Consider the following 57671-nt stretch of genomic DNA (forward strand, 5'->3'; position numbering starts at 1 on the left):
TATACTACGATCCAAGTTATATTCAGTATGGTGTACAATAGAGTGAAAATAAAAGGTGCCCCGTCAGAGGTGCCTTTTATTAAAAATATACAACTTTTACAAAGTCTGTATCGAAACCATAGTATACTATAGTAGATATATTTATAAAAAATAATCGAAAATGAAATAAAGGGGTAAAAATATGAATTATGTGCTAATAGGTGCGGTTTTAATATTATTAGCTGTAGTATTTGTGCTGTTTTATAAAAATAAACAGTTAGAATCAGAGAGTCAGCAAGTAGAATTTGAAAAGAAACAAGCGATTGAAACGTATAAAAATGAAATTGCAGCTACGGTGATAGAGCATACAGAACAACAAAATAATTTGAAAAATATGGAACAGAAAAAATACAATGATTTACAAGTAAGTGCAAATAGAGAAATTGAAAATATGCGTATGATGAAAAATCAATTAGCTGTGCAGCATAGTAAAGAACGTAGTGAAATACAAAATAAACATAATAATGAAATACATATGTTTCAAAAATTAATTGCAAATTTACGAGAATATACTAAAAACGGCGCTGAAATGAATACGTACGAAACATTACATTATATGAAGCGAGGATTCATAGAGCAAGGCATCATATTAGATGCTGAAATTCAAATCATGCCGAATGTTTTTATTAAAAATAATAGTGAAATAAACGATAATCGAATCCATCATCTCATCTTGTGCAAAACTGGTATTTATCTACTTGAGACGAAAGAATGGGAAGAGAAATTAGTTCATGGTTTAACGAAAGAAAATGCTGGTATATATTCATTTATGATTGATGAAATGGGTAAGTATCAACAAGAAGTTGAAAAAGAAGAGACATTTGAATATATAGTAGGTAAAGATTCGTCAACTATACAAGTGAAAAATGAAGGGAATCCAGTATATAAGGCGAAGAAACTATCTCAAATTTTATACAATTGTTTGAAAGAAATGCAGACTAATAGTATAAAAGAAAAGGTAAAACCAGTTGTATATTTTTATAATGAAAATGGAAAAGAAATAATAGATCTTTCTAGTGAGGAAACACCTAGATTAAAAGATCGGGAGCAAATTGTAACGTTCTTCAGAAATGAAATCTTAGCAGGGAAAATAGTATATACAGTGCAAGAATTAGAACAGATTCGAGAAATGATTAGCAGGATGAATTATATAGTGAGTTAAAAGGGGGGATCTTTCTGAGCGCTATGCTACGTGGCATTTTGTATGTCTATTTTTGTTTGTATATAGTAATGTACATTCTATTTATATTCGTCATCGATATGATCCATATGCCCTTAAGTGTAAGGAGCATTTTTGTAGTATTCATACCATTTGTTTTATTAGTCATGGTTCAAAGGGTTATTTTATATGCTTCTAAAAATCGTAATGAAGAAAAGAAGCAAATGTCTGGGGTTTTAATAGTAGCACTCATACCATTAATAGTATGCACTGTACAACTAAGTGTAAATGAATATACGTCAAAGTTTAATCAAAATAGATGGTTAAATCATGCAGAGAAACGGATACATATGGTAGATGATCTATTACAAAAATATAAATTAATAGGGAAATCAAATGAAGAAATTACACAATTGTTAGGCGCTTCAACGGACACGAGAAGTGGGGAAGAAGGAGTTATCACTTTGTATTATCTTGGGACTGAACGTGGCTTTATTCCAATAGATAGCGAACAGCTTGTTTTCCAATTTGATAGAGATGGAAAAGTCATGGAATATACGGTGCATAAAGATTAAAGAAATGTAGAGGGAAGCTATATGTTATAGCTTCTTTTTTATTTTTCAATATGTCACGGAAGGGGGAGAAGGTTTTTGAGTGGAATAAGGAATGAAAGCGGAGGTGATGCATATATATAGATGCATTGGGTGATTATTAGTCCGATTGGTGAGGGGTAATAATTAATAAGTACGGAAAAAACCCCCACTGATTAAAGTTTCATTTTATCATATTGTATAAATGAAAAGGAGGTAAGACGGTGAAAGCAATCCCGACTGATGTCCTGAGTAAAGAATTGATGGAAAGAGAAGGAGTTATCTCTATTACAGTAAAGGAATTTGAAAAGATAGAAGTAGCTGGAGTGGTGGTCGCTGGTCCAGCAGTTATTTTGATTAATCAAGATTAAGTACATATCATTGAAATAAAAAGCATCCGTCTAGGATGCTTTTTATTTGTATGTAAGGATAAATATGATGGATAATTGTGTTACTGGAGGGAAAGTCTGTGGCAATTATTATAACAATGTTAGTAATGGGTATTTTATTAGGATTTGTTGGAGCTGGAGGAGCTGGATTTATTATCGCGATACTCACTTTGGTATTCCAAATTCCTATTCATGTTGCTCTTGCAACATCTTTAACTGCAATGGCATTTACGACATTATCAGGTGTTGTAAGTCATTACCGTGAAGGCAATGTTGCACTTATTATAGGTGGGATTGTTGGGGGATTTGGCGCAATTGGCTCTTATATTGGTTCTAAATTTGGTTCACTTATACCAGCACATCTTCTTCATTGGTTTACAGCTGGGATGTTATTTTTATCGGCAATTTTTATGTTTATTAAATTAATTATGTTCCAAAAAAAAGAACAGTCGTCTTTATATAAACATAAAGAGTTTTCCGTGAAATACTTGTTGAAATGTGTATGCCTTGGATTAGTTACTGGAATGATGGCTGGTTCATTTGGGATTGGTTCTGCACCGTTTATTCAACTTGGATTAATGGTTCTATTGGGACTTACGATTCAGCAATCTGTAGGGACAACAATGCTTGTTATATTACCGATTGCAATTGGAGGCGGGCTAGGATATAGTTCGGAAGGATATTTAGATTATATATTGTTATTGCAAGTATTGATTGGGACCATGTTAGGGGCATACATTGGTGCGAAGTTTACAAATTATGCACCGCGAACGCTTTTGAGGTTTTCGATGATTATGACACCGGTTTTAGCTGGATGTATGCTATTGATGGAATAAAGTGAAATTATAATCAGCAGGGGGTTACTGCCTACAAATAGCGGGATAAAATTAATATAGCAAACTATTAATATATTTTACGAATGAATTATATAGGTAATTCATATTTCCCATATAAAAGGATTTGTTTTAATATTATGAGTGTAAAGTTCGAGTATTCGAAGTACTACTTGAATTATATCCCTATCCCTTTTCTAAAAATGCGAACAAGTTTTGCCCTATTCTATTCAATAGTTAATTGCATAGAAATATATTGTTCGATGACCATTATGGAACGTACATAATGGGAAAATCCCGATCCTTAAAGAGGATGCCCCTAATCTTCATGTGAAAATATGATCGGATATGAAAGCTGACCAATTTATGGTCAGCTTTCTTTTTGTTCGAAAATTATTTCTTCTTTAATTTCTGTTTGCAATAATACAGTTTTTCCGAAGCGACGTTTGCATTCCGCGCGCACTTTTTCAAGGGCTAGTAGCTGAGTAGTGGCGGGAACTGTGACAATAGCTTGGCGAGGTTTTCGATTTTCTTCACAAAAGACACATTCCACAACATAATTAGAAATCATATTTTCATCCTTCCAGTTTTAATTTCTAAGAAGGGATTGTCTATGAAGTTGATGTAACTTTTCGTCGTTGTTTTATTATTTTCCTCTTTTTTTCAAGGGGAAAATAATAAAGAAGGCGAATTTTAGTAGGGGAGGGATGTTTATGGAGAGATGGATAGGTAGTGCAGCGGTATGTGTAAATGAAAAAAATGAAGTTTTAATGGTATTGCAGGGCAAAGAGGGAGAAGAAAAAAGGTGGTCTGTCCCAAGTGGAGGACTTGAAAAGGGAGAGACACTAGAAGAATGTTGTATCAGGGAAGTTTGGGAAGAAACGGGTTACAATGTGGAAGTTGTAAATAAAATATATGAAAAAGAGGGTATTACATACGGAATTCCAGTGTATGTCCATTATTATTTTGTTAAACAAATAGGCGGTAATATGAAAATCCAAGATCCTGATGAGTTAATACATGAAATTGCTTGGAAAGGGATATATGAAGTTGAACAATTGTGTTTAGCTTTTCCAGAGGATTATGAATTGCTGTGCCAATATATAAATAAAGAAGCAAGTATGTAAATACTTGCTTCTTTAATGTATCCAAGACAAGAAAAGCGGAACGATAACCAAACTAGCGCCTGCTGTTAAAAGCATGGATAAACTTGCAATTGTTCCTTCCACAGGACCGATTTCGAATGCTTTTGATGTACCGGTTCCATTTGCGCTCGTTCCTAACATAATACCTTTTGCGATTGCTGTTTTAATACGGCAAATACGTATGAGAGAAGGACCGAGCAATGCTCCTGTTAAGGCAGTTAAAACGACAAATACAGCAGTTAATTGTGACATACCACCAATCATTTCTGAAATAGCCATTGCGATTGGTGTTGTTACGATATGTGGCGCTAAACTATGTTCTAGTGATGAATCAATTTGAAAATAATTTGCTAGTAGTGCTGAAGTAATGACTGATAAAAACGAACCGACAATGACATTAAGTAAGATAGCCATTCCATGTTTCTTTAATAAATCAAAGTATTTATAGATTGGCCATGCAAAAGCAACTGTTGCGGGTTTTAATAATTCAGTTAACCAGTGACCACCAGATTCATATGTTTCATAAGGTGTATCTAATCCGAGCAATAAAGCAATTAAAATAATGGGACAGACGAGAAGAGGAGAAAGTAGACTCCAATTCCAGCGTTGATACATTTTTTTTGATATCCAATATGTGAATAGTGTTAATAGTAAACAAAGAAATCCGATCATTGCGTTGATCCTTTCCGCTTTAGTAGCAATTCTGTTAAAAGTCCTGTAACTAAGGTAACGCAAAGAGTGCTAATCATAATAATTAAAATGAGATCGATTCCATATTGTGTTAGTGTATCTCTGTAACGTATGACAGCGACTGCAGAAGGGATGAAAAATAAAATAAGTTCTTTTAATAAAAAATCTGCTCCGTCCTGTATCCATTCTTTTTTAACTAGGTTAAATTTTAATGAAATTAATAATAAAAAAATACCGATTATACTTCCTGGAACTGGGAGGTGTGCCTGTTTTGCAATCCATTCACCTGTCCAAGCGAAACAAAATAGTAACAAAATTTGTCCGCTTAACTTCCACCATTTCATACAGTAACCACCTCTTTCTTTTTTTACATAAAAATTGTAAAAAAGAATTAACAATTTCTACTATACGTTCATTCAAAATATTTGTCTAATATATAAATTATATGTTATTAATATATTAGACATATTAATCGAAAGTGAAAAGGGTGTCCAAAAATGGAATTACGGCATTTGCAATATTTTGTTGTTGTGGCAGAAGAGTTACACTTTGGACGGGCGGCTGCTCGTTTACAAATGACACAGCCACCACTTAGTCAACAAATACAGCAATTAGAAAAAGAAATGGGAGTTACATTATTTTCAAGAACGAAAAGAAAGGTTGAACTAACAGAAGCAGGAGAAATGTTTTTAAAAGAAGTAAAAAAAGCGTTTGAACAAATTGAAAAAGCAGTAGAAGTTGCACAAAGTGCGCAAAGGGGAGAAGTGGGATCACTTTCAATTGGTTTTGTAGGTGCAGCGATATACGATATTTTACCATCAATTGTTAGGGAATATAGAAAGAAATTTCCGAGAGTGTCTGTTGCATTACATGAATTGTCAACACCAGATCAAGTTCATGCACTTCATGATAACCGTATTGATATTGGCTTTTTACGTCCGCCAATTCCAACACAATTATTAGAATTAGAGCCAATTCAAAGGTTATCTTGCACCTTATGTTTACCAAAGGCACATCCGCTTGCAGAGAAAGATGAAATACATATAGAAGATTTACGAGATGAGCCGTTTGTATTTATTACGAGACCAGTATGGCCAGCTTTATATGATACAATTTTATCTCTTTGCAGAGAAGTTGGATTTAGTCCGCGTATTGTACAAGAAGCAACAGAGTATCAAACAGTTATGGGGCTTGTAGCAGCAGGAATTGGAATTACAGTAATACCCGTGTCGGCAAATAAGTTATATAAAACAGAAGTTGTATATAAAGAGTTATATGATTCTAATTTTGTTGCAGAAATGTCAGTGGCTTACAAAAAAATGAATAGTAATCCAGAGCTACTAGAGTTTTTAAAAATTGCAAGAGAGAAGAAAAGAATAGAAGTAGAAGATGAGTAATAGTAGTAACAGAAAATGGATTTAATTCAGATTCATAAAAGTACACCTTATTAAACAATAAAGCGGAAATGCAACTTAAGTTGCATTTCCGCTTTATTGTTCTTTTTTTAGCTCGATACTAAATAGATAAACGTGTTCATTTTCTTTTAAGAGTAGATCAATGCCTGTTTCTTCATCAATGATAGGAACGATTACAGTTTCTTTACTGGTTTGGATTACAGCAGCTAAAATCGTTTTTTGATTGTATTTTAAATTTTTTATAGATTGGATTGTAGTAGTTGCAGAGCTATTTACGATTGGTGGCGCTTCTTCAGGAACAAGTGTTGCACCACCATTAATATTAATATACCATTGCCCTTTTTCTGGTACATCTTCATTAAAGTAGGGGTATGGCGATATGAAAGAGAGTTTTATTTTCTTTTCTAGAAAATGTGAGGTAGCAATGTAAGCAATTTCTTTTGTTTTTTTACCATTGTTATAATAATCAATTGTAGCATTTATTTCATCTTTATCATTTTTAAGCGTAATGTTATAAAACATGCTATTTCCTTCTTGAAAAGGAGTCATTTGTAAAATAGAAGCTTGCTCTTTTGTTAATTTGTATGGCTCAACAATGGCAACTTCATTGTTTTTTAGTGGGCTACAACTTGTGAGTAATAATAAAGACAAGATTGATAGTAATTTTATACGCATGCAATCTCCTCCTTTTTACAATTATATTCTAAATGTGATTTTTTTATCATTTCGTTTTCTAGGACTAAAGACTTAGAAGAAATTCCGATTGTAGTGCGATGTTTAAAATGTCATATTTTTATACACTAGTAGTATAGAATGCGTATGTAATAAGGTAGGGGAAGAATTTTATGTCTTTATGTCGGCTAGCGAGAAAAAATATTAGAACATTTGCTACCAAAAGGATGAAGCAATTTATTTGGATTGCTATGAGTACTATGATTTTGTTTTTTATGATATCGTTACAATTTAATGAAGGAGCCATTTGGAAAGTAGGGGATACATTTGTATTTCAAATGTATTTTTACACGCTGTTTATTGTACTAATTTTCATATGTATTTTTACTACATATCAAATGATGTACTCCCTTTTGCATGTGAGGAGAGAGGAGTTTACATCTTATGTAGCAGAAAATATGAAAAGAAAAGAAGTGCTATGTTTATTATTTCAGGAGCAATTATTCATTTATGGAGCAGCATTTGTTTTCGGATTAATTAATGGGATGCTATTTTTAAAATTATTTACGGTTATCTTTATGAAAATCGCAGGGATACAAGGAGTAAATAGTGCGCCAATTACAATATATGCAATAGTAGTAGTGAGTATAATTATGATTGTTATCCTTCTATTATCGATGGTGCAATGTTTTCGATTTGTTCAAAGTTTACAAGATAAAAATTCGTTGCATTTCAAGAAAAAGGCATGAGAAATCATGCCTTTTTCTTGAAATGCCTTTTGAGAGGACTCCCACCTCTAAACGTAAATGAAGGTGGTGAGGTGAATCGAAAGAAATATTTTATTTTCAAGAAAAACAGAAACGTACGTTCTTTTTTGCTATAATATCCTTAACAAGGAGGTGAATAAAATGACAAAGGAAAATCCATCAAACTATAAAACTCTTCAAATTTGGATTAAAAAAGGGCATCGTATGTATTCTTATTTTCAAGAATGTTGTCATAACGCTAAGAATATGTATAACACCACAAACTTTTATATACGCCAGGTGTACACTGGATTAACACAAGAAAAAGAGTTGCAGCCTTTGCAAAAAGAAGTTCTGGATAATATTCATAAAAATATTGATAAGATGAATGACACACAACTTCTTGCCTATCGGAAGAAATTGAAAAAAGAGAAATTAAAGCCTAAAGAAGAACAGAAAGAGATTACATGTAATTTGTTTTCAGAACCTAATTTTGAAAAACCTTATGTAGATTACAACTTTCTAGATGCACTATTTAAGGCTATGATTCAAAATGATTATCGAGCTTTGCCTACGCAATGTAGCCAGTCAATCATGAAGGGTTTGTTCCAAAATTGGAAATCTTTTTTTGCTAGTTTAAAAGACTATAAAAAGAATCCAAACAAATATGCTGGAACGCCTAGGATTCCAAAGTATATTCGTTCTTCTGAAAAAGAGATTCTGTATACAAACCAAGATTGTATCATTAAAAACGGTAGATTTTTAAAGTTTCCAAAGACGAAATTACAATTAAATATTGGGAAACTAGGTTTCACTGAAGGTAAACTGAAACAAGTTCGTGTGATTCCAAAATACAATGAATATGTAGTGGAATTGGTAATTGATGTTCCTTCTGAACAACAAATGATTGAAGAGAATGCTCGTTATATGAGTATTGATTTAGGGATTGATAACCTTGCAACCATCGTAACAAACACAGGTATGAAACCTGTCCTTGTTAAGGGCAAACATGTCAAAAGCATAAATCAATATTACAACAAAATGAAGAGTCATTTTACAAGCATTCTTAGAAATGGAAAACAAACGAATGAAGGACCTTTTACTTCTAAAAGGATAGAAAAACTTCATCAAAAACGTTACTTGAAAATAAAAGACGTCTTCCATAAAGTTAGTCACCATATCGTAAAACTAGCTCAAGAAGAAGAAGTTTGTAAAATCGTTATTGGTCAAAACAAAAGTTGGAAACAAGAAACGAATATGGGAAAAAGAAATAACCAATCGTTTTGTCATATCCCGCACAATTTACTGATTCAAATGATTACATACAAAGCAAATGCTGTAGGCATTCAAGTTGTTGTAACTGAAGAATCATATACATCGAAAGCAAGTTTTCTGGATAACGACTTCATTCCAACGTATGGAGAAAATGACCAAAATACAACTTTTTCAGGAAAACGAATAGAGCGCGGCATATATCGTTCAGCAAATAAAACTTTAATTAATGCTGATGTAAATGCTGCGGCTAACATTTTACGAAAAGTAATCCCAAATGCATGGACAAATGGGATAGAGGGGTTAGGCGTGAAACAGCTCGCTAATGTGTTAACTCCTCTGACGTTAATCGTCCGTTAGGTCGAAACGTTAGAAACCCCCACTTCAAGCTTTGCTAAGTGGGGGAGTGTTCATTTTACACATAAAAATAATCATGTTACAGTGAAAAGACCTGACAAAGAATGGGAAGGAAAGGTTGTATAGAATGACAAATGAACAATCAATTGTAAAAGTCGATCGGTTAACGAAGCGAATTGGCTCAAAGACACTTGTACAAAATATTAGTTTTGAAGTGAAAAAAGGCGAGGTTGTCGGTTTACTCGGACCAAACGGTGCTGGAAAAACGACTTTAATGAGAATGATGGTTGGTATGATCCGTATGACAGAAGGTGAAGTATGGATTGATGGTCAATCTGTGAAACAGCAATTTGAAAAAACCGCTGCGAAAATTGGGGCGGTAATTGAGACACCCGAATTTTATCCTTTTTTGAGCGGGTATGAAAATTTAACATATTTCGGACGAATGAATGGTAATGTGACCGAAGAACGTATCGATGAAGTAGTGAAATTGTTAGGAATGGGACAAGTAATTAATCGTAAAGTAAAAGCATATTCACTTGGCATGAGACAACGTTTAGGAATCGCTCAGGCGCTTATTCACGATCCGGATGTGTTGGTACTAGATGAACCGACGAATGGATTAGACCCTAGTGGAATACATGAAATGAGAATGTACATAAAAAAAATTGCACATGAACAAGGAAAAGCTGTACTTGTATCGAGTCACTTACTTTCAGAAGTTGAATTAATGTGTGACAGAGTTATCATTATTCAGCACGGGGAATATGTGGCTACGCAAAACATTCAGCATAGTCAAAGTGAAGAGATGGAGACGATCCGTATACGTGTAGATGATGCGAATAAAGCAGCGGAAATGTTAGGGCATGATGTTTTAGTAAAAGATAATGAATTAATTATTAACGTAAAAGATGAAGAAATCCCAAATGTTATTCGTACATTGCTTGAGAAAAACATTCAAGTGTATCGTGTATATGAAGAAAGAAAAACGTTAGAAGAGCAATTTTTAGAATTAACAGGGGGAAAAGATATTGTTTAATTTAGTATATAACGAACTGTATAAAATATTTAAGCGGAAGCGAACGATTATTCCATTTGCGGTTATTGCAGTATTAATAATCGGATTAGGGTGGGTTACGGTAAAGTATTTTGAACCGGAAACAAAAGGATGGAAAGTAGATTATACAGAACGTACTGTAGAAATTGAGAAAAAGCTTGGCATGAAAAAAGAAGCTATTTTAGCAGAAAAATCAGGGGATGAGCTTGTAAAAGAATACCAGCTTAAGATGAAGCATTTAGATACGGATACAGCACCGGCAAGCAGTTCTCCACTTTCTTTCATGAGAGATACAGGTTTTATCGTATTTCCAATTTTGCTCCCATTTATCCTCGTGTATGCAAGTACAATTTTTGCGAATGAATATAGCTGGGGAACATATAAATTTTTAACAATCCGTCCGGCGAGTCGATTTAAAATTTTAACAGCAAAGTTTTTAGCAATCGTTATATTTGCAGCTTTATTGTTTATATTTAATATGATTTTCTCCGCTTTATGTGGACTTGTTATTTATAAATTCCAACAGCCTGCATGGAGTGAGTTTATTTTCCAAGATGGAAATATAATAAAACAAAATATTTTTGTGGAAGCAAGTAAATATTATGTTTTATCGTGGTTACCAACGGTTGTGTATGCATCGTTTGCATTTATGATTTCTGTGTTAACGAGATCTAGTGGAGGTGCAATTGGTATTTCACTATTCCTTGCTTTATCAGGCAATATTGCGTTATTAGCAGCCACTAGATATAACTGGGCGAAATATTTATTGCCAGCAAACACAGATTTATATAGTATTTCAAAGAATGGAAGTTTTATTGATGGAGTAACATTCCCGTTTGCATCATGTATGTTACTACTTTATTTGTTCGTATTTTTATGTATTTCATATACTGTGTTTTTAAAACGTGATTTAACTTAATAAGAAAAGCCGTTCAGGGTGCTGAGATGCACTTTGAACGGCTTTTTTTATGAGAATTGTTTAAGTGCTCTTTCGGCTAGTAAAGCAAAGTATTCGGCACTTATAGGCAGTGCCTCTTCATTAATTGTAAAAGCAGGATGATGCCATTCATGTGTACCGCTCGTTCCCATAAAGACGAATGAACCTGGTATTTCCTGTTGGTAAAATGAAAAATCTTCTCCAGCCATTGACGGACTAGGCGAGATGATATTAAGATTCATCTTTGTGGCAACGTGAGTAGATAAGTCTGTAAGAGCTTTATCGTTGTGAACAGCAGGAGGACCTGAATAAAAACGAAATTCCGTTTTTACACCTAATGCATCAGATACACCTTTAATAATACGCTCCATGAGTGCTGGGATCTTTTCACGTGTTTCAGCTTGGAACGTGCGAATAGTTCCTTCTAACGTAGCTTTTGCAGGAATCACGTTCCACGTATTTCCCGCATGAATATTTGTAACACTAACAACTGCATTATGAGATGAACTTATATTTCGGCTTACAATTGTTTGCAGTGCCATCACAATTTGAGAGGATGCGACAATAGGATCTACGCCAGCATCTGGTACAGCCGCGTGTGTACCAACTCCGTGAATTTCAATTTCAAATCGATCAACTCCGGCCATCAGTGGACCATCTTTAATGCCAATTGTACCTACTGATAAATCAGGTTTATTATGCATGCCGAAAATCGCTTGCACATTACGTAAATGTCCAGCATTAATAACTTTGCAAGCGCCATTACTACTTTCTTCAGCTGGTTGGAATATGAAGCGAACCGTTCCATTTAGGGAAGATTCTCTTTCTTTTAATAAGAAAGCAGTACCTAAAATAGCAGCTGTATGAAAATCGTGTCCACAAGCATGCATTTTCCCTGGTACTTTAGATGCATAGGACAAATGTGTTTCTTCTTGAATAGGAAGGGCATCAATATCAGCACGAACTGCTACAATTGGTCCGTTTTTATTACCAGACACTTCAGCGATAATTCCTGTTTCTAAATTGGAATCAATGATAGTAATGTTTTTTTCTTCTAACCAATTTTTTATTGCTTTTGTTGTTTCGAACTCTTCATATGATAGTTCTGGATACTCATGTAAATGTCGACGGATGGAAATAAGTTTTTCTTTTAGTTGATTTGAAATAGATACCATGTAGTATGCCTTCTTTCTTCAGCAAAATCTTTACTATAAGTATACAACAATAAAAGAGAGGATTTTCAAATGAAAATCCTCTCTCGTTCATGCTGCTATTTTTTTATGCGTATGATGTTTACGATAACGTCCGCGTCCACGCATTGCGTATGCAATTTGCGGGATTGCAATCCCGATTAAAATAAGTGATACACCGAACCATTGTGAAGATAGTACAGCCTCTTTTAAAACGAATACTGACATAATTGTTGTAACCGGTAGTTCCGCTGCACCAAGAATAGTCGCTAAGCCAGAACCGATTTTTGGAATTCCGATTGTAAAGGCAATAGATGGAATTACGATACTAAATGTTCCTAATCCTAAACCGTATTTCCAAAGACCTTGAGAAATGGCACCATTAAAAATAAATGTTGGTGGAAATACAATCATGACTAAAGTTAAAGCACCAGTCATTAAGAGAACACCGCGCGGTAATGAAGGTACTTCAACAGCAACTTTTCCGCTCACGAAAATGTATGTTGCGAATGTAACAGCAGATAATAAACCTAAAATGATTCCAGTCGTATCGAAAGCACCTGCTGATTGTTCTAGTAAACCACTGGATAAAAATGTCCCTACAAGTAAGAAAATAACAGAAATAACTTTTTCTCTTGAAGGTAATGTTTTTGTTGCGACTGCTTCAATGATAATTCCGACCCAAACGAATTGGAATAAAAGAATAATTGCAATAGAAGCTGGTACAGTTTTTAATGAAGCATAATAAAAAATTCCGGTAAAACTTGCAGATGTTCCTGCAACGAATAAAAGTAATGCTTGCTTTAAAGGAACGCGATGTCTAGAAAATAGAAGTGTAATAGCAAGCAAAATAATCCAACCGAACAAATATTGGCTGCCAATTACTTCTCCAAGTGAAAATCCTTCTGCATATGCAAGCTTAACAAAAATAGCTAAAATTCCATAACTACACGCTCCTAATAAAACTAAAAGAGAATAACGAAGCATGAAAAATTCCTCCCATCTATATGAAGTTGTTCCGTATCGAAAATATATAACTAGAGGGAAGTATACAAAATTAGAAATAAAGGGTCAAATGAAAGAAAAGTATGACATTTTATAGAATAATAATAAAAGTATGATATTTATGCATAATCTTGAAATTATTAATAGTAGAAGTATTATAAAATCAACTTTGCATTGTATAGAGACAGCATTTGAAAAAAATATTTTTTAAACCAATATGTAAATAGGCGTACTAGTAGCGTGCTAATTATTTGAGAAACTATGTTACCTTTGTTATGTTAATAACAATTAAAGGAGTTTTATAATCCATTTGAGTTTTTTCTATATAATAGAAGGAAATGAAAACGTTTTATTAGAAACTGTGGGGAAGTGTGGTTTTTCTTATTGCCACGTTGTAAAAGTGATTTCACGAATTGTTCATAGTATTTTTATGTGTTTTTGTTACAATATTTAGGGAGAGGAGTGGAATGATGCAAGATATTAGTATTTTTTTAGCGTTTGGCGCCGGGTTCTTATCATTTATTTCCCCATGTTGCTTACCGCTTTATCCGGCATTTTTATCGTACATAACAGGTATGTCGGTTTCTGAATTGAAAGAAGAAAATGCAATGCTTCGCAAAAGAAGTATGATACATACAGCGTTTTTCTTACTTGGATTTTCAATTATATTTATTGCAATTGGATTTGGTACAAGTTTTATTGGAGGAATCTTTACTGACTATAAAGATTTAATCAGACAGTTAGGTGGTATCTTTATCATCGTGTTCGGCTTAATTATTGTCGGGGTGTTTAAGCCGAAATTTTTAATGCAAGACCGTAAATTTACATTTAAAAATCGTCCAAGTGGCTATTTTGGATCAGTACTAATTGGATTAGCCTTTGCAGCAGGATGGACGCCATGTACCGGACCAATTCTAGTGTCCGTAATTGGATTAGCAGCAACAAACCCAGAATCTGCAATGATTTACATGATTGCTTACATACTTGGATTTGCTATCCCGTTTTTCGTACTGTCATTCTTTATTACGAAAATGTCTTGGATTAAAAGAAATAGTATGGCCTTCATGAAAATCGGAGGATATATTATGATTGTTATGGGTGTCTTCTTATACTTTAACTGGATGACGAAAATTATCGTATATTTCTCAAGTTTATTTGGTGGTTTTACCGGTTTTTAGTATTATTCTGCGAAAATGTTGGAAATACTAACGGAAAAGCATATAATGAAAGTATATTTTGCATATAGCCACAAAAAAGGATGAGAAAATATGAACATAGTTGTTTTATCCAGTATCGTTGCTGTTTGTATGGCTGTCGGTGCGATGTTTATTCGTTTAAAAGCAGCTAAGAAACCTGCAACATTGAAAAAAATTATACTTCCACCATTTTTTATGAGTACGGGCGCATTGATGTATGTTTTTCCTGAATTTCGATTAACTCCAGCAGAAATGTTAGAAGCAATTGGTGTCGGTTTGATTTTCTCTATTTTTCTTATTAAAACATCTAAATTTGAAATTAGAGGACAAGAGATTTATTTGAAGCGTTCAAAAGCCTTTGTTTTTATATTAATTGGATTACTTGTAGTGCGGATTGTATTTAAAACATACTTAAGCCAATCTCTTGATTTAGGACAACTTAGTGGCATGTTCTTCTTACTTGCGTTTGCGATGATTGTGTCATGGAGAATTGCAATGTATCGTTCCTTTACGAAATTACAGAAGGAAATGGAAAAAGAAGATGGTTTTTATAATGAAAAAGATATGAAGCTAACTTAAAAACTGTATATGTACCAAATAAAAAGACAGCGTCAAAGGCGCTGTCTTTTTTATCGAAAATAATATGAAGTTACTTTGCGAGTAAAGATTGATAGTTAGAATAATCAATCTTTTTTTCTTGTAGTTTTTTAATTAAAAATTTATGATCACGCTTTGGTGTGGCAATGATATATCCTTTAATAATTAAGTCTTGTGTAATTTGAGAGGCATTTTCTTGTAATGCAAGTTCCCCAATTTTGCCAGCGATTTTTGATTTTGCAACATCGCGAAATAGTTCTGGAACAGGACTTACAAGCTCTTCTAACAATTGTTTTTGTTCGTCAGCCCATAAATGTCTCGTTTTATTTATGTAGTGTTCTTCCCAATCCAAAATGGACATGCCGTCTTCTTTTGGTAATCGTTTTAAAAATTTTCTGAACATAAAGTATCCACCGATAGACATAAGTCCTAATAAAATAACCGTCCATAATACAATGAACCAACTGAACCATCCTTCGAGCAAGCATATCCCCCCTTAATGATTACGGTTTTCTTTTATTCATATTATATACAGTGAGATTAATAGAAAGCAAGAACGCTTGGTCAAAATGACCAAGCGTTATAGTTTAAACGAAGTATAGTTGTTCAACACATAAATTATTATTATCGTCTTCAACATACTCAATAATAAGTGTGCCAACTTTACGATCTTTATCTTCAGTTGTGAAAATAGAGTAAGAAGTAAAACGTGTTTTTGATAGGCCGCTTATATGTGTAGGTAAAGAAATGTAGTCGTTATCGCGGAAGAATTCCATCAGTTCAATATCCTCAAATTCTTTTCGGTCAACTTGTTTGTTTGTATAGCGGCGTTGAAGTTGTTTTAAAGATTCATTCCAAGAAATTGCTTTTGTGTCGTATACCATTGTTCTATCTCCTTACTGTATGTAATTATTAAGAACATACGTTCCAATCTAGTATACTCTTTTTATTAGAAAAGGGAAAGCAAAAAATAATGTAAGCTTGGATTTCCAAGCTTACATTATTGATGCGTCCGTCATAATCTCTATTTTTCATTATAAGTTAGATAAGAATAAGAAACAAGATGATATATATAATGTTGAGAGTTTTCAAATTTCTGTATATTATAGGTGTACTAAAGTGTAAGGGAATGAGAGGCATGGCATACGTAATTTCACTGCAAGGGCCGATGGCAAGCGGAAAAACAACATTGGCTAAAAGATTAGAAGAGAGAGGATATTCGGTTATATATGAAAATCCTTATCCAATTGTAGAAAAGCGAAAGCAATTAAATTTGGATGTGAATTCAAAAGAAGGGTTTATCATAAATCAAAAAATGTTTATCGAAGTAAAAATAAAGGAGTTTCAAAATGTGAAAGATTCAGTTGTTATTTTTGATCGTGGACCTGAAGATATTGAATTTTATACACTTTTTTATCCAATGATTATAGGGAAAGAGTGGGATATAGAAACTGGATTGAAAGATGAATTATATAAATTAAGAGAATGTCGTTCAGATGCTATTTTTTATTTAGATGTGACGAAAAAGAATGTATATGATAGAAAAAATAACGATAGGACAAGAAAACGAAGTACATTTGATGAGCAATTTAAATTAGTAGAAACGGAAAAAGATTGGTATAGACAATTTCCTGTAACTTATTTGGACACGAATAGATTAACAGTGGACGAATTAGAGGCATATTTTATGAGATGGTTGAAGGAGAAAGCGTTATGAAAAAAATACTTTTATTCGTATATCCAACATTTGCGGAGTTTGAAATAACGGTAGCTACAGCATTGCTGAAAAAGAAATATGACATCATTACAGTAGGTTTAACTAAGGAATTGGTTATAAGTGAAACTGGGTTGCAAGTGCAGCCGCATATAGAAGTAAGTGAAGTACGTGTAGATGAGTATGAGGGGATACTTATTCCAGGTGGAGAAGAAGTACAGTTAAAAGATGCAAAAACTCTTTTTTCAATCATTCGGCAATTTCATGAACAAGAAAAATTAGTGGCGGCAATTTGCGCTGGACCGTATGCGCTAGCAAAAGCAGGCTTATTTAAGGGGATTTCTTATACTGCGACTATAGATTATCAAAAATTCGATTGTTTTCCAGTAAAAAATTTTGTGTATGAAGAAGTTGTGAAACATTCAAATATTATTACAGCACAGGGGCATGCATTTGTAGCATTTGGAATAGTGATTGCCTCTTATTTTGGAGTGGCAGACGAACATAATACAAATTTTTATTGTGGTAAAGGCAATGTAGTAATGGAGAAACTTTTACGAGAAAACGTGTAAAAGCTAGCAAATGCTAGCTTTTTTCTTTTTTACACCGATAAATTACTAACGTTTTTGGATCGCGCCATATACCGTTATGGAGAGATAATTCCTTGTTGATTTCTTCTGTTAGCCATTCTTTCATCTCGGCTTGAAGATACATATTATCGGGTATATTTAGCGATGGAAACATGCTAGAAATATAGTTTACTATTGGGGTAGCATGATGAAAAACGAGCGCATTATGAATAACTGTTTCTTCAACAGTTGGAAAAACGGATTGTAATATCTCTTTACCGTTTTCTAAACAAAATGGAGTGACTGATGATGTTGTTTTCGGTAAATCAAATGCGTCTAACATGCGGTTACACATTTCAATTATACGAGGTAGTGTATCGTTAGAATTTGTTGTAGCTAAAAGTGAGCCGCCGGGACGAATTACTTTATGTAATCCTTGAATTGTTGTTTCAACGTCTTTCACATGGTATAACATATGTCTTGCAATTATTAGGTCATAACAATTTGTTTCAAAAGGAAGTTTATTAGCATCCCCTCGTTTCCATTCTATTAAGTTATTCGTCTTAGCAGCTTGAGCAAGCATAGCTTCGGATTGATCCAACCCGGTTAATGGGCCTTTATGACCATTTGTTTGTAAAAGGGAAAGGAATTTTCCACTAGCGCACCCAACCTCTAATATGCTTTCTTCCCCTTGAAGTTGTAAATGTTCAATAACGATTTCATCTAAATTCACTTGTTTTTCTTCGTAATGTTTATGCGTATCGATACGTGTTTGTAAATTGTTACTGACGCTATATTGCCGTTTTACATCATTCATTTTTTCACATTCCACCTTCGTGCAAAATTGCTGAATCGCATGTGTTAATACGTCGGTTTTCTTTAAACCTTCATATTGAAGTGCAGATTCAAACCTTTCAAGTAATTTTTCTTCAATTCGAAAATGAATATCTTTTCGCTTCGTCATTGAAATATCGCCCCTTTGCATCTGTTAGTGAGACTATAGCACGTCTGAAAAATTTGTGTAAATCATTTGTGTACACAAATGGAGGAGATGAAAAAAATGTTTGAATGTGAGTTTAAACTATTGACGATTTAACCGTTTTCATATATTCTTAAATTAAGAAATATTCAAATAATTAAAAGAAATGAGAGAGTCACATGCTTCTCCAAGGAACACATCGAATTGGTCGTATGGCCATGTTGTTGGCACTTGCGGATGAGAATGAAAGCCCTGTATTATCTATTCCAAAAGGTTGGAAGTATTGTACGGGGAAAGTGGGTTCGATGAATTCGCAAAAAGTTGTAGCAGCAATGGAAACAGCGGCTAAGAGCAACCAAGTTATTGAAACAGATGTTTACAGAGAAACACATGCACTTTATCATGCAATTATGGAAGCATTGTACGGAGTGACGAGAGGTCAAATTCAGCTAGCAGACGTTCTTCGTACAGTAGGACTTCGATTTGCGATTGTGCGCGGTAGACCATACGACGGAAAAAAAGAAGGCGAATGGGTTGCTGTTGCGCTATATGGAACGATTGGTGCACCTGTAAAAGGATCTGAGCATGAGGCGATTGGTTTAGGAATTAATCACATATGATTTGCCCATAGTCTATTAGTTAGAAGGGGGCCTTACTTTTTTAGGACAGAAGTCTGTCTTAAAAAGATAAGGTCCCCTTTTGCCTTTTTAAGGAGGAAAAAAAGAATGATTACGTTAACAGGACACACATTGACAATTGAAGAAATGAAGAGATTGTTACTTGAAGGGGAAGGTGTAACAGCCTGTCCAACTAGTATGCAAAAGGTGGCGGAGTGCCGCGAAGTTGTTGAGAAAATTGTCGAGGACGGAAAAGTCGTTTATGGTATTACAACTGGATTTGGAAAGTTCAGTGATGTGCTTATTCAAAAAGATGATGTAAAGGCACTTCAACACAATTTAATTCAGTCACATGCATGCGGTATAGGCGATCCATTCCCTGAAGAAGTATCACGCGGTATGTTAATTTTACGAGCGAACACGATGCTTAAAGGAGTATCTGGTGTTAGACCGCTTGTTGTAAATATGCTTCTTGAGTTTGTAAATCGTAAAATTCACCCAGTTGTCCCGCAACAAGGTTCACTTGGTGCAAGTGGAGATTTAGCACCTTTATCTCATCTCGCTCTCGTATTATTAGGCGAAGGTGAAGTGTTCTATAAAGGGAAACGCGTTCATGCAATGGTTGCTCTTACAGAAGAAGGGCTTGAGCCAATTGAACTTGAAGCGAAAGAAGGTCTTGCGTTAATTAATGGTACGCAGGCGATGACAGCACAAGGAGTTCTTTCTTATATAGAGGCAGAAGCAACGGCGTATCAAGCTGAACTAATTGCTTCGATGACAATTGAAGGGTTACAAGGCATTATTGATGCATTTGATGAAAATGTTCATAAAGCACGTGGTTATAAAGAGCAAGTAGATGTAGCAAGCAGAATTCGTGACATTCTTCATGATAGTAAGTTAACAACAAAACAAGGAGAACTACGTGTACAGGATGCCTATTCACTTCGCTGTATCCCGCAAGTACACGGTGCTTCTTGGCAAGTTTTGAATTATGTGAAAGAAAAATTAGAAATTGAAATGAATGCAGCAACGGATAATCCGCTAATCTTTGATGGCGGAGAAAAAGTAATTTCGGGCGGGAATTTCCATGGTCAACCGATTGCGTTTGCGATGGACTTCTTAAAAGTAGGAATGGCGGAACTTGCAAATATTTCGGAGCGTCGTATTGAGCGTTTAGTAAATCCGCAATTAAATGATTTGCCTCCATTTTTAAGTCCAGAACCAGGACTTCAGTCTGGTGCAATGATTATGCAGTATGCAGCAGCATCACTTGTTTCTGAGAATAAAACGTTAGCACATCCAGCGAGTGTAGATTCAATCCCGTCGTCAGCTAACCAAGAAGATCATGTAAGTATGGGAACAATTGCTTCACGCCATGCACATCAAATTATTCAAAATGCAAGACGTGTTCTTTCAATTGAGATGATTTGTGCAATGCAAGCAGCAGAATATCGTGGTATTGAAAACATGAGTACAGTGACGAAGAGCTTCTACCATCAAGGTCGTCAGCAAGTACCTTCTATTACAAATGACCGTATATTCTCAACGGATATTGAAAATATTGCGCATTGGTTAAAAACGAATTATTCGATAAAAGAAAGATTAGATGTAAATGCAGCACTATAAAATGAGAAAAGGGAGAGATTGAAATGGAAAAAGTACAACAAACAATTCGCGCGCCAAGAGGTACAGAGTTACAAACGAAAGGGTGGGTGCAAGAAGCTGCACTTCGTATGTTAATGAACAATTTAGATCCTGAAGTTGCTGAAAAACCAGAAGAATTAGTTGTATATGGCGGAATTGGCCGTGCAGCTCGTAACTGGGAAAGCTACAATGCAATTGTAGATTCATTAAAAACGTTAGAAAGCGATGAAACGTTACTTGTTCAATCAGGAAAACCAGTTGCCATTTTTAAATCACATGAAGATGCACCGCGCGTTCTGTTAGCGAACTCAAACTTAGTACCAAAATGGGCGAATTGGGATCACTTCCGAGAACTAGAGAAAAAAGGACTTATGATGTACGGACAAATGACAGCTGGTAGCTGGATTTACATTGGAACACAAGGGATTCTACAAGGAACATATGAAACATTTGGTGAGGCAGCTCGTCAACATTTCGATGGTTCATTAAAAGGTACATTAACACTTACTGCTGGTTTAGGTGGTATGGGTGGTGCACAACCTCTTGCTGTAACGATGAATGGCGGTGTTGTCATTGCTATTGATGTAGATAAGCGCAGCATCGATCGTCGTATTGAAAAGAGATATTGTGATAAGTATACAGAATCATTAGAAGAAGCATTGGCTATTGCAAACGAGTATAAAGAGAAGAAAGAGCCTATTTCAATTGGATTATTAGGTAATGCAGCAGAAATTTTACCTGAGTTAGTAAATCGTAATATTATCCCTGACTTAGTTACGGACCAAACATCTGCTCATGATCCATTAAACGGTTATATTCCAGTAGGTTATACGTTAGAAGAGGCAGCGAAACTTCGTGAAGAAGACCCAGAACGTTACGTACAATTATCAAAAGAAAGTATGACAAAGCACGTAGAAGCAATGCTTGCGATGCAAGAAAAAGGCGCAATTACATTTGATTATGGAAATAACATTCGCCAAGTTGCTTTCGATGAAGGTTTGAAAAATGCTTTCGATTTCCCAGGATTTGTTCCAGCATTTATTCGTCCATTATTCTGTGAAGGAAAAGGACCATTCCGCTGGGTAGCTCTTTCTGGTGATCCAGAAGATATTTATAAAACAGATGAAGTAATTTTACGAGAATTCGCTGACAATGAGCATTTATGTAACTGGATTCGTATGGCGCGTCAACAAGTGGAGTTCCAAGGGCTTCCATCACGTATTTGTTGGCTAGGTTACGGTGAGCGTGCGAAGTTTGGCCGCATCATTAATGAAATGGTGGCAAATGGTGAATTATCAGCACCGATCGTTATTGGTCGTGACCATTTAGATTGCGGTTCAGTAGCATCTCCAAACCGTGAAACAGAAGCGATGAAAGACGGTAGTGATGCAGTAGCAGACTGGCCAATTTTAAATGCATTAATTAATAGTGTAAACGGTGCGAGTTGGGTATCTGTTCACCACGGTGGCGGCGTTGGTATGGGTTATTCACTTCACGCTGGAATGGTTATTGTTGCAGATGGAACAGAAGCAGCAGCAAAACGTATTGAGCGCGTATTAACTTCTGACCCTGGTATGGGTGTTGTTCGTCACGTTGATGCAGGATATGATTTAGCAGTGGAAACTGCGAAAGAAAAAGGCGTTAACATTCCAATGATGAAATAAGGGGGAGAAAACATGCTGGACACTTTACTAATAAATATCGGTCAATTACTAACAATGGATCAAGAAGATGGCTTGTTAAGGCGGGAAGCGATGAACACGCTTCCTGTTATCGAAAACGGTGTGGTTGGAATTGAAAATGATGTAATTACTTTCGTTGGAACAGCGGAAGAAGCGAAAGGACTTCAGGCGAAAGAAGTTATTGATTGCGGCGGGAAAATGGTTTCTCCTGGTCTTGTTGATCCGCATACTCATCTTGTATTTGGTGGATCTCGCGAAAATGAAATCGCACTAAAATTACAAGGAGTTCCGTACTTAGAAATTTTAGAACAAGGCGGAGGTATTCTTTCAACTGTAAATGCAACGAAACAGGCGTCGAAGGAAGAACTTGTTCAAAAAGCGAAATTCCATTTAGACCGTATGCTATCTTTCGGAGTTACTACTGTAGAAGCGAAGAGCGGTTACGGATTAGATGATGAGACGGAATGGAAACAATTAGAGGCAACAGCACAATTACAAAAAGAGCATCCGATCGATTTAGTTTCCACATTTTTAGGTGCTCATGCAGTTCCGAAAGAATATAAAGGTAGATCGAAAGAATTTTTACAATGGATGTTAGACTTATTGCCAGAAATGAAAGAGAAGCAATTAGCGGAGTTCGTTGATATTTTCTGTGAAACAGGTGTGTTCTCTGTCGAAGAATCAAAAGAGTTTTTATTAAAAGCGAAAGAGCTTGGCTTTGATGTGAAAATTCATGCGGATGAAATAGACCCTCTTGGTGGTGCGGAAGCAGCGGCAGAAATTGGTGCAGCATCAGCGGACCATTTAGTTGGCGCTTCTGATAAAGGGATTGAAATGCTTGCAAACTCGAATACAGTAGCAACATTATTACCAGGAACAACTTTCTATTTAAATAAAGAAAGCTTTGCTCGTGGTCGTAAAATGATTGATGAAGGTGTTGCAGTTGCGTTAGCTACAGACTTTAACCCAGGTAGCTGTCCAACTGAAAATATTCAGCTTATTATGAGCATTGCGATGCTAAAACTGAAAATGACACCAGAAGAAGTGTGGAATGCCGTAACGGTTAACTCATCATATGCCATTAACCGTGGTGATGTAGCTGGGAAAATTAGAGTTGGTCGTAAGGCAGATTTAGTTTTATGGGATGCTTATAATTATGCTTACGTACCGTATCATTACGGCGTAAGTCATGTGAATACAGTATGGAAGAATGGTAATATTGCATATACAAGAGGTGAACAATCGTGGAGCACGGCCACTATTTAAAGAAGAATGCAAAGTTTATTGATCGTGAAGTGACAAAATGGAGTGAGATAATTAAAGATTGGGAGGAAGGCGTAGAAATATTCGGTGCTGCCTTAATTGGAGCACCCCTTTCTAAGCCATCTATTAGTCATTCAGGAGCAAGTTTTGCTCCAAAAACAATTCGTGCGATGTTAGATGCATATAGTACGTACGCAATTACAGAAGAACACGATATGAAAGAAAGTGTCTTATATGATTGCGGCGATATCACGATGCATGTGACGGATATAAAAGAAAGTCATAACCGAATTGCGAAAACAGTTGGTCATGTAACGAAAGTAAATCCGAACATGGTACCAATCGTTCTTGGTGGTGACCACTCGATTAGTTTTCCGAGTATAACAGGCTTTACAAACAGTAAAGGAAAGGTCGGGATTATTCAATTTGATGCTCATCATGATTTACGTAATTTAGATGATGGAGGCCCGTCAAATGGTACACCATTCCGTAGTTTATTAGAAAATGATGTCATTACAGGGAAACAACTTGTTCAAATTGGAATTCGTAATTTTTCTAACGCACGTGCGTACCATGAATATGCAATAGAGCATGGCGTAACAGTGTATACAATGAAAGACGTACGAGAGCGAGAAATAAAAGATATTATCACGGAAAGTATTGAAGTATTAAGAAAACAAGGTGTGACTTCTATTTATATTTCTCTTGATATGGATGTACTAGACCAAGCGTTTGCACCAGGTTGTCCAGCAATTGGGCCTGGTGGAATGGATAGTACGACTTTACTAGATGCGATTGAATTCCTTGGTAAAGAACCGCTCGTTCAAGGAATGGATATAGTAGAGATTGATCCAACTCTTGATTTTAGGGATATGACGAGCCGAGTAGCTGCGCAAGTAATTATGAGTTTTCTTTTAGCGAGGGAAACAATTAGTAAGCGGGTTAGTATATAGACGGAAAAGTAGATCTTTATCTATGCATTATCAAAAACACATTACTACTCAAAAGTAGTGATGTGTTTTTATGTTAAAAGAGAATGAATGTGTATGGAACCGTTAATAAAATTGCGGGTTGTTATAGTGTATTGTGTAAATTTAATTTCTTGCTTCTGAAGTGTTGACTTGTAAAATAATTTTATGATAAAATAAAATTTTTGCTAAAAAACTAAAAGTATGTTAAGCTTGAGAAGGTTACCATATATGGAGGTGGATTATTTGTTTCAAATTGGCGATAACATTGTTTATCCAATGCAGGGAGCAGGTATAATTAAAGCCATAGAAGAGAAGGAAATCTCAGGAGAAAAACAACAGTATTATGTTATAAAAATGTCGGCTAGTAATATGGAACTAATGATTCCAGCAGGGAGAATATCGAATTCGAATATACGACCAGTTACGGATATAACCGCATTAGTACACATAATGGATATTTTTCAACATGGGGAGTCAGATAGATTACTTACGTGGAAACAAAGGTATAAATTGAACACTGATAAAATAAAGACGGGTAAAATGCAAGAAGGTGCTGAAGTTGTGCGTGATTTAATGCGTATACAGAAAGAAAAAGCACTTAATGCAAGCGAAAAGAAGATGTTAGATAACGCATATGAATTTTTGATTAGTGAGCTGGGATTAATTGAAGGTATCACAGAAAATCAGATAAAAAGCTTTTGTTAAGGTTCATTACAAATAATGTATTATATCCCAAAAAAGATCTTGAATTTTTTGGGAACATAATTATAGAAAATTTATCATTTCAAAGACATTCAACTCTTTCACACCACTTTTAGAGCATTACCTCTATTGTTATTACTACAATCAAATCCATTTTTATTTTTTAATTTCATTTATGAATGTTCGAAGTTTAATTGAATACTTCGATAAAATAGTTACTTGATTTTTGCAATCCTGATTCACACTGGCACGGACGAGGAGCCGTAAGGATGAAAGAGAGGTAGGGCTTTCATTGTTTTAGGTATATAAGTTATTATTTTTAGAAGAATACTGAACCATATTCACTTCTATTGATAAGGTATTTTTTATATTAAAGAGATAAATGAATTGACAACCATATATGTTCAACAAAAAAGGTTTCCTTCTAAGGAAACCTTTTTAATATTATTTATAGCATTTTATTTTTTCTATATTCGAATTTTTTATTGTAAAGTCGTAAAAATTGACGTTACTATCTAAAAGTAAGTATGATGCGATTATAGTAAGATTTTTTAGGGGGAAGAAAGATGACAAGTTCAAGTAATAAAGCAGCGAGTATTTATGAAGGAACAAATGTAAACGCTGGGGGATCTTTTGAAAACGTTGAAGAAACAAAGTTGTTTGATCCAATTCAAATTGGAGCTTGGTCTCTTCGTAATCGTATAGCAATGGCACCAATGACAAGATGCTTTGCAGATAATGAGACTGGAGCAGTGGGTGCTGATGTAGTGGAATACTATAGAAAGCGTGCTGCTGACGGAGTTGGATTAATTATTACAGAAGGAATTGTCATTAGTCCAAGAGCGAAAGGGAATCCAGGAGTACCAGGAATTTATACACAAGAACAAATCGATTCTTGGAAACCTGTTACAGAGGCAGTACATAAAGAAGGCGGGACGATTATTGCTCAAATATGGCATGTTGGGCGTATGAGTCATCATGAAATAATTGGTGGCCAAATGCCGCAAGCACCATCTGCTATCGCTGCAGAGGGAAATGTTCCACGTTTTCGTAAACCGTTTGATACGCCAGAAGCAATGACGTTAGAAGAAATACAAGAAGTGATTGGTCAATACGCACAAGCTGCGAAAAATGCAATCGAAGCTGGATTTGATGGAATAGAAATTCACGGTGCACACGGATATTTAATTGATCAATTTACGTATGACTCTGCGAATAAGCGAACAGATAAATATGGCGGTAATTTAAAACAAAGGTTAACGTTTATGAAAGAAGTAACGGCTGCTGTAATAGAAGCTGTTGGAGCTAATAAAACACTTCTTCGCTTCTCTGCTTTCAAAGGTGATAATCCTACTTATATGTGGGAAAATCCTGAGCTTGCAATTGAAACGTTCGTAAATATGTTCAAAGAAGTTGGATTAACGATGATCCATCCTTCAACGATGAATTATACGCAAGAAATTGCTGACGGAAAGAATTTTCATCAACTAGTAAGAAAATATTGGGATGGTACAATTGTTGGGGTTGGTAATTTAAATCCGAAAGAGGCCGAAGAAGCGTTGCAAGAAGGAACGATTGATGTAGTGGCATTCGGCAGACCGTTAATTGCTAATCCAGACTTTGTTCATCGAATTAAACATGCTGAAAGTTTAGTTGAATATGACGCGAAAGAGCATCTTGTTACGTTAGTATGAATAAAGATAAAAGGAGAACACATCGAGTGTTCTCCTTTTATTATGGGATTTTATAGGGGGAAGCGGGATGAGTGAAACGCTACTCGTTATTATTAGTATATTACTATTTTTAATGTTGCTTTTAATCGTCTTTTTTATCATTACATTTTTTATAAAAAAACGAACACATCATTCTATTTTAAAGTTACATCCATACTTAGGAAGAATGCGCTACTTACTGGAAAAGATAGGGCCTGAATTTCGACAATATTGGTTTGATCATGATACGGATGGAAAGCCTTTCTCACGTTATGATTTTCAAAGTGTTATGTTTTTAGCGAAATATCGCTCTGAAATACTTGGTTTTGGATCAAAACGAGATTTTGAAGCTTCTGGCTATTATATTGCTAATACATTATTTCCGATATTGACTGAGGAATTAAGTGTGAATTTCACGCAAGAGCGAGAAGGTAAAAAGTACGTGATTCATAAAGAAGGGTTATTTTCAAGAAGAGAAAAATTGACAGCGGATACAACGAATCTTTGGCTGTACGAAGAAGATGATGCAATTATAGTCGGTGAGAACCGTAAATATCCGTGGAAGCTACATGGTATGTTTGGTGCATCTGCGACTTCTTACGGCGCGATTGGAGAAAATTATATTTTAGCGAGTGGTTTTGGAGCAAAAATGGCAGGCGGATCGTGGATTAATACTGGTGAAGGTGGCGTTATTCCAGAACATTTACATACAGGAGCAAATATCCTTGCGCAAATTGGTCCAGGGTTATTTGGATACCGCGATGAGGACGGTAATTTTTCAATGGGAAAATTCAGGGAGAAAGCAAAAGAAAGTAATATTAGAGCATTCGAATTGAAATTTGGGCAAGGTGCTAAAATACGTGGTGGTCATCTAGAGGGACAAAAAGTAAATGAGAAAATTGCTTCTGTTCGCAACGTCAGAAAGGGAGAGACGATTAATTCACCGAATCGATTTTCATTTTTAAAGAATGCAACGGATACACTTTGTTTTATTCAACAGTTGCAAGAAAGCGGCGGTAAACCAGTTGGAATGAAAATTGTAATTGGTCAGCAGGAGCCTTTGGAAGATTTATTTAAAACGATGAAAGAGTTAAATATCTATCCAGATTTCATTACAATTGATGGTTCAGAAGGTGGATCAGGAGCGACGTATAAATCGATGGCAGATAGTATGGGAATGCCGCTTATTCCAGCGTTACTGACATGTATTGATACAGCGAATCATTATGGTGTTCGGGACAAATTCAAAGTGTTTGCATCGGGGAAATTAATCACACCAGATAAAGTGGCGATTGCTTTAGCGATTGGAGCGGATGCTGTAAGTTCAGCCCGCGGATTTATGATGGCAAGCGGCTGTATTATGGCCCTTCAATGTAATTCTGGCCAATGTCCATCTGGTGTAGCCACGACGAATCCGCATTATCAAAAAGCGTTAGATCCGTATGAGAAGAAGTGGCGAGTCATGAATTATATTATTAGTATGAGATATAGTTTATTTTCATTAGCAGCGGCAGCGGGAGTGAAGAGCCCGCGCCATTTAACTAGAGAGCATATTGTGTTTAAAGACGAGATGGGGAGAGTAGTTCCTCTTTCGGAATTGTTTCCTATAGTAAATCAAATCTAAAAGTATATTTGATATGTAAGATTTTTCAGAGGAATAATCATATTGTTTGGAAAAATTAGGAGTATAATAGGGAAGTGTTTTTAAAAATGACTATTTTTAGGGAGAGATTTACTTGCAGCAAGGTTCGTACAGTATTACAATTTTTTTACTCGTCATAGGGCTCGTTATATTTAGACGCATGCGTTCTATGAATCGACCAATTAAAAATAAAGGAAGACGATTACTATTGCCATTATTCTTCTTATTACCAGGTTTTTCTTTATATGCTGCACCGATACAACTTGTTGGTTGGCAAATTGGTATAGCTGCTGGGATCGGTCTGTTATTGTCAATTCCACTTATTATTTTAAGTGGGTATGAAGTTAGAGAAGATGGCCAAATTTATGCGAAAAAAAGTATCGCTTTTATTGCTACATTTTTAGTTATCGTTCTTTTACGTGCTTATTTTAGAAGACATTTACAAGGTTTAGATCCAAAGTCAATTGGCATTCTTTTCTACACTCTTGCGGTTTGTTATATAGTACCCTGGCGTATTGGATGCTATATGAAATTTCGTAAAGTATATGTAGAGAAAGAGAAAATTGAGATGTCAATAAGCTAAAAGTCATACATTTGTATGGCTTTTTCTTTTAAAATTTATCGGGTAAACGAATGAAAATAAGGTGTGAAAAAAACATCGTTTAATTTTCTGAATATTTTTACTTGAATTTCTTGAAAAATCATTGTAATCCACTGGGATAAAGGCGTTTATAAAGGTTTTCACATGTAATGAAAAGTGCTCGTTCACTTGAAAGAACAAAAAATGTTTGTTAAGGTAGGGAACCATAAGCGAATACAAGAAAATAGAAAAAGTCATTTTTCGAAATTTTGAATGGCTTATGGGCTAAGGGAGAGATTTGGTGAAGATTGAAATTATGGTTTCGCTTGCTATTTATATGGCAGGTATGTTGTATATCGGATATTGGTCTTATAAGAAGACATCCGATTTATCAGATTATATGTTAGGCGGAAGAGGACTCGGTCCAGCAGTTACAGCTTTATCAGCTGGTGCTTCTGACATGAGTGGTTGGATGCTAATGGGATTACCTGGTGCGATGTATGCAACAGGATTATCAAGTGTATGGATTGCGATAGGTTTATTAATAGGTGCTTATGCAAACTATTTAATCATTGCCCCGCGTTTACGAACGTATACAGAAGTGGCAAATGATTCAATTACGATTCCAGACTTTTTAGAAAATCGGTTTAAAGATCGTACGAAAATACTTCGTTTTGTCTCCGCTATCGTCATTTTAGTATTTTTCACATTTTATGCGTCGGCTGGTTTAGTTTCAGGTGGACGTTTGTTTGAAAATTCTTTTAACCTTGATTATAAAATTGGTTTATTTGTAACAGTGGGTGTCGTTGTTGCGTATACACTATTTGGTGGTTTTCTAGCCGTAAGTTGGACGGACTTTGTGCAAGGGTGTATTATGTTTATTGCGCTTGTACTAGTGCCAATTGTTGCTTTTACGGATGTCGGTGGTGTAACAGAAACATTCAATACGATTAAGCAAGTTGATGCATCACATTTAGATATGTTTAAAGGGACTACAATACTTGGTATTATTTCATTTTTAGCATGGGGTCTTGGGTATTTTGGTCAACCACATATTATTGTCCGCTTTATGGCAATTACCTCTATTAAAGATTTAAAAACTTCTCGTAGAATCGGTATCGGTTGGATGACGATTTCAATTATAGGTGCAATGCTTACTGGTCTAATTGGTATCGCTTATTATGCTAAAAATAATGCGACATTACAAGATCCAGAAATGGTCTTTGTAACATTCTCAAATATTTTATTCCATCCATACATTACAGGATTTTTATTATCAGCTATTTTGGCTTCGATTATGAGTAGTATTTCCTCACAATTACTTGTTATTTCAAGTGCAGTAACGGAAGACTTTTATAAAACATTTTTCCGTCGTAACGCAAGTGACAGAGAACTTGTATTTATCGGTAGATTATCAGTATTAGTAGTAGCTATGATCGCAGTTGTTTTAGCGTATCATCCAAGTGATACAATTTTAACACTTGTAGGTTATGCCTGGGCTGGATTCGGTTCAGCATTCGGACCAGCTATTTTATTAAGTTTATATTGGAAAAGGACGAATAAGTGGGGCGTTCTTGCAGGTATGATTGTTGGTGCAGTAGTTGTTATAGCATGGGTACAAATTCCAAGTTTAAAAGCGACTATGTATGAAATGGTACCTGGATTCTTCTGTAGTTTATTAACTGTTATCGTTGTAAGTTTATTAACGAAAGAACCCGTTAAGGCAGTTCATCGTGAATTTAATGAGATGGAAGCAGTGCTGGAAGAGGAAACGAAATAATTAGCGAAGAGAGTAAACGAAACTGGCGTTTACTCTCTTTTTATTTAAAATGAAAATACGGAATTCGTTGACAACTAAAAGTAAGTAACTTATAATAAATTTGAGTTCAAGATAATTTATGTTATGAATACAGATTTTAAATAGAGTAAATATTTTTTGAGAATTATCTCGAATTTGAGATGATTTTGATAAAGTAGACATTCAAGTGTGATATTATAATTAATATCTCGAATTCGAGATAAGATTATAATGACGGATTTTACTTTTCAGTATGGACAAAATGAATAATGAGTTTTAATGAATAAAAGTTTTTAAAATGAAATAAAAAGGGGCGGAGAAAATGACAAAGAAAACGATGGGAATTCACCACATTACAGCAATCGTAGGACATCCACAAGAAAATGTAGATTTTTATGCTGGTGTATTGGGGTTACGTTTAGTGAAACAAACAGTGAATTTTGATGATCCAGGTACGTACCATCTTTATTTTGGAAATGAAGGAGGAAAGCCTGGAACAATTATTACGTTTTTCCCATGGGCAGGTGCTCGTCAAGGTATTATTGGAGATGGTCAAGTAGGAATTACGTCTTACGTTGTACCAAAAGGTGCAATGGAGTTTTGGGAAAATAGATTAGAAAAATTCGATGTTTCGTATACAAAAATGACTCGTTTTGGAGAACATTATTTAGAATTTGATGATCCGCATGGTTTGCATATAGAATTAGTTGAAAGAGAAGAAGGCGAATTAAATAATTGGAGTTTTGGAGAAGTTACACCAGAAGTAGCAATTAAAGGGTTTGGAGGTGCTGTTCTTTTATCTGCACAGCCTCAAAAAACAGCTGAATTGTTAGAACATATTATGGGTCTTGAGAAAATTGGAGAAGAGGGTGAATTTGTTCGATTCCGTTCTTCTGCTGACATTGGAAATATTATTGATTTGAAATTATCAACAATCGGTCGTGGCCAAATGGGCGTTGGCACAGTTCATCATATTGCTTGGAGAGCGAGTGACGATGCAGATCAGCTAGACTGGAAAGAGCATATGACTCGTTTTGGATATCACGTAACTCCTGTACAAGACCGAAATTATTTTAACGCGATTTATTTTAGAGAACATGGTGAAATCTTATTTGAAATTGCAACAGATCCTCCTGGTTTCGCTCATGATGAATCGTTAGAGACGATGGGTGAGGAATTAAAGTTACCGGAACAATATGAACAACATAGAAAACAGATTGAACAAACGCTTTTACCATTTGAAGTGAGAAATTTAGATTAAAGTGATTGAAGGGGGAAAAGGATTATGATGAAACATGTTTTTCAAAAAGGAAAAGATACGTCAAAACCAGTGTTGTTATTACTTCATGGCACAGGTGGTAATGAATTAGATTTACTATCACTTGCAGAAATAGTTGATCCGGAAGCGTCGGTATTAAGCGTTAGGGGAAATGTGTTAGAGAATGGGATGCCGCGTTTCTTCCGCCGATTAGCAGAAGGCATTTTTGATGAAGAGGATTTAATTTTCCGTACGAAGGAATTAAATGAATTTTTAGATGAAGCGGCTAAAGAATATAAATTCGATAGAAATAACATTGTAGCTATCGGTTATTCGAATGGGGCAAATATCGCAGCAAGCTTATTATTCCATTACGAAAATGCATTGAAAGGTGCTGTGCTTCATCACCCAATGGTACCAAGAAGAGGAATGCAATTAGCAAATTTAGCAGGGAAATCTGTGTTTATTGCTGCTGGGACAAATGACCCAATTTGTTCATCAGCAGAGTCCGAGGAATTGAAGGTACTATTAGAAAATGCAAACGCGAATGTAACAATACATTGGGAAAATCGAGGGCATCAATTAACGATGGGTGAAGTAGAAAAAGCAAAAGAGTGGTATGACAAAGCATTTTAAAAAAGAAGCATCTGCTAACGATTAGCAGATGCTTCTTTTTTATTTAAGACTGGATTGCAAGATGAGATGAAGAAAGTGGTAGCTCAATATCAACAATCGTACCTTTATTTAATTCGCTTGAAATGTGTAATTTACCATGATGTTCTTCAATTATTTTGTAACACATCATTAATCCTAGTCCTGTGCCTTTTTCTTTTAAACTATAAAAAGGTTCGCCTAGACGGGAGATACGATCTTCTGGAATGCCACAACCTTCATCGATAATTCGTATTAAGATGAAATTATCCTCTAATGGTTTTGTTTGAATGAAAATATTTCCGCCATTTGGCATCGCTTCTATCGCATTTTTTAATATGTTTATAAAAACTTGTTTTAATTGGTTACCGTCACATTGAATATCATATACGTAATCAAAATGATCCATGATGATATGAACGCTATGCATAATTGCAGTCGGTAAAATAAATGTAACTACCTCTTCAATTAAAGTTTGTATGTTACAAGTTTGGATAGATAATACTTGTGGCTTAGACATCGCCATAAATTGACTCGTGATGGATTCCATTTGTGAAATCTCACTTAACATAACATCGATATACCATTTTTGCTCCTCATTTATTTCAGGGAGGAGCAACGTTAGAAAACCTTTTAGAGAAGTGAGTGGATTTCGAATTTCATGGGCAATTCCAGCTGTCAGTTGTCCGACTACTGCGAGCTTCTCAGATTTTCGTAATAACTTTTCAGTTTCTTTTAGCTCAGTAACATCTCTCCCCATCACGATAAGACCTTTGCGAGAACCGTCAGGATGATAAAGCGGGACTTTTGATATACTTAAGATTAGATCGAAATCATCTCTATGTATAATAAATTCCTCGCCATGAAGAATTTGTCTTTGTTGCCATGCTAGTTCATCAATTTCTTCACAATGTAAAAAAGCTTCTCGGTATGCTTCATTATATTGAATGAGTTCGCTATCTTTTTTCCCATGGTAAGGTACATGATGGAAATTGAAGCAAGAAAGTGCGTAGTCATTTGCCTCAAGCCAGCGCCCTTCATGATCTTTAAATATAACAAAGGCAGGCATGGAGTTTACTAATGTACGTAATCTCTTCTCACTTTCTTTTAGCATATTCTCAATTCTTTCTGATTTTTCAAGCGGCTTCATAATAGCATATACGCCAGTAAGACGATTTTGAACAAAAATAGGAACTAGTTTTGTCACAACATCTAATAAGAATCCATTTTTATGATAAATAGATAAGATATACTCTTGTTGATTATCCGCTTCAGTATTCTTTATATTTTGTAATACTTGCTCAGAAATATGGGCTTCTAAAATAGAGGTAATATTTTTCTGTTCTAATTCTAAAGAAGTGTAACCTAATATTCTTTCGGCAGAAGGATTTATATGTAGAATAACTCCTTCTAAATTTAATGAAATAATACTATCAGGATTGTGTTCGAACAGAGATGCGTACATTTCTGTTAATGAACGATCTTGTATATGGTTTCGCAAACGTCTAGAAATGTTCGGATGACGTTTTTTTTGAGTTGGTGAATATTTTTTACGACTCATAATAGTTCCTCCGTACAAATAGCATCTAAAAAGATTTGTCTATTCATAACTATAATATAGATGTAATGTGTATTTCTATAAAAAATGGAAGTTATAGAATAAATTTTGTTTTTTTTATTTTTTGCAAGGTGAATGCAGGATGTTAATAAGGGGAGCTTATATTGTTTTATAAACCTCTTGTAAGTTACAGACGGCTGTTTTCCGTATAACATTAGGGTAGAGGAGGGGGAGAGAAAATGAAAAATTATATTCAAGGGATTAATCACGTGCAAGTAGCTGCACCTGTAGGGTGTGAAGAAGAGGCGCGTGATTTTTATGGGAATACAATTGGTATGGAAGAAATTCCAAAGCCAGAAAAGTTGAAAAAACGAGGTGGATGTTGGTTTAAATGCGGAAATCAAGAAATCCATATTGGTGTGGAGCGGAACTTTACACCAGCTAAAAAGGCTCATCCAGCTTTTTATGTGAATGAAATTAATGAATTTAAGCAAACACTTATAGAGCAAGGTGTTAAAGTGATTGATGATTATGCACGGCCAGATGTAATTCGATTTTACGTGTCAGATCCATTTGGAAACCGAATTGAATTTATGCAAAATAAAGACTAGGTGGATTCCCACCTAGTCTTTAACTTCTTCTGAAAAGTCCTAATACTTCTACAGTTTCTGTAATATTAACGAATGCATTCGGGTCGATTTCAGAAATTGTTAGTTTCATACTTGCTAATTCTTCACGAGAAACGACGGTCATAAGTACACGCTTTTTCTCGCTTGAATAAGCACCTTCGCCATCAAGTAACGTTATTCCACGTACAACAGTTGAAAGAAGTTGTTTTTTCATTTTTTCTGCTTCATTTGTTACAATCATAAGTGTAACTTTACGATGTTTTGTATGAACAGCATCAATTACTTTACCAGTTACATAAATTGAAAGTAAGCTTGTAAGTGCAACATCCCAGGTGAAGAAGAATCCTGCGATTATTACAACGACTGCATTTAAAATAATAAGGAATCCGCCAAGTTTAATGTCTCGCTTGCGGGATAAAAGCATACCGATAATATCAAATCCACCAGTGGATCCATTACAGTTAAAAACAAGACCAATACCAGCTCCGGCGATGACACCTCCGAAGATAGAAGATAACAATGGATCTGTTGCTACGACTTTTACTGGAACGTAGTATAATGCAACAGATAATACAACTACAGAGACAACTGTGTTAAAAATTACTTTTTTTCCAAGACCTATGTACCCTAAAATAAGGATAGGTAAGTTTAATACAAAGTTAATAATGCCTGTGTTTACAGGGGTTACAATTCCTAAAATAATAGCAATTCCGCCAATTCCACTACTTAAAATTTTGTGGGGGATAAGGAAAAGATTAAAGGCAACCGCAATAATAATAGAACCGATAATAACACCAAGGAATCTGACCATTTCTTTCCCGTCCTTCACTGAAAAATTCATATTATTTCAAGATTATATATGATATTGAAAGTTTTGGGTAAAAACAGTTTATTTCGGTAAATTAGATTAATCAAAAGAATTTGAGTATTTTATTATTTGAAAGGGGATACAGTTGTGAAGATAAAAACATATCAACAGAAAAGCCCGTTGAAGCAAGAATGTGAGGATTCTTATTTTTGTAATAAAGAAAAAAAGATTTATGGTGTATGTGACGGTGCAACACCACTTGTCCCGTTTGGTGATGAAAATGGACATAATGGAGCATACATCGCTTCGCATTTATTTGCAAGTTATTTTACTTCATTACGAGAGAATCATAGGTTACGATTTGCAGTTGCAAAAGCAAATGAAGCATTGCAAAGCAAAATGTTGGAATATAAAGTAGATACGAGAAAGAAAGATCATTTGTGGTGTACATGTATTGCGGCAGTTCAAATAGATGGTGAGAAAATTGAATATGCGCAGCTTGGGGACTGTATGATTGTCGCAACTTTTCAAAATGGAACGATGCAAGTATTAACGAAAGACACAGTTAAAGGAATTAGTAACCGAGCAAAAAGGAAGAGGGAAGAAGATCGTAAGAAAGGTTTATCTGTCCCGGAGGAACATGTTTTTCAAGATGTTCGAGAACAGTTAAAGTACAATCGTTATCTTGCAAATATGCCAAATGGTTATTCAGTTGCAAATGGAATGAAAGAAGCGATACATTATTTACAACATGGTGAATTACATATAGATGAAGTGAGTGGAATTTTTATTTGTTCAGACGGGTTATTTCACCCAGATTGGCCACTCGAACAAACAGTTGCATATATAAGAAAGAATAGTATAAACGAATATGTAGCAATCATTGAAGAGCTGGAAGGGGAAAAGAGAATAAGACCAGATGATAAAACGATTATTATGATTGATTTTTAAGAGGAGGCAGTTCAAATGGAAATTAAACGTGTCAATCTAACATTTCAAGATGAATTAGTTCCTTTAGAAAAAGTAAACAAACTGATTATTCACCATACAGCTGAAGATGGATGGGACGTGTATAAAACGCATGAATTTCATCAAACTGTAAAAGGGTGGAGTGGGATTGGTTACAACTATTTTATCGAAGAGGACGGAACTGTAGTGGAAGGACGAGGTTTACATATTGGAGCGCATGCGAAAGATCATAACCGCCATACAATTGGGATATGTATGACGGGAAATTTTGATAAATACGATCCAACTCCTGCACAAGTGAATGCATTATATTCTTTATGTAAAATATTTATGAAGCAATTTGCTATAAAGAAAGAGAATATACTCGGTCATAGGGAGTTAGAAGGAGTTACAAAAAGCTGTCCTGGTAATCGTTTTTCTATGGTAGAGTTAAGGAAGATATTATCTTAAATATAGAGGAGTAACAACGATGATGAATATAAAAATACCAAATGATAAAAAAGAAGAGCTTGTAGCACAAATTCAGCAATTTTTCATGGAAGAAGATTTAGATGAAATTGGACGTTTCCAAGCAGAGCGTTTAATAGAAGAGATGATTAAATTAGTTGGACCATTTGCATACAATCAAGCAATTGGAGATGCAAGAAAGCTTGTAAGTGAGAAATTAACGAATATTGAAGAAGATTTATACGTGTTAGAGAAGAATGAAGGAAAATAAAAAAGAGCCGATGGGCTCTTTTTTATTTTTCTTTCTTATGTTCTTTATATTCATGTACTTTTTCTTTCACATTACCAACTGTATCTTTAGCAGTGCCTTTCACCTTATCCCATTTTCCTTCAGCTTGTAATTTCTTATTGTCAGTTACTTTCCCAACAACTTCTTTTACTTCACCCTTTACCTTATCAATAGCACCTTCTACTTTTTCTTTTAAACCATGATCATGTTTAGTCATACATTTCTCCTCCTTGTAGTTTGATTAGAATTCTCTTTTCATAGTGCAAGTTGAATGATGTATCTAGTAATAGCGTAACAAATATAGTTTGAATATTCAAATGATTAATAGGATAGAAAAGAAAGTGTCATAAAATTGTAATGAGAAGAGAAAGAATGTAAATTACATGTCTTTTGCAGTCCATATTGATTTCGTATAAGCAATTTTCATATGGGCACGTTCCATATTATTTTGACTGCTGCTACCGAACTTTGCTTGTCCAACTACTAAGTTACAGTTGGATTCAATAGCCGTCTCTATTCGTTTTTGAATTAATGCAGTATGACAGCCTTTACGCTGAAATTCTGGCAAAGTAGCAGAAGCAGCTAATGATGCAATCCCATTATTTATATACAGGACACCAATACCCGCAGGAGTGTTTTGAACTTCGGCTATGAAAAAATGCCAGCCAGGTTTATTGTAGAGAATTTCGTTATTTTGATGGACGCCATCTTTTGTAAAGGATGGCATGTTAAATCCGCGTACGTATATGTCTGCAAAAATATGAAATTCATTTTCTTTTAGTTCGCGTACTGAAATGTTAGAAGGAAGAAGGGAAGGGTCTTCTCTCGGTATACTATATAAAGCGGTATGGAAGCTGGATTGGTAAAATCCTCTTTGAGATAAGTATTGAAATAATTTGGCTGTACCTTGAGCGGGTGTAATTTCAAAACGACAAGGGATTTGTAGCGATTGATAATAAGAGACGATTTCATCTACCTCATCTGTATTTGTAAATGTAATACCTTTTACCGTATTAAAAGCTGGACCAGCAATTATTTTTGATGAAAAGGCAGTGGCACTCCCGAACTTTTTCATTTGTACTTGCATTGGATTTTCAGCTAATGCTTGTAATGCTTTTAGTCTAGAAGAGAGCATATGTATTTCTGCGTTTTCAATTTCTGTGGCTATATCGAGTGTTATAACAGTAGTCATAAAATTCCTCCATTAATAAATATATTTCATGGTATATATACGATTTTTGTTTTGAGATTCCTGTTGAAATGTGAGAGAATAAGAGGTTTTTTGGAAGGGAAATGGAAGTGAGCTGTCGAAGGGAGTGGAAACAGATTAAAGGTGGTGCTCTCATGAAACAAAAAGCCGTGCAGGCATGCTCTAATTGTGGTTCTCAAAACATAGGAGAAGGTGAGTTTGTCGGATATGCACAAATACGGAAAAAGGAAACGATGTTCACATCTTCACCGGTGGATGCTTATATTTGTACAGATTGCGGGAATATCCTTCTATTAAAAGTACGACATTATGAAAAGTTTAAGCAGAAGCCGTTATGATTATTGGGAAGTGACTTTATTAGAAAAGTTAATAAGAGTAATATTTTACATATATATGAGTATGCCTCAGATAAAGAGATGAAAACATATACTGTACATGGTTCGTTATATGACACATAAAAATATATAGAAGAAATTGTGAGGCAGTAGGAGGAAGAAAAAACAGCTCCTCTTGGAATATTTCATATTTAAAACTCCTTTAAATGAATAAAGGAGTTTTTTGTTTTTTTATAACAATAATTACCTTTAATTATTATAATTGGTTATTGAGAGAGGTGGTTTATTAACGCCATAATCATAGAAGAATAATAGCTAAATCGTATACAAAACTACTATATAACACATTCGCAACCGTAAGTTGACAAAGTGCAACCGCGGGAAGATAGAGATAAAGGCAATGTTTACATACAATTTAGGTAAGAAAACAAAGGGGGACACACATATGGGATTTGGTGAAAAGCTTTTTAAATTAAGAAAGGAAAAGGGCCTTTCTCAAGAAGCATTAGCTGAAAAATTAAACACAACAAGGCAAGCGGTTAGTAAATGGGAAAACGGTCAAGGTTTTCCTGAAACTGAAAAGTTAATAATGATTGGAAATGTATTTGAAGTATCACTTGACTATTTATTAAAAGAAACTGCTGAGCAAAGTAACGAAAAGGAAAATGGTTATTATGTAAGTAAGGAAATGGCAGAAGGGTATGTAGTGTATGGACAAAAAATTTCTAAATATATTGCATTAGGATTTAGCTTGCTTATTTTATCTACAATACCGTACTTATTATTTAAAGAAAATGCAACAATGTCTACGTTTCTTGTCATTATCATTGCAGTGCTTGGGATCGGAGCAATGATGGCACCTGTAACGATAGAAGAGAGTCGATACAATGTATTGAAAAAGGAAGAACTACTATTTGATCAAAACTTTCTAAAAGAATTGACAAAAAGATATGCGACTATTAAGAAGAAGTATGCGTCAGTAGTGATCGTTGGATTTTGTTTTATTGCAGCAGGAGCGATTCCGTTTTTGTTTGAGAAAAAGCATATAACTTCAGGAGAATTAGTGCAGTATTACCCTTATTGTGTTGTACTTATTGCTATCGGAGTTTATCTTTTTGTACGTGTGTTAGGAGTGTTAGAGACGTATCGGATTTTAGTAGAAAATAAGGAATACAGTAATCGTTTTATTTTTAAATTGAAAAAGAAAGTAAGGAAAAAGGTAGATAGTTTATAAAAAATAAAAAACATGTTTCGAATCAATGTATTCAAAACATGTTTTTTATCGTTCTGAATTATTTCCAAAGAAATAATTCAGAAAATACAGAAAAATGTCGTAATCATTTGTAGAAGTCTGTTATAATGAACGAAAAATAAAAACGCTTTAAAGGGGGATATAACCAATATGATGATGAATGTACCGCTAACAATTAGTTCTATGATGGAAAGAGCAGAAAAACTGTTTTCAAAGAAAGAAATTGTTTCACGGACACATGATACAGTTACGACGTTAACGTATAAGCAGTTAGGTGAAAGGACGAGAAGGCTTTCTAGTGCGTTAAAAAAATTAGGAATTAAAGAAGGCGAGCGTATAGGAACGTTAGCGTGGAATCATCATCGACATGTGGAAGCTTATTTTGCTATTCCTGGTATTGCTTCTGTTTTGCACACAATTAATATTCGTTTATCTCCTCAACATATTTCATACATTATTCAGCACGCAGAAGATCACATTCTACTTATAGATGAAGATCTCGTACCACTCGTTGAAAATATTCAATCACAATTATCAACTGTACAAGCCTACATTATTATGACTGATAAAGATGAACTTCCAAATACTACGCTAGAACCTGTATATCATTATGAAAAACTATTAGAAGAAGGCGATCCAAATTTCCAATTTGTAAAAGATATTGATGAAAATACACCTGCTGGTATGTGTTATACGTCAGCGACTACAGGGAATCCAAAAGGTGTTGTATATACGCATCGTAGTACTGTACTGCATTGTATGGCACTCGGTTTAGCGGATACAACTGCTTTATCGGAAAGTGATGCGGCGATGGCAATTGTACCGATGTTCCATGTGAACGCTTGGGGACTTCCTTTTGCAGCTACTTGGTTTGGAACTAAACAAGTTCTGCCAGGACCAATGTTTACTCCAAAAATTTTATTAGAGATGATCCAAGCTGAAAAAGTAACGATAGCAGCAGGTGTGCCGACAATCTGGCTCGGTGTATTACAAGAATTAGAAAATAATAGTTACGATTTATCTAGTATAACGAGAATATTATGCGGTGGTGCTGCTGCACCGAAAAGCGTTATTAAAGCATTTGAACAAAAATATAATGTTCCTTTCGTACATGCATATGGTATGACTGAAACAAGCCCACTCGTAACACTTGCACGTTTAAAAAGTTATGAAACAGAATTATCATATGAAGAGCAATTAGAAATCCGCTCAAAACAAGGATATCTTGTCCCTGGTGTAGAGATGAAAGTAGTCGGTACAAACGGTGAAGTGAAGTGGGATGGTACTGAGATGGGAGAGTTATGTTTACGAGCACCTTGGATTGCTGAAAGCTATTATAACGATGATCGTACTGTCGAAGGATTCCGAGACGGTTGGTTATATACTGGTGATGTTGTTACAGTTGACGAGGAAGGCTGCGTGAAAATTGTTGATCGTACGAAAGATGTTATTAAAAGCGGGGGAGAATGGATTTCCTCAGTTGACCTTGAAAATGCTTTAATGGCACATGATGCTATATTTGAAGCGGCCGTTGTTGCAGTTCCACACCCGCAGTGGCAAGAGCGTCCAGTTGCCTGCGTTGTACAAAAGGCAAATAGCACTGTTACAAAAGAAGAACTATATGAATTTTTAAAACCACAGTTTGCAAAGTGGTGGTTACCAGACGATATTGTATTTATGCAGGAAATTCCGAAAACATCTGTTGGGAAGTTTTTAAAACAGGCGCTTCGGAAAGAACTTGAGCATTTGCATAAGGAGAAATAATTGAAAAAATAATTGTAAACCTATATTTAAAATAAGTTGACAAATGCTAAATAGAAAGATAATATAACTCCTATAATATGTTATCTAAAAATCGTTTTAAGTTTACAAATAGGAGAAGCAAATATGAATACAAAAAACTTAGTTTTCGTCGCTTTATTTAGTTCTATTATGGGAGTGTTAGGGTTAATACCTCCAATTGCTCTTGCTATTACACCAGTTCCGATTACATTACAATCACTCGGTGTTATGCTTGCTGGTGGATTGTTAGGATCACGTCTTGGTGCGTTAAGTCAGCTTATTTTCTTACTTATTGTTGGAGTTGGGGCACCATTACTTGCAGGTGGACGAGGTGGTCCAGGTATATTTGTTGGGCCAAGCGCAGGATATTTACTTGGTTATATTGTAGGAGCATTTGTTATTGGTTATTTAATTGAGCGTTTACGTGAAGTTTCTATTATAAAAGTATTATGCATTAATATAATTGGTGGTATTTTCGTAGTTTATGTATTTGGTATCATTGTACAAGCATTCGTAATGGATATTTCTATATGGCAGACGATGAAAGTGAGTGTCGTATTTTTACCAAGTGATTGCATAAAAGCGATTATAGCAGCAATTCTTGTAACGAAATTACATCGTTCATTGAAACATATTATTACGCCTGCTCTAAAGAGTGGGAAATATACAAATGCGGGATAAGAAAGAGAAGAAACACGTTCATTGCGTGTTTCTTTTTATTATTTTGTAAAGAAAGGACGTCTCAAATGGGGATTACAAAAGAATATAAAAAGTATGCCTCTTTACTATCAAGTAAAATAGCAATAAAGGAAAATGATCGAGTATTAACATATAAAGAGTGGTTTGAGTCAGTATGTAAAGTAGCAAACTGGTTGAATGAAAAAGAATCGAAGAATAAAACGATAGCAATTGTATTAGAAAATAGTATGGAGTTTTTACAACTATTTGCTGGGGCTGCGATGTCTGGATGGGTTTGTGTGCCGTTAGATATAAAGTGGAAAGAGGATGAGCTCAAAGAAAGAATTGCAATTAGTAATCCGGATGTGATTGTGACAGAGCGATATAAGGTAAATGATCTACCGGATGAAGAAGGAAGAGTAATTGAAATTGATGAGTGGAAAAGAATGATAGAGAACTATCTTCCTACATATAATCCTGTAGAAAGTTTACAAAATGCTCCTTTTTATATGGGATTTACATCAGGATCAACAGGAACAGCAAAAGCATTTTTACGTGCACAACAATCGTGGGTTCATAGTTTTGATTGTAATGTACATGACTTTCATATGAAAAGGGAGGATTCGATTTTAATAGCTGGGACGCTCGTTCATTCTCTTTTCTTATACGGGGCAATAAGTGCATTATATGTAGGGCAAACGGTGTACATTATGAGAAAGTTCATTCCAAATCAAGTACTAGATAAGTTAGAAACTGAAAATATATCAGTTATGTATACAGTTCCGACAATGCTTGAATCTTTATATAAAGAAAATAGAGTAATAGAAAATAAAGTGAAAATTATTTCGTCAGGAGCGAAATGGGAAGCTGAAGCGAAAGAAAAAATAAAGAATATATTTCCTTATGCGAAAAGATATGAATTTTATGGTGCATCAGAGTTAAGTTTTGTAACAGCACTAGTCGATGCAGAAAGCGAAAGAAGGCCAAATTCAGTAGGAAAACCTTGTCATAATGTGCAAGTTCGAATATGTAATGAAGCAGGAGAAGAAGTACAGAAAGGCGAGATAGGAACTGTTTATGTGAAAAGTGATCAGTTTTTTATGGGCTACATATTGGATAAGGTTTTAGTTCCAGAGTTGACTGCGGATGGCTGGATGACAGTGCGAGATGTAGGTTATGAAGATGAAGAAGGGTTTATATATATAGTAGGTAGAGAGAAGAATATGATTTTATTTGGAGGAATTAATATTTTCCCAGAAGAAATAGAAAGTGTATTACATGAACATACAGCTGTTGATGAAATAGTTGTAGTTGGCGTGAAAGATAGTTATTGGGGTGAAAAACCTGTCGCCATCGTAAAAGGAAGTGCTACGAAGCAACAATTAAAAAGTTTTTGCTTACAACGATTATCCTCGTTTAAAATACCGAAAGAATGGCATTTTGTAGATGAAATACCGTATACAAATAGCGGGAAAATCGCTCGTATTGCAGCAAAAAATATGATTGAAAACCTAGAGAAAATATATGAATAGAGCGGTTATTGTAGAAGCAAAAAGGACACCTATTGGTAAGAAGAATGGGATGTTGAAAGATTATGAAGCTCAGCAATTAGTAACGCCGCTTCTTACGTTTTTAAGTAAAGGAATTGAGAGAGAAATAGACGATGTCATGTTAGGGAATATTGTGGGGCCGGGAGGGAATGTTGCGAGATTATCTGCTTTAGAGGCGGGACTTGGCTATCATATTCCTGGTGTAACGATTGATCGGCAATGTGGTGCTGGTTTAGAAGCAATTCGAACTGCGTGTCATCTCATTCAAGGCGGGGCAGGTAAGTGTTATATCGCCGGGGGAGTAGAGAGTACAAGTACGTCACCTTTTCAAAAAAGAGCACGATTTTCACCTGAAACAATTGGTGATCCTGACATGGGAGTAGCGGCTGAATATGTTGCGGAGCGTTATAACATAACGAGAGAAATGCAAGACGAGTATGCTTGTCTTAGTTATAAGCGGACACTGCAAGCGTTAGAAAAAGGATATATACATGATGAAATATTTTCTTTTAATGGATTATTAGATGAATCTATAAAGCTAGAAATGAATTATGAACGAATCATTAAAAGAACAAAGCCCGCATTTTTACAAAATGGAACAGTAACGGCAGGTAATTCGTGCGGTGTAAATGATGGAGCATGTGCCGTTCTTGTAATGGAAGAGGGACAAGCCCGAAAGTTAGGTTATAAACCTGTCCTTCGTTTCGTTCGTAGTGCTGTAGTGGGAGTGGATCCCAAGCTTCCAGGGACTGGTCCGATATTTGCGGTGAACAAATTATTAAACGAAATGAATGTAAAAGTAGAGGACATCGATTATTTTGAAATAAATGAAGCATTCGCCTCAAAAGTTGTTGCTTGCGTAAAAGAGTTACAAATTCCGTACGAAAAAGTAAATGTAAATGGTGGAGCAATTGCGCTCGGTCATCCGTACGGTGCATCTGGTGCTATGCTTGTAACACGTTTGTTTTATCAGGCACAAAGAGAGTCTATGAAATATGGAATTGCTACATTAGGAATTGGAGGCGGGATAGGGATTGCGCTATTATTTGAGAAAGTAGAAGACTAGCGAGGTAACTAGTTTTCTACTTTTTGAGGAACATAAATATTGCTACCAGGCTTCGCTTTCATTTCGTTCCAAGCAGCAATCGCATCAGCTTTTGCTTTCCCTTTATTATTTGGATCTTCGAAAAAGTCACGAGTAAAGCGATTGTATTCAAATTGTGCACCGATAGTTGTTTTGTATGTAGGGTCTTTTTTTCGTTCGTTTTCTTCATGCCAAAAAGCTACCGCGTCTTCATATGTTTTTCCAACATTCTCTTTGAAAAATTTTTGAAGAGCTACTGTAAAGCGGAAGTTTGTTCCGATTTTTTCTTTGAAAAAAGCACGAACATCTTCGCTACAGCGGTGATTGTTAGTAATAATCGTTTGAAGAGAAAGGTCTTTATAAGAGAGGGAAGCTTTACGCACTTTTTGCCCAGAGCTGTTTTTTAAGACTTTCCCCGTAGTTAAATAATGTGAGATACAATCGGTTATTTCAATCTTAGAGCCGCTAGCTGGCAACCCATTCTCACGACAAAATGTTTGGAGTTCTGCTTTTAACCAATAATAGTTTTGGAAATCTTCAAGTGATATAGACTTTGTTAAAGGTGGACGCATGAATGTAACAACTACTTTCTTCCATAATTTTCTTCAATTATAAAACGTACGTTCTTTTTATGGAAGGGGTAATTTGTAAATATAATGGGAAGAGGAGATTACATATGGAAAATGTAATGCAAGTTCGTGTTACGGGAATTTTAATTGAAGGTGAAAAATTATTGCTAGTAAAGCAAAAAGTTGCTAATAGGAATTGGTCTTTACCTGGAGGAAGAGTGGAGAATGGTGAAATGTTAGAAGAGGCGATGATTAGAGAAATGAGAGAAGAAACGGGATTAGAAGTTAAAATTAAGAAGCTACTCTATGTTTGTGATAAACCGGATGCCAGTCTATCTTTATTACATATTACATTTCTACTTGAAAAGCTTACAGGGGAAATTATGTTACCCTCTAATGAATTTGATCATAATCCAATTCATGATGTGCAAATGGTACCGATTAAAGATTTAAGTCAATATGGTTTTTCGGAAACTTTTATCACTCTTATAAGTGAAGGTTTTGCAAGTGCAGGGAGTTATCAAGGCTTGAAACAAAATATTGGTTTGTAAGTATAGAGTAAGGATAGCTGTTAGCTATCCTTACTAAAAATGCTTTACACCGCCGACTGTAAAGAAGAAACAAGCTGATTTAAAAATTCATCTCCGCTCATAATTGCTCTCCCGCCACCGCGAGCACTCTTCTTATTTCCGCCACCTTTTCCTTCGATTGTAGGAAGAGCGTCTTTTAAAAGAGCATTCATATCGAGTGATACTGATTTTCCGCAAGCGAGAATACATTGTAGTTTGTCATCATTTTCGATGACGAAATACGTAATTGCATGCTCTTGTTGTTCTGTAATAATAGCGGAAAGCTTTGCGATTTCTTGCATAGAACGATTTGTAAATACTTTAGAAATAAGTATGTCAGCATGAATTTTTATGGGCTGTAGAAGTAGTTCATTTGCCTCTGCAAATAATAATTTTTCATTCATTGTTTGTATTGCTTTTTCATTTTCTTTTTGAGAAGTAAGAAGTTGTGCTACTTTTGCTGGGATATCACTCTCGCTACTGTTTAATTGTTTAGAAACATCTTTCATAATTTGTTGTTGTTTGCCCATTAAATTTAGTGTGCGCCAACCAGCGATAAATGTTAATCGTATGCCACCTTTATTGCGCTCCCACCCTAGTACTTGAATAGGACCTACTTCACCAGTTCGTTTCGGATGCGTTCCACCACAGCCGTTGTAGTCAAAGTTTTCGATAATAACAACCCGTATATTTTCTGTTATAGTCGGTTCTTTACGAAGGGGGAATGTTTTCGCTTTTTCTAAGTTCATCCATTCGATATGGATTTGATGGTTTTCGAAAACAATTTTGTTGGCAATGTTTATTGTTTTTTCAACCGTTTCTGTATGAAGATTTTCTATTTCTAAATCAATTGTTACCGTTTCTTTACCAAGGTGGAATCCAATCGTAGGTATGTTAAAATGATCCCAAAAAGCAGCAGATAAAATGTGCTGAGCCGCATGTTGCTGCATATGATCAAAACGGCGCTCCCAATTGATTTTACCTTCTACTTCTTCTGTATGTAATTTTTCTACAATGAAGTGACGAATTTCCCCATGTATCTCTTCTACATTGATTACATCGATATCATTTAATGTGCCAGTATCATGCGGTTGTCCGCCACCTGTCGGATAAAATGCGGTCTCGTTTAAAACGACGTATAAGTTACCGTCTTTATCATAATCTTGCTTTATAATTTTTGTAGTAAAGTCTTGCTTATAAGCGTCAGTGTAATATAATTTTTGCTCCAATTTTCTTTCCCCTTTCGCGTTCACTAGTTTCATTGTAAAGCAATTGAAATTAGTTTCCTAATATTTCAGAAGAAAGAAACTATTTTTAGAATTTTCTTGCTATAATAAGAAAAAGAAAATGCGGGGGTGGAATGAATATGTTATATGAAAACGGTGTAGATAAACTTCTTAGTTTAAGTAAAAATATTTCTGAATTGTATCGAGAATTAAATGAAATGACCCGGATTTTAACGGATTGTAATCGAGAAAGTGTGAAGTTTGATCGGTTATATGTAAAAGAGTTACTGTGGAAGAAAGAAGATGTAATAGAGAAATATGACCAGCTACTTGTGCAACTTTGTATAAATGAATGCTTTGATTTAAAAAGTGTCATTACAGGGGAATATAAGTATACATATGAAGAAGTAGAAAACATAGTTTTACAATTTAATGAAAAGTATAATGTCGCAATCTTAATTAAAGATGTGTGTAAAGAATTACAGTTCACATATGGAATTGATATGGACATAACGAGAACAACTCGGGTATCAACAGCTCAAGTATAGAAAAAGGAAAAGAAAGCAGATCCTTTGCTTTCTTTTTTTTATGTAAGAACGGGGAGAGTAGGTTTAGTGATGAAGGGGAAGTTACAAAATATTCATCCGTTAGGAATGACAATTATAATAGGGACTTTATTTGCGAGGTTCGCCACGTCAATGAGCATTCCTTTTTTAGCAATTTATTTAACGACTGTTAAAGGTGTATCAGCTGGAATGACAGGTGCTATTATCGGAACGAGTGCACTTGTTGGTGTTTTTGCTAGTTTTATCAGATCGATTTGGCCGGAAAACGATTATGCTCTGGTCCATGATTGTTTGGATTTTTGTGTTTATAGGTTTTTCACTTGCGGATCATGTTTTAAGTTTCTTTTTATTAAACGCTTTAAATGGATTATGTAGGTCGTTTTTTGAGCCAACATCAAGAGCATTATTATCAGATTTAACGAAACCAGAGTATCGTTTACTCGTATATAATTTGCGTTACGGTGCAATCAATGTTGGAGTGGCGATTGGCCCTCTTGTCGGATTACAGATTGGAAGCGCAAAATCTACAATTCCTTTTTTAGTAGCAGCTGGAGTGTACATTCTATATACAGCTATATTAGCATTCCAATTTAAGAAGTATCCAATTGAAAAAAAGAAAATAAATACAGAAAAACCTGTCACAATGTTAAATGCAATTCGCATTTTGCGAAAGGATGTCGTATTTTTAGTTGCTTTAGTCGGTATTATTTTGAGTAATTGTGGTTTTTCTCACTTAACGACAACAGTATCTCAATATTTTGCAAATGCACATATATTTCAGGATGGAGTGAAATTATTTTCATATATGTTAGCTTTAAATGCGATTGTTGTAGTGATTATCCAATACCCTGTTATTCAAATGTGCAAAAAGTATACACCGTTAACATCAATTATGGTGGGGACTTTATTTGTAAGCGGAGGATTATTTGGCTTTGGAATAGTAGAATCTATGCTAAGTGCTGCCGTTTGTACAATTATTTTTACAATTGGAGAAGTCTTAATGTTTTCGATGACGGATGTATTTATTGATGATATTGCTATTGCGCATCTAAAAGGAACATACTTCGGTGCGATGGGCTTTTCGGGAATTGGAGCAGTAATAGGTCCGTGGTTTGGAGGAGTACTTCTCGACTACTACGGCTACCAAAATGGGTTTGTAGTATTTTCAGCACTAGCTATATTTTCAACTGTGGCATTTCCTGTGCTTTTAGTTACAAAAGGTTTATCGAAAAAAAGATATGATGCAAATTCTAATATAGAAATGCATGCGAAATAACATAAGCCCCAGTAACCAACTGGGGCTTAGTTTATATTATATTAACTCTTAATTTGAAAAAAGAACTTTTTTTTCATGCTTATCAGCAACTTCATTTTTGGAAATATGAATGGCTAAAAATCCGTTTTCTAAGCAGGCTAGCATCTTTTTATAAATGATAGTAGTAGGTAAAGGGATTGTTCGTTGTAAGGAAATGTTTTTATGAAGTATGCATATAGCTAGGCCTGTCTCTAACTTTTTAATGAGTACATTTTGTTCAGTGACATTTTGTACATCTGTTTCCAAAATATATTCTTCTTCGGTTTCGCAAAGGTCGATGTGAATTTGATTTGGAAAGCTAAAGTTACTATAAGAATCGGAACAAAATTGATCCATCCATTCTTCGAAACCATCAACATGAAAAAGACAATTCTTCTTTTTCTTGCCCATGTAAGACACCCTCCGTAAAATATCAATTCATATCATGTTATGCATGAATGAAACAGAGGTGAAGAATAAATGATGAAATACAAACATTTTATGTTGAATGTGCACGGTATGTGAATATTTTTTATTACATATCATGATGTGCATGTTTTTTTTGGCGTGAATGGTTACGGTTTTTTACTTTATGAGATCCGCTTAATGGCTCAGGTTGTCCTTTTTTTTCTTTAGATTCACGATTGTTTTTACTCATTATATGTGACACCTCCTCTTTCTTTTTAGAATGAGAGAAGTTGACGATTTTATACAAGAATGTTTTTAGAAAAAAAGGTAAAGATAAAGGGGACTAACTATTATAGAAAGGGGATTATATAATGCCATATCATAAAGATAAGCAACAAGCCTTTCAAGCGGCACAGCAAGGAGTTACACAAGCAGAGAATGCATTTAATAATATTGTGAAGAATGACCCTAACTATGGTCATGATTTAAAAGAGTTACGCCAAGAGGTTCAGGAAGCATATGAACAAATTCAAAATGCACTAGAGGTAGCTTCAGAAACACAACGTCCACAACTTGAGCAATATGAAAATAATCTCCAAAATATAATGCGAAATGTAGATCAATTAGAAAAGTAAATGAGGTTGTTGTCTATTCGACAACCTTGCTGCTTTAGTGAACGTTATGTTAAAACAGAAAATTCTTTTAATAGTTTTTTCTTTATTATGCGCAGTACATATATTTCAAGTGGAAAAAGTGGAAGCGAAAATGTTGCTCAGAAAAGAGTTAGAACCAACTGGTTATGTAACATGGGAAGTACCTAATAATGAAAAAATTATTGCAATTACATTTGATGATGGGCCAGATCCAACATATACACCGCAAGTTTTAGATTTATTACGTCAATATAAGGCTGAAGCGACATTTTTTATGATTGGATTTCGAGTTCAGCGCAATCCATATTTAGTGAACCAAGTGTTAAAAGAGGGACATGAAATTGGAAATCATACGATGAATCATTTGTATGCGAGTAATTCGTCAGATGAAAAATTAGAAAATGATATTTTAGATGGAAAGAAATTTTTTGAAAAATGGGTGAAAGAACCTTTGCTATTCCGTCCTCCTGGTGGATATATTAACGATGCTGTATTTAAAACAGCGAAAGAAGCTGGTTATCAAACTGTTCTATGGTCATGGCATCAAGATCCACGTGATTGGGCAGATCCAGGGGTTGAATCCATTGTAAATCATGTAGTGAAAAATGCTAAAAGTGGCGATATTGTATTGTTACATGATGGAGGAAATGATCGTAGTCAAACGGTAGCAGCGCTAGCAAAAATTTTACCTGAGTTGAAAAAGCAGGGCTATCGATTTGTAACGGTTTCGGAATTACTACGTTATAAACATTAGAAAAAATCCCAAAAGGAAAATAGACCTTTTGGGATTTTTCTTTACTGGTTCTTTTTACGTTTCTTATTATTTTGTCGCTCTGCTGGAGTTAAAGGCTCGTTTGCAAATTCTTCATTGTAACCAGTTCCTTGTCCTTGTGCAGATGCAACATTCATTCCTGAAATAGTATGATTTGCTTTTCTTTTACCCATTTTATTTCACCTCTATAACATTTTTTGTATGTTGAATGATGAGCAGTTCATAGTATGTATGAACTGTAAGTAAATCGCTGATAGAGCACTTTACTTTATGATAATAGTATTCATAAGGAGCATGAAAGCTATTCAAATTTAGAAACATAAAGAAAACTTATGATAATCTATAAGTTTCTTATTATTTACTTATTTAGAAAGTTGTAATAAGATATTATCGTAAGGTATTGAAAAGTTTGTCTACATTTTATATTCAGACAACTTAGTCACGTTTAACAGGGGGGAAACATAATGGTCAAACATAATCCATTTCAATCACGTGCAACTTTTGAAGTAGATGGAAAAACGTATCATTATTATGATTTGAAAGCGCTTGAAAATGCAGGGGTTGGCAACGTATCTCAATTACCATATTCCGTGAAAGTTTTACTTGAATCAGTACTTCGTCAAGTAGACGGACGTGTAATCACAGAAGAGCATGTTACAAATTTAGCGAAATGGGGAACGAAAGATGTGCAAGATATCGATGTTCCATTTAAACCATCTCGTGTAATTTTACAAGATTTCACTGGTGTTCCAGCTGTTGTTGATTTGGCTTCGCTTCGTAAAGCAATGGCAGACATGGGTGGGGATCCTGACAAAATTAATCCTGAAATTACTGTAGACCTTGTAATTGACCACTCTGTACAGGTTGATAGAGCGGGTACGGCAGACGCGCTTGCATTCAACATGGACTTAGAGTTTAAACGTAATGAAGAACGTTATAAATTTTTAAGCTGGGCACAAAAATCATTTGATAACTACCGTGCAGTTCCACCAGCTACAGGCATTGTACACCAAGTAAACCTTGAATATTTAGCACCAGTTGTTCATGCTGTGAAAAATGCTGAAGGTGACTTAGTTGCATACCCAGATTCATTAGTTGGAACAGACTCACATACAACAATGATTAACGGTATCGGCGTTCTTGGATGGGGCGTTGGTGGTATTGAAGCAGAAGCAGGAATGCTTGGACAGCCTTCATACTTCCCAGTACCTGAAGTAATCGGTGTGAAATTAACTGGCACACTTCCAAGTGGTACTACGGCAACAGACGTTGCATTAAAAGTAACACAAGTATTACGTCAAAAAGGTGTAGTTGGTAAATTTGTTGAGTTCTTCGGTAATGGACTAAAGAGTATGCCTTTAGCTGACCGTGCAACAATTTCAAATATGGCACCAGAATACGGCGCAACTTGTGGATTCTTCCCAATCGATGATATTTCATTAGAATACTTACGTTTAACAGGTAGAGATGAAGAGCAAATTCGTATTGTTGAAGAATACTGTAAAGCGAACGGTTTATTCTATACAGCAGATAGTAAAGATCCAATCTACACTGATCTTGTTGAAATTGATTTAAATACAATCGAATCTAACCTTTCTGGACCGAAACGCCCACAAGATTTAATTCCACTTTCAGATATGAAAGATGCGTTCCACAAAGCTGTTTTAGCACCAGTTGGAACACAAGGACTTGGATTTAATGAGCAAGAGTTCGATAAAGAAGTGAAGGTTACATTAGAAGATAAAGAAGTAACGATGAAAACAGGTGCAATTGCAATCGCTGCAATTACAAGCTGTACAAATACATCAAACCCATACGTATTAATTGGAGCAGGTCTAGTTGCGAAGAAAGCAATTGAAAAAGGACTTGTAGTACCTGAGTACGTAAAAACATCATTAGCACCAGGATCTAAAGTTGTTACTGAGTACTTAGATAAATCCGGTTTAACAACATATTTAGATCAATTAGGTTTCCAAACAGTTGGTTACGGTTGTACGACTTGTATCGGTAACTCTGGTCCATTAGCGCCAGAATTAGAAGAATCAATCGCAGCAAACGACTTACTAGTAACATCTGTTTTATCTGGTAACCGTAACTTTGAAGGTCGTATTCATCCTCTTGTAAAAGCAAACTACTTAGCATCACCACCACTTGTTGTGGCATATGCACTTGCAGGTACTGTTGATATTGACCTGAAAAATGATGAAATCGGTAAAGATGCAAATGGCAATGCTGTTTACTTCAATGATATTTGGCCATCAGCTAAAGAAATTGAAGATGTAGTTCAAAGCGTTGTTACATCTGAATTGTTCAAGAAAGAATATGCACAAGTATTTAACAGCAATGAGCGTTGGAATGAAATCCAAACTTCAAACGAAGCTTTATATACTTGGGATAATGATTCAACATACATTCAAAACCCACCATTCTTTGAAGGTTTATCTAAAGAGCCAGGTGAAGTTGAAACGTTATCAGGTTTACGCATAGTTGGTAAATTTGGTGATTCTGTAACAACAGACCATATTTCACCAGCAGGTTCAATTGGTAAGCACACACCAGCTGGACGCTATTTATTAGAAAACGGCGTACAACCAGTTGACTTTAACTCTTACGGTTCTCGTCGTGGTAACCATGAAGTTATGATGCGTGGTACATTTGCAAACATCCGTATTAAAAACCAAATCGCACCAGGAACAGAAGGTGGATATACAACATATTGGCCAACTGGTGAAGTAACATCAATCTATGATGCTGCTATGAAATATAAAGAAGATGGAACAGGTCTTCTAGTTGTTGCTGGTAAAGATTACGGTATGGGAAGTTCTCGTGACTGGGCTGCGAAAGGTACTAACTTATTAGGTATTAAAGCAGTAATCGCAGAAAGCTTCGAACGTATTCACCGCAGTAACTTAGTATTAATGGGTGTATTACCACTTCAATTTAAAGATGGCGAAAGTGCTGAAACGTTAGGTCTTGTTGGTAACGAGTCATTTGAAATTCAAATTGACAAAACAGTTAGACCGCGCGATCTTGTAAAAGTAGTTGCAACTGATTTAGATGGCAACGAAAAACAATTTGAAGTAGTAGCTCGTTTCGATAGTGAAGTAGAAATTGACTACTACCGTCACGGTGGTATTCTGCAAATGGTTCTTCGTGAGAAAATCGAAGAGTCAAAAGTGTCAAACTAAATAATTGAAATGAAAAATAAGGAAGCTAACAATAGTTAGCTTCCTTATTTTATGGAAAGGGATGAAACCATATGGTTTCATCCCTTTCTTTTTACTACGAAAAGTGGAGGGAACGTCATGAAAGAATATAAAAGAATATTGTGGCCGTTACGAAAAGAGAAAATATTAGTAATGGCAGCTGTATGTAGTGGGATAATTGCTGCCATTTTAAATTTATCACGCCCAATTTTCATGGGATTAATTGTAGACAATCTTATTCAAAGGGAGCTAAAAGGTGCGTATTTATATATAGCTTTGTTTGCGGGTATTCGCTTTTTAATGTGGACGAACAATCTTTTATTTGATTATATAAGTTCAAAAGCGAGTCAACGTATATTACAAACGAAACGTATAGAATTATTGCGTCACTATTTCTCATTACCGTTTGAAGAGAGTGAGAAGATCAAGCAAGGGGAGTTAGAAACTTGGGTCGTATCTGATATTCCGAACTGGATCAGATTATATGGCTTTATATTAATAGAGTATATACACGCTATTGCCCAATTTATTGGAGCTTTCATAGCACTACAACATATAGATATACAGTTTATATTGTGGGTAACTCCGTTTTTATTTTTAAGTACAATTGTTCCAATACTGATGGGAAAAAAGGTAAGAGATATTGCAAGCGTTGCTCAAAAAAATCAATCGAGTGTTGTAGAGATGGTGTCACAGTTTGTAAAGGGTATACAAGATTTACGTAGTTTACAAAAAGAAAAATGGGCTATTCGCTTATTTAAAGGAGTAACGGCACAATCTTATAAATCGGAAGTAAAGAAGACGATGATGCAACACTGCATTGGAGTAGTTGGAACAGTGATTGAAACAGGGGCATATATCGTTGTTCTCATTATAGGCGCGCAAAAAATAATGAAGGGAGAAATGGAAGTTGGCTCAATTGTTGCCGTGTTAGCCACAATTGAAATGCTCTTTTTTCCAGTCCGTTACGTTGGCGATTTATTAATGATGACACAAGTTGCAGTCGCTTCGGCAAATAGAATTTTTTCCTTTTTAGATAAACGAGTGGCAGATAGTAAGGTAGAAAGAGCGATGGGGATGACAGTAACAAATGTTTCATTTCAGGAGAATGATGAAGAGAAATGCAGAATTCATAATATTGATTTGCAAATTAATCCAGGTGAACTCGTTATTATTGTAGGAGATAGTGGCGCAGGAAAAACAACGCTTTTAAAATTAATGACAGGGTTGTATAAACCATCTAATGGTAACATTGTTTATTATGGTGATGAGGCTCGTATGACTACAGTGTGGCAAGAACCTCGTTTCTTTCGGACGACAGTAAAAGAGAATATGTATTTCGAGGAAGAGGGTTTAGAAAATCAGTTAGAAAAAAATATTGAGCTTGTAAATGTGAAGCCGATAATTAGAGGTTTATCGGAAGGGCTTCAAACTGTACTACATAAAAGCGGTGAAGAGTTTTCGGGGGGGGAAAGAAAACGTCTTGCATTATTACGTGCCATTGTTTCAAATCCGAATCTTATTATTTTAGATGAACCAACTGCGGGATTAGATCCGAGCAACCAAGAAACTATTTGGAATATGATAGAAGGATTAGGAAGAGAGGTCACGAGAATTGTGGCAACACATGATGTAGAGAAAGCGATACTAGCAGATCGTGTTGTCATAATGAAAGAAGGACGTATTGTTGCATGTGGAAGTCCTAAAAAATTAATAAATAGTCATTCGTTTTGCAAGTGATGTGAATAAAGATAAGAGTACTGCTCTTATCTTTATTCAGCATCATTTATTTGATACTCGATAGATTCTGAATGATTCAGATCAACGTTAAAGGTAGCGGTCGTAAGGAAAGTGGCAATTCCAAGAATTAAGAAAAGGACGAATGAGACTAGAGAGACGTAGAGACAAATACGCCCTACTTTCTTTTTTTTAAGGTCTTTACTAAAGAGTGAAATGATCCATGTAATAATACCGACTGGGTATAAAAGAAAACTAAGAATATATAATGTTGTTTTTTCGAATGAATTCATAAAAAATCCCCCTTTTGTTGTAGGTTTATAACTACGAGAGTAAAAAGGTGAATGGGTCCATAAGAAGATAAGCAACACTTCATTTATTTTTCTAATTATATGATAAAAAGGAAAAAATTTCACTTTAAATAAGAATATTCTAATTATTTCGACTGTGAATATTTCCAAGCTCGTCCGTATAAGCTAAAATAAGGTATATAGTATTTGGGTAATTAGGTTAATAAGAAGATAAATACGTTAGGGTGATATAAAATGTGGCGGAAGCTTACGATTATTGTAGTGTTACTTTGTTTAGCGGGATATGCAGCTTATGAACAATTTGGTAAAAAAGATCAGGCGGTACAAGGGGAGCAAGAAAAAAGTGAAGCTGCTATGAAAGAGATGATTGCAAGTAATGGTATCGAAATAGGGAAGAGTGCGCCAAACTTTGAATTAACGAAGTTAGATGGAACGAATGTAAAGTTATCGGATTTAAAAGGAAAGAAAGTGATTTTAAACTTTTGGGCAACGTGGTGTGGACCATGTCAGCAAGAAATGCCGGATATGGAAGCTTTCTATAAAGAACATAAAGAGAACGTAGAAATTTTAGCAATAAATTATACGCCTTCAGAAAAAGGTGGGGGAGTAGAAAAGGTAAGCAATTTTGTTAAAGAAAAAGGAATTACTTTTCCTATTTTATTGGACAAGAACATTGATGTGACAACAGCGTATAAAGT

General features: G+C 35.1%; 63 protein-coding genes and 1 pseudogene (1 of these 64 running past the window's edge). 45 read left to right on the top strand and 19 right to left on the bottom strand.

Annotation, left to right across the window (positions count from 1 at the left end; translation table 11 throughout):
* Positions 1-181: 181 nt before the first annotated feature.
* From MR160_RS13755 to MR160_RS13770, 4 genes are all read left to right on the top strand, one after another.
* Positions 182-1201 (top strand): NERD domain-containing protein, encoded by a 1020-nt coding sequence (locus MR160_RS13755; protein WP_001110282.1) that lies wholly within the window; start codon positions 182-184, stop codon positions 1199-1201.
* 23 nt (positions 1202-1224) lie between these two features.
* Positions 1225-1773: a hypothetical protein gene (locus MR160_RS13760; RefSeq protein ID WP_000943748.1), complete on the top strand. Its 549-nt coding sequence runs from the start codon at positions 1225-1227 to the stop codon at positions 1771-1773.
* 239 nt (positions 1774-2012) lie between these two features.
* Positions 2013-2159, top strand: a complete 147-nt coding sequence (locus tag MR160_RS13765) for a BC1881 family protein (protein WP_000644411.1) — start codon at positions 2013-2015, stop codon at positions 2157-2159.
* A 98-nt stretch (positions 2160-2257) separates the two neighbouring features.
* A complete protein-coding gene (locus tag MR160_RS13770; protein ID WP_000974664.1) occupies positions 2258-3013 on the top strand; it encodes a sulfite exporter TauE/SafE family protein in 756 nt (251 codons plus the stop codon).
* 367 nt (positions 3014-3380) lie between these two features.
* Here MR160_RS13770 and MR160_RS13775 read toward each other — a convergent pair whose 3' ends face one another.
* Positions 3381-3581: a DUF3903 domain-containing protein gene (locus tag MR160_RS13775; protein ID WP_000625226.1), complete on the bottom strand. Its 201-nt coding sequence runs from the start codon at positions 3579-3581 to the stop codon at positions 3381-3383.
* A gap of 142 nt (positions 3582-3723) precedes the next feature.
* Here MR160_RS13775 and MR160_RS13780 point away from each other — a divergent pair, with 142 nt between their 5' ends.
* Positions 3724-4137 (top strand): NUDIX hydrolase, encoded by a 414-nt coding sequence (locus tag MR160_RS13780; RefSeq protein WP_000442974.1) that lies wholly within the window; start codon positions 3724-3726, stop codon positions 4135-4137.
* 12 nt (positions 4138-4149) lie between these two features.
* Here MR160_RS13780 and MR160_RS13785 read toward each other — a convergent pair whose 3' ends face one another.
* Positions 4150-4827, bottom strand: coding sequence for an LrgB family protein (locus MR160_RS13785; RefSeq protein ID WP_000578954.1), 678 nt, complete (start codon positions 4825-4827; stop codon positions 4150-4152).
* Entirely contained in the window at positions 4824-5189 is a 366-nt protein-coding gene (locus tag MR160_RS13790) for a CidA/LrgA family holin-like protein (protein WP_000872365.1), read from the bottom strand. Before MR160_RS13790 ends, MR160_RS13785 begins: the two co-directional genes overlap by 4 nt.
* A gap of 153 nt (positions 5190-5342) precedes the next feature.
* Between MR160_RS13790 and alsR the strand changes: the two genes are divergently transcribed.
* Positions 5343-6242 (top strand): acetoin biosynthesis transcriptional regulator AlsR, encoded by a 900-nt coding sequence (gene alsR / locus MR160_RS13795; RefSeq protein ID WP_000423234.1) that lies wholly within the window; start codon positions 5343-5345, stop codon positions 6240-6242.
* A gap of 93 nt (positions 6243-6335) precedes the next feature.
* On the opposite strand, the gene MR160_RS13800 is transcribed toward alsR, so the two are convergent.
* Positions 6336-6935 (bottom strand): hypothetical protein, encoded by a 600-nt coding sequence (locus tag MR160_RS13800; RefSeq protein ID WP_001220622.1) that lies wholly within the window; start codon positions 6933-6935, stop codon positions 6336-6338.
* 170 nt (positions 6936-7105) lie between these two features.
* On the opposite strand from MR160_RS13800, the gene MR160_RS13805 reads away from it, so the two are divergent.
* The 4 genes from MR160_RS13805 (at position 7106) to MR160_RS13820 (ending at position 11283) form a co-directional block, all read left to right on the top strand.
* On the top strand, positions 7106-7681 hold the full coding sequence (locus MR160_RS13805; protein ID WP_000050614.1) for an FtsX-like permease family protein: 576 nt from the start codon (positions 7106-7108) through the stop codon (positions 7679-7681).
* Between the two features lie 159 nt (positions 7682-7840).
* A complete protein-coding gene (locus MR160_RS13810; RefSeq protein WP_000159710.1) occupies positions 7841-9310 on the top strand; it encodes an RNA-guided endonuclease InsQ/TnpB family protein in 1470 nt (489 codons plus the stop codon).
* A gap of 124 nt (positions 9311-9434) precedes the next feature.
* Entirely contained in the window at positions 9435-10346 is a 912-nt protein-coding gene (locus MR160_RS13815; protein WP_000180626.1) for an ABC transporter ATP-binding protein, read from the top strand.
* Positions 10339-11283 (top strand): ABC transporter permease, encoded by a 945-nt coding sequence (locus tag MR160_RS13820; RefSeq protein ID WP_000482759.1) that lies wholly within the window; start codon positions 10339-10341, stop codon positions 11281-11283. The genes MR160_RS13815 and MR160_RS13820 overlap by 8 nt, the downstream gene beginning before the upstream one ends.
* 47 nt (positions 11284-11330) lie before the next feature.
* Here the strand turns inward: MR160_RS13820 and MR160_RS13825 are convergent, their stop codons facing one another.
* Both MR160_RS13825 and MR160_RS13830 read right to left on the bottom strand, forming a co-directional pair.
* Positions 11331-12476, bottom strand: coding sequence for a M20 peptidase aminoacylase family protein (locus MR160_RS13825; RefSeq protein ID WP_000253664.1), 1146 nt, complete (start codon positions 12474-12476; stop codon positions 11331-11333).
* 87 nt (positions 12477-12563) lie between these two features.
* On the bottom strand, positions 12564-13478 hold the full coding sequence (locus MR160_RS13830; protein WP_000947042.1) for an EamA family transporter: 915 nt from the start codon (positions 13476-13478) through the stop codon (positions 12564-12566).
* A gap of 322 nt (positions 13479-13800) precedes the next feature.
* Between MR160_RS13830 and MR160_RS35125 the strand changes: the two genes are divergently transcribed.
* The 3 genes from MR160_RS35125 to MR160_RS13840 all read left to right on the top strand — a co-directional run bounded on the left by MR160_RS35125 (position 13801) and on the right by MR160_RS13840 (position 15271).
* Complete coding sequence (locus tag MR160_RS35125) at positions 13801-13950, top strand: peptidase T (protein ID WP_074790237.1); 150 nt, start codon at positions 13801-13803, stop codon at positions 13948-13950.
* A 16-nt stretch (positions 13951-13966) separates the two neighbouring features.
* On the top strand, positions 13967-14674 hold the full coding sequence (ccdA, locus tag MR160_RS13835; RefSeq protein WP_001152674.1) for a cytochrome c-type biogenesis protein CcdA: 708 nt from the start codon (positions 13967-13969) through the stop codon (positions 14672-14674).
* A gap of 90 nt (positions 14675-14764) precedes the next feature.
* On the top strand, positions 14765-15271 hold the full coding sequence (locus MR160_RS13840; RefSeq protein ID WP_001028640.1) for a CcdC family protein: 507 nt from the start codon (positions 14765-14767) through the stop codon (positions 15269-15271).
* 70 nt (positions 15272-15341) lie between these two features.
* On the opposite strand, the gene MR160_RS13845 is transcribed toward MR160_RS13840, so the two are convergent.
* Together MR160_RS13845 and MR160_RS13850 are read right to left on the bottom strand one after the other, a co-directional pair.
* Positions 15342-15773 (bottom strand): DUF2621 domain-containing protein, encoded by a 432-nt coding sequence (locus MR160_RS13845; RefSeq protein ID WP_000889371.1) that lies wholly within the window; start codon positions 15771-15773, stop codon positions 15342-15344.
* Positions 15774-15876: 103 nt separating this feature from the next.
* Positions 15877-16173 (bottom strand): hypothetical protein, encoded by a 297-nt coding sequence (locus MR160_RS13850; RefSeq protein WP_000262400.1) that lies wholly within the window; start codon positions 16171-16173, stop codon positions 15877-15879.
* A 254-nt stretch (positions 16174-16427) separates the two neighbouring features.
* Here MR160_RS13850 and MR160_RS13855 point away from each other — a divergent pair, with 254 nt between their 5' ends.
* Both MR160_RS13855 and MR160_RS13860 read left to right on the top strand, forming a co-directional pair.
* Positions 16428-17006: an AAA family ATPase gene (locus MR160_RS13855; protein ID WP_000332115.1), complete on the top strand. Its 579-nt coding sequence runs from the start codon at positions 16428-16430 to the stop codon at positions 17004-17006.
* The gene (locus MR160_RS13860) at positions 17003-17575 is read left to right on the top strand and encodes a DJ-1/PfpI family protein (RefSeq protein WP_000722190.1); all 573 of its coding nucleotides are present in this window, start codon (positions 17003-17005) and stop codon (positions 17573-17575) included. Before MR160_RS13855 ends, MR160_RS13860 begins: the two co-directional genes overlap by 4 nt.
* 13 nt (positions 17576-17588) lie before the next feature.
* Here MR160_RS13860 and MR160_RS13865 read toward each other — a convergent pair whose 3' ends face one another.
* The gene (locus tag MR160_RS13865; RefSeq protein ID WP_000166776.1) at positions 17589-18536 is read right to left on the bottom strand and encodes a class I SAM-dependent methyltransferase; all 948 of its coding nucleotides are present in this window, start codon (positions 18534-18536) and stop codon (positions 17589-17591) included.
* Between the two features lie 194 nt (positions 18537-18730).
* Between MR160_RS13865 and hutP the strand changes: the two genes are divergently transcribed.
* From hutP to MR160_RS13925, 12 genes are all read left to right on the top strand, one after another.
* Positions 18731-19171 carry a hut operon transcriptional regulator HutP gene (gene hutP, locus MR160_RS13870; RefSeq protein ID WP_000926515.1) on the top strand — a complete coding sequence of 147 codons (441 nt, stop codon included), beginning with the start codon at positions 18731-18733 and terminating at the stop codon, positions 19169-19171.
* Positions 19172-19276: 105 nt separating this feature from the next.
* Complete coding sequence (gene hutH, locus MR160_RS13875; protein WP_000631844.1) at positions 19277-20794, top strand: histidine ammonia-lyase; 1518 nt, start codon at positions 19277-19279, stop codon at positions 20792-20794.
* 23 nt (positions 20795-20817) lie between these two features.
* A complete protein-coding gene (hutU, locus tag MR160_RS13880; protein WP_000416938.1) occupies positions 20818-22476 on the top strand; it encodes a urocanate hydratase in 1659 nt (552 codons plus the stop codon).
* A gap of 12 nt (positions 22477-22488) precedes the next feature.
* Complete coding sequence (gene hutI / locus MR160_RS13885; RefSeq protein WP_000887549.1) at positions 22489-23760, top strand: imidazolonepropionase; 1272 nt, start codon at positions 22489-22491, stop codon at positions 23758-23760.
* Positions 23739-24710 carry a formimidoylglutamase gene (gene hutG / locus MR160_RS13890; RefSeq protein WP_097981077.1) on the top strand — a complete coding sequence of 324 codons (972 nt, stop codon included), beginning with the start codon at positions 23739-23741 and terminating at the stop codon, positions 24708-24710. The genes hutI and hutG overlap by 22 nt, the downstream gene beginning before the upstream one ends.
* Positions 24711-24971: 261 nt before the next feature.
* Positions 24972-25433 (top strand): CarD family transcriptional regulator, encoded by a 462-nt coding sequence (locus MR160_RS13895; RefSeq protein WP_170264802.1) that lies wholly within the window; start codon positions 24972-24974, stop codon positions 25431-25433.
* Positions 25434-25996: 563 nt separating this feature from the next.
* Positions 25997-27124 (top strand): alkene reductase, encoded by a 1128-nt coding sequence (locus MR160_RS13900; RefSeq protein WP_000204594.1) that lies wholly within the window; start codon positions 25997-25999, stop codon positions 27122-27124.
* A 67-nt stretch (positions 27125-27191) separates the two neighbouring features.
* Positions 27192-28766, top strand: coding sequence for a glutamate synthase-related protein (locus MR160_RS13905; RefSeq protein ID WP_242297594.1), 1575 nt, complete (start codon positions 27192-27194; stop codon positions 28764-28766).
* 112 nt (positions 28767-28878) lie between these two features.
* Positions 28879-29367, top strand: a complete 489-nt coding sequence (locus MR160_RS13910; RefSeq protein ID WP_001183916.1) for a cytochrome c biogenesis protein CcdC — start codon at positions 28879-28881, stop codon at positions 29365-29367.
* A gap of 298 nt (positions 29368-29665) precedes the next feature.
* Positions 29666-31144, top strand: a complete 1479-nt coding sequence (putP, locus tag MR160_RS13915; RefSeq protein WP_000687593.1) for a sodium/proline symporter PutP — start codon at positions 29666-29668, stop codon at positions 31142-31144.
* Between the two features lie 340 nt (positions 31145-31484).
* Positions 31485-32423, top strand: coding sequence for a ring-cleaving dioxygenase (locus MR160_RS13920; RefSeq protein WP_081143742.1), 939 nt, complete (start codon positions 31485-31487; stop codon positions 32421-32423).
* A gap of 24 nt (positions 32424-32447) precedes the next feature.
* Positions 32448-33056, top strand: coding sequence for an alpha/beta hydrolase (locus MR160_RS13925; protein ID WP_000975496.1), 609 nt, complete (start codon positions 32448-32450; stop codon positions 33054-33056).
* 43 nt (positions 33057-33099) lie between these two features.
* Here the strand turns inward: MR160_RS13925 and MR160_RS13930 are convergent, their stop codons facing one another.
* Positions 33100-34632, bottom strand: coding sequence for a BA3702 family sensor histidine kinase (locus MR160_RS13930; protein WP_000087650.1), 1533 nt, complete (start codon positions 34630-34632; stop codon positions 33100-33102).
* A gap of 236 nt (positions 34633-34868) precedes the next feature.
* Here MR160_RS13930 and MR160_RS13935 point away from each other — a divergent pair, with 236 nt between their 5' ends.
* Entirely contained in the window at positions 34869-35240 is a 372-nt protein-coding gene (locus MR160_RS13935; RefSeq protein WP_000800779.1) for a VOC family protein, read from the top strand.
* Positions 35241-35259: 19 nt separating this feature from the next.
* On the opposite strand, the gene MR160_RS13940 is transcribed toward MR160_RS13935, so the two are convergent.
* Positions 35260-36069: a YitT family protein gene (locus MR160_RS13940; RefSeq protein ID WP_000251344.1), complete on the bottom strand. Its 810-nt coding sequence runs from the start codon at positions 36067-36069 to the stop codon at positions 35260-35262.
* A gap of 126 nt (positions 36070-36195) precedes the next feature.
* Here MR160_RS13940 and MR160_RS13945 point away from each other — a divergent pair, with 126 nt between their 5' ends.
* From MR160_RS13945 to MR160_RS13955, 3 genes are read left to right on the top strand one after another with little or no spacing between them, the layout of a single operon-like run.
* Entirely contained in the window at positions 36196-37017 is an 822-nt protein-coding gene (locus tag MR160_RS13945; RefSeq protein WP_002162635.1) for a protein phosphatase 2C domain-containing protein, read from the top strand.
* 15 nt (positions 37018-37032) lie between these two features.
* A complete protein-coding gene (locus MR160_RS13950; RefSeq protein ID WP_000403998.1) occupies positions 37033-37485 on the top strand; it encodes a peptidoglycan recognition protein family protein in 453 nt (150 codons plus the stop codon).
* Between the two features lie 19 nt (positions 37486-37504).
* The gene (locus tag MR160_RS13955; RefSeq protein WP_000981064.1) at positions 37505-37753 is read left to right on the top strand and encodes a DUF2164 domain-containing protein; all 249 of its coding nucleotides are present in this window, start codon (positions 37505-37507) and stop codon (positions 37751-37753) included.
* Between the two features lie 22 nt (positions 37754-37775).
* Here MR160_RS13955 and MR160_RS13960 read toward each other — a convergent pair whose 3' ends face one another.
* Both MR160_RS13960 and MR160_RS13965 read right to left on the bottom strand, forming a co-directional pair.
* Positions 37776-37988, bottom strand: coding sequence for a CsbD family protein (locus MR160_RS13960; RefSeq protein ID WP_000160410.1), 213 nt, complete (start codon positions 37986-37988; stop codon positions 37776-37778).
* A gap of 162 nt (positions 37989-38150) precedes the next feature.
* Complete coding sequence (locus MR160_RS13965) at positions 38151-38963, bottom strand: GNAT family N-acetyltransferase (protein ID WP_136804239.1); 813 nt, start codon at positions 38961-38963, stop codon at positions 38151-38153.
* A 101-nt stretch (positions 38964-39064) separates the two neighbouring features.
* Between MR160_RS13965 and MR160_RS13970 the strand changes: the two genes are divergently transcribed.
* The 6 genes from MR160_RS13970 (at position 39065) to MR160_RS13995 (ending at position 45644) form a co-directional block, all read left to right on the top strand.
* Positions 39065-39319, top strand: a complete 255-nt coding sequence (locus MR160_RS13970) for a hypothetical protein (RefSeq protein ID WP_003260719.1) — start codon at positions 39065-39067, stop codon at positions 39317-39319.
* Positions 39320-39761: 442 nt separating this feature from the next.
* A complete protein-coding gene (locus tag MR160_RS13975) occupies positions 39762-40550 on the top strand; it encodes a helix-turn-helix domain-containing protein (protein WP_000505609.1) in 789 nt (262 codons plus the stop codon).
* 168 nt (positions 40551-40718) lie between these two features.
* The gene (locus MR160_RS13980) at positions 40719-42332 is read left to right on the top strand and encodes a long-chain fatty acid--CoA ligase (protein ID WP_136804238.1); all 1614 of its coding nucleotides are present in this window, start codon (positions 40719-40721) and stop codon (positions 42330-42332) included.
* Between the two features lie 123 nt (positions 42333-42455).
* The gene (locus MR160_RS13985) at positions 42456-43031 is read left to right on the top strand and encodes a biotin transporter BioY (RefSeq protein WP_136804237.1); all 576 of its coding nucleotides are present in this window, start codon (positions 42456-42458) and stop codon (positions 43029-43031) included.
* A 65-nt stretch (positions 43032-43096) separates the two neighbouring features.
* Complete coding sequence (locus MR160_RS13990; protein ID WP_079245825.1) at positions 43097-44560, top strand: acyl-CoA synthetase; 1464 nt, start codon at positions 43097-43099, stop codon at positions 44558-44560.
* Positions 44553-45644, top strand: coding sequence for an acetyl-CoA C-acyltransferase (locus MR160_RS13995; RefSeq protein ID WP_097825798.1), 1092 nt, complete (start codon positions 44553-44555; stop codon positions 45642-45644). Before MR160_RS13990 ends, MR160_RS13995 begins: the two co-directional genes overlap by 8 nt.
* 8 nt (positions 45645-45652) lie before the next feature.
* Here the strand turns inward: MR160_RS13995 and MR160_RS14000 are convergent, their stop codons facing one another.
* Positions 45653-46234 carry a DUF6434 domain-containing protein gene (locus MR160_RS14000; RefSeq protein ID WP_001247749.1) on the bottom strand — a complete coding sequence of 194 codons (582 nt, stop codon included), beginning with the start codon at positions 46232-46234 and terminating at the stop codon, positions 45653-45655.
* A 104-nt stretch (positions 46235-46338) separates the two neighbouring features.
* Here MR160_RS14000 and MR160_RS14005 point away from each other — a divergent pair, with 104 nt between their 5' ends.
* Positions 46339-46782, top strand: coding sequence for an NUDIX hydrolase (locus tag MR160_RS14005; protein WP_000432582.1), 444 nt, complete (start codon positions 46339-46341; stop codon positions 46780-46782).
* 44 nt (positions 46783-46826) lie between these two features.
* Here MR160_RS14005 and MR160_RS14010 read toward each other — a convergent pair whose 3' ends face one another.
* Positions 46827-48029, bottom strand: coding sequence for an alanyl-tRNA editing protein (locus MR160_RS14010; RefSeq protein WP_242297596.1), 1203 nt, complete (start codon positions 48027-48029; stop codon positions 46827-46829).
* A gap of 137 nt (positions 48030-48166) precedes the next feature.
* Here MR160_RS14010 and MR160_RS14015 point away from each other — a divergent pair, with 137 nt between their 5' ends.
* Together MR160_RS14015 and MR160_RS14020 are read left to right on the top strand one after the other, a co-directional pair.
* A complete protein-coding gene (locus tag MR160_RS14015) occupies positions 48167-48574 on the top strand; it encodes a hypothetical protein (RefSeq protein ID WP_000965134.1) in 408 nt (135 codons plus the stop codon).
* Between the two features lie 69 nt (positions 48575-48643).
* Positions 48644-49868 (top strand): annotated as a pseudogene (locus MR160_RS14020) (MDR family MFS transporter).
* A 48-nt stretch (positions 49869-49916) separates the two neighbouring features.
* Here the strand turns inward: MR160_RS14020 and MR160_RS14025 are convergent.
* Positions 49917-50297 (bottom strand): Hsp20/alpha crystallin family protein, encoded by a 381-nt coding sequence (locus MR160_RS14025; RefSeq protein ID WP_000516758.1) that lies wholly within the window; start codon positions 50295-50297, stop codon positions 49917-49919.
* Between the two features lie 124 nt (positions 50298-50421).
* Positions 50422-50544 (bottom strand): small acid-soluble spore protein P, encoded by a 123-nt coding sequence (locus MR160_RS14030; RefSeq protein ID WP_000042142.1) that lies wholly within the window; start codon positions 50542-50544, stop codon positions 50422-50424.
* A 121-nt stretch (positions 50545-50665) separates the two neighbouring features.
* Between MR160_RS14030 and MR160_RS14035 the strand changes: the two genes are divergently transcribed.
* Together MR160_RS14035 and pdaB are read left to right on the top strand one after the other, a co-directional pair.
* A complete protein-coding gene (locus tag MR160_RS14035) occupies positions 50666-50929 on the top strand; it encodes a hypothetical protein (RefSeq protein ID WP_001146295.1) in 264 nt (87 codons plus the stop codon).
* A gap of 46 nt (positions 50930-50975) precedes the next feature.
* Positions 50976-51701 carry a polysaccharide deacetylase family sporulation protein PdaB gene (gene pdaB, locus MR160_RS14040; RefSeq protein ID WP_000917689.1) on the top strand — a complete coding sequence of 242 codons (726 nt, stop codon included), beginning with the start codon at positions 50976-50978 and terminating at the stop codon, positions 51699-51701.
* Between the two features lie 41 nt (positions 51702-51742).
* Here the strand turns inward: pdaB and sspO are convergent, their stop codons facing one another.
* A complete protein-coding gene (gene sspO, locus MR160_RS14045) occupies positions 51743-51892 on the bottom strand; it encodes a small acid-soluble spore protein O (protein WP_000518060.1) in 150 nt (49 codons plus the stop codon).
* 291 nt (positions 51893-52183) lie between these two features.
* On the opposite strand from sspO, the gene acnA reads away from it, so the two are divergent.
* Complete coding sequence (acnA, locus tag MR160_RS14050; RefSeq protein WP_000238552.1) at positions 52184-54907, top strand: aconitate hydratase AcnA; 2724 nt, start codon at positions 52184-52186, stop codon at positions 54905-54907.
* A gap of 117 nt (positions 54908-55024) precedes the next feature.
* Positions 55025-56665, top strand: coding sequence for an ABC transporter ATP-binding protein (locus MR160_RS14055; protein WP_097825796.1), 1641 nt, complete (start codon positions 55025-55027; stop codon positions 56663-56665).
* Positions 56666-56697: 32 nt separating this feature from the next.
* Here MR160_RS14055 and MR160_RS14060 read toward each other — a convergent pair whose 3' ends face one another.
* On the bottom strand, positions 56698-56955 hold the full coding sequence (locus MR160_RS14060; RefSeq protein ID WP_001083890.1) for a hypothetical protein: 258 nt from the start codon (positions 56953-56955) through the stop codon (positions 56698-56700).
* 252 nt (positions 56956-57207) lie between these two features.
* Here MR160_RS14060 and MR160_RS14065 point away from each other — a divergent pair, with 252 nt between their 5' ends.
* On the top strand, positions 57208-57671 hold the 5' portion of the coding sequence (locus MR160_RS14065) for a redoxin domain-containing protein (protein WP_000269061.1). It continues 112 nt past the right edge of the window; 464 of the gene's 576 nt are visible here — the first part of the coding sequence; it begins with the start codon at positions 57208-57210; its stop codon lies off the right edge, out of view.

Source organism: Bacillus cereus group sp. BfR-BA-01382, assembly GCF_022663475.1.
Lineage (GTDB): Bacteria > Bacillota > Bacilli > Bacillales > Bacillaceae_G > Bacillus_A > Bacillus_A thuringiensis_S.

Bases quoted from the DNA above. Each gene is read 5' to 3' on its own strand.
- MR160_RS13755 (WP_001110282.1), top strand. From the start codon at position 182: ATGAATTATGTGCTAATAGGTGCGGTTTTAATATTATTAGCTGTAGTA.
- MR160_RS13760 (WP_000943748.1), top strand. From the start codon at position 1,225: ATGCTACGTGGCATTTTGTATGTCTATTTTTGTTTGTATATAGTAATG.
- MR160_RS13775 (WP_000625226.1), bottom strand. From the start codon at position 3,581: ATGATTTCTAATTATGTTGTGGAATGTGTCTTTTGTGAAGAAAATCGA.
- MR160_RS13780 (WP_000442974.1), top strand. From the start codon at position 3,724: ATGGAGAGATGGATAGGTAGTGCAGCGGTATGTGTAAATGAAAAAAAT.
- MR160_RS13785 (WP_000578954.1), bottom strand. From the start codon at position 4,827: ATGATCGGATTTCTTTGTTTACTATTAACACTATTCACATATTGGATA.
- MR160_RS13790 (WP_000872365.1), bottom strand. From the start codon at position 5,189: ATGAAATGGTGGAAGTTAAGCGGACAAATTTTGTTACTATTTTGTTTC.
- alsR (WP_000423234.1), top strand. From the start codon at position 5,343: ATGGAATTACGGCATTTGCAATATTTTGTTGTTGTGGCAGAAGAGTTA.
- MR160_RS13800 (WP_001220622.1), bottom strand. From the start codon at position 6,935: ATGCGTATAAAATTACTATCAATCTTGTCTTTATTATTACTCACAAGT.
- MR160_RS13805 (WP_000050614.1), top strand. From the start codon at position 7,106: ATGTCTTTATGTCGGCTAGCGAGAAAAAATATTAGAACATTTGCTACC.
- MR160_RS13810 (WP_000159710.1), top strand. From the start codon at position 7,841: ATGACAAAGGAAAATCCATCAAACTATAAAACTCTTCAAATTTGGATT.
- MR160_RS13815 (WP_000180626.1), top strand. From the start codon at position 9,435: ATGACAAATGAACAATCAATTGTAAAAGTCGATCGGTTAACGAAGCGA.
- MR160_RS13825 (WP_000253664.1), bottom strand. From the start codon at position 12,476: ATGGTATCTATTTCAAATCAACTAAAAGAAAAACTTATTTCCATCCGT.
- MR160_RS13830 (WP_000947042.1), bottom strand. From the start codon at position 13,478: ATGCTTCGTTATTCTCTTTTAGTTTTATTAGGAGCGTGTAGTTATGGA.
- ccdA (WP_001152674.1), top strand. From the start codon at position 13,967: ATGCAAGATATTAGTATTTTTTTAGCGTTTGGCGCCGGGTTCTTATCA.
- MR160_RS13840 (WP_001028640.1), top strand. From the start codon at position 14,765: ATGAACATAGTTGTTTTATCCAGTATCGTTGCTGTTTGTATGGCTGTC.
- MR160_RS13850 (WP_000262400.1), bottom strand. From the start codon at position 16,173: ATGGTATACGACACAAAAGCAATTTCTTGGAATGAATCTTTAAAACAA.
- MR160_RS13855 (WP_000332115.1), top strand. From the start codon at position 16,428: ATGGCATACGTAATTTCACTGCAAGGGCCGATGGCAAGCGGAAAAACA.
- MR160_RS13860 (WP_000722190.1), top strand. From the start codon at position 17,003: ATGAAAAAAATACTTTTATTCGTATATCCAACATTTGCGGAGTTTGAA.
- MR160_RS13865 (WP_000166776.1), bottom strand. From the start codon at position 18,536: ATGACGAAGCGAAAAGATATTCATTTTCGAATTGAAGAAAAATTACTT.
- hutP (WP_000926515.1), top strand. From the start codon at position 18,731: ATGCTTCTCCAAGGAACACATCGAATTGGTCGTATGGCCATGTTGTTG.
- hutH (WP_000631844.1), top strand. From the start codon at position 19,277: ATGATTACGTTAACAGGACACACATTGACAATTGAAGAAATGAAGAGA.
- hutU (WP_000416938.1), top strand. From the start codon at position 20,818: ATGGAAAAAGTACAACAAACAATTCGCGCGCCAAGAGGTACAGAGTTA.
- hutI (WP_000887549.1), top strand. From the start codon at position 22,489: ATGCTGGACACTTTACTAATAAATATCGGTCAATTACTAACAATGGAT.
- MR160_RS13900 (WP_000204594.1), top strand. From the start codon at position 25,997: ATGACAAGTTCAAGTAATAAAGCAGCGAGTATTTATGAAGGAACAAAT.
- MR160_RS13905 (WP_242297594.1), top strand. From the start codon at position 27,192: ATGAGTGAAACGCTACTCGTTATTATTAGTATATTACTATTTTTAATG.
- MR160_RS13920 (WP_081143742.1), top strand. From the start codon at position 31,485: ATGACAAAGAAAACGATGGGAATTCACCACATTACAGCAATCGTAGGA.
- MR160_RS13925 (WP_000975496.1), top strand. From the start codon at position 32,448: ATGATGAAACATGTTTTTCAAAAAGGAAAAGATACGTCAAAACCAGTG.
- MR160_RS13930 (WP_000087650.1), bottom strand. From the start codon at position 34,632: ATGAGTCGTAAAAAATATTCACCAACTCAAAAAAAACGTCATCCGAAC.
- MR160_RS13935 (WP_000800779.1), top strand. From the start codon at position 34,869: ATGAAAAATTATATTCAAGGGATTAATCACGTGCAAGTAGCTGCACCT.
- MR160_RS13940 (WP_000251344.1), bottom strand. From the start codon at position 36,069: ATGGTCAGATTCCTTGGTGTTATTATCGGTTCTATTATTATTGCGGTT.
- MR160_RS13950 (WP_000403998.1), top strand. From the start codon at position 37,033: ATGGAAATTAAACGTGTCAATCTAACATTTCAAGATGAATTAGTTCCT.
- MR160_RS13955 (WP_000981064.1), top strand. From the start codon at position 37,505: ATGATGAATATAAAAATACCAAATGATAAAAAAGAAGAGCTTGTAGCA.
- MR160_RS13960 (WP_000160410.1), bottom strand. From the start codon at position 37,988: ATGACTAAACATGATCATGGTTTAAAAGAAAAAGTAGAAGGTGCTATT.
- MR160_RS13965 (WP_136804239.1), bottom strand. From the start codon at position 38,963: ATGACTACTGTTATAACACTCGATATAGCCACAGAAATTGAAAACGCA.
- MR160_RS13970 (WP_003260719.1), top strand. From the start codon at position 39,065: ATGGAAGTGAGCTGTCGAAGGGAGTGGAAACAGATTAAAGGTGGTGCT.
- MR160_RS13975 (WP_000505609.1), top strand. From the start codon at position 39,762: ATGGGATTTGGTGAAAAGCTTTTTAAATTAAGAAAGGAAAAGGGCCTT.
- MR160_RS13980 (WP_136804238.1), top strand. From the start codon at position 40,719: ATGATGATGAATGTACCGCTAACAATTAGTTCTATGATGGAAAGAGCA.
- MR160_RS13985 (WP_136804237.1), top strand. From the start codon at position 42,456: ATGAATACAAAAAACTTAGTTTTCGTCGCTTTATTTAGTTCTATTATG.
- MR160_RS13990 (WP_079245825.1), top strand. From the start codon at position 43,097: ATGGGGATTACAAAAGAATATAAAAAGTATGCCTCTTTACTATCAAGT.
- MR160_RS13995 (WP_097825798.1), top strand. From the start codon at position 44,553: ATGAATAGAGCGGTTATTGTAGAAGCAAAAAGGACACCTATTGGTAAG.
- MR160_RS14000 (WP_001247749.1), bottom strand. From the start codon at position 46,234: ATGCGTCCACCTTTAACAAAGTCTATATCACTTGAAGATTTCCAAAAC.
- MR160_RS14005 (WP_000432582.1), top strand. From the start codon at position 46,339: ATGGAAAATGTAATGCAAGTTCGTGTTACGGGAATTTTAATTGAAGGT.
- MR160_RS14015 (WP_000965134.1), top strand. From the start codon at position 48,167: ATGTTATATGAAAACGGTGTAGATAAACTTCTTAGTTTAAGTAAAAAT.
- MR160_RS14025 (WP_000516758.1), bottom strand. From the start codon at position 50,297: ATGGGCAAGAAAAAGAAGAATTGTCTTTTTCATGTTGATGGTTTCGAA.
- MR160_RS14030 (WP_000042142.1), bottom strand. From the start codon at position 50,544: ATGAGTAAAAACAATCGTGAATCTAAAGAAAAAAAAGGACAACCTGAG.
- MR160_RS14035 (WP_001146295.1), top strand. From the start codon at position 50,666: ATGCCATATCATAAAGATAAGCAACAAGCCTTTCAAGCGGCACAGCAA.
- pdaB (WP_000917689.1), top strand. From the start codon at position 50,976: ATGTTAAAACAGAAAATTCTTTTAATAGTTTTTTCTTTATTATGCGCA.
- sspO (WP_000518060.1), bottom strand. From the start codon at position 51,892: ATGGGTAAAAGAAAAGCAAATCATACTATTTCAGGAATGAATGTTGCA.
- acnA (WP_000238552.1), top strand. From the start codon at position 52,184: ATGGTCAAACATAATCCATTTCAATCACGTGCAACTTTTGAAGTAGAT.
- MR160_RS14055 (WP_097825796.1), top strand. From the start codon at position 55,025: ATGAAAGAATATAAAAGAATATTGTGGCCGTTACGAAAAGAGAAAATA.
- MR160_RS14060 (WP_001083890.1), bottom strand. From the start codon at position 56,955: ATGAATTCATTCGAAAAAACAACATTATATATTCTTAGTTTTCTTTTA.